72 protein-coding genes (1 of these 72 only partly in view) are annotated in these 53,553 nt (G+C 60.6%); 60 read left to right on the top strand and 12 right to left on the bottom strand.

From position 1 onward, the window contains the following. Positions 1-34 carry the end of a hypothetical protein gene (locus IPK17_RS39310; protein ID WP_343423218.1) on the top strand. The gene continues 206 nt to the left of window position 1, outside the view, so the window shows 34 of its 240 coding nt (coding positions 207-240); its start codon lies beyond the left edge, outside the window; the stop codon is at positions 32-34. 57 nt (positions 35-91) lie between these two features. On the opposite strand, the gene IPK17_RS39305 is transcribed toward IPK17_RS39310, so the two are convergent. Further along, positions 92-277 (bottom strand): hypothetical protein, encoded by a 186-nt coding sequence (locus IPK17_RS39305; RefSeq protein ID WP_343423217.1) that lies wholly within the window; start codon positions 275-277, stop codon positions 92-94. A gap of 19 nt (positions 278-296) precedes the next feature. On the opposite strand from IPK17_RS39305, the gene IPK17_RS39300 reads away from it, so the two are divergent. The 24 genes from IPK17_RS39300 (at position 297) to IPK17_RS39185 (ending at position 18,019) form a co-directional block, all read left to right on the top strand. Beyond that, positions 297-710 carry a MarR family winged helix-turn-helix transcriptional regulator gene (locus tag IPK17_RS39300; RefSeq protein ID WP_343423216.1) on the top strand — a complete coding sequence of 138 codons (414 nt, stop codon included), beginning with the start codon at positions 297-299 and terminating at the stop codon, positions 708-710. A gap of 2 nt (positions 711-712) precedes the next feature. Then, positions 713-1,579, top strand: a complete 867-nt coding sequence (locus tag IPK17_RS39295) for a DnaD domain-containing protein (RefSeq protein WP_343423215.1) — start codon at positions 713-715, stop codon at positions 1,577-1,579. Beyond that, on the top strand, positions 1,569-2,573 hold the full coding sequence (locus IPK17_RS39290) for an ATP-binding protein (protein WP_343423214.1): 1,005 nt from the start codon (positions 1,569-1,571) through the stop codon (positions 2,571-2,573). Before IPK17_RS39295 ends, IPK17_RS39290 begins: the two co-directional genes overlap by 11 nt. Further along, positions 2,570-2,863, top strand: coding sequence for a hypothetical protein (locus tag IPK17_RS39285; RefSeq protein WP_343423213.1), 294 nt, complete (start codon positions 2,570-2,572; stop codon positions 2,861-2,863). Before IPK17_RS39290 ends, IPK17_RS39285 begins: the two co-directional genes overlap by 4 nt. Positions 2,864-2,868: 5 nt before the next feature. Further along, positions 2,869-3,708 (top strand): DNA adenine methylase, encoded by an 840-nt coding sequence (locus tag IPK17_RS39280; RefSeq protein WP_343423212.1) that lies wholly within the window; start codon positions 2,869-2,871, stop codon positions 3,706-3,708. After that, complete coding sequence (locus tag IPK17_RS39275) at positions 3,705-4,190, top strand: DNA methyltransferase (protein WP_343423211.1); 486 nt, start codon at positions 3,705-3,707, stop codon at positions 4,188-4,190. The genes IPK17_RS39280 and IPK17_RS39275 overlap by 4 nt, the downstream gene beginning before the upstream one ends. A gap of 72 nt (positions 4,191-4,262) precedes the next feature. Then, entirely contained in the window at positions 4,263-4,532 is a 270-nt protein-coding gene (locus tag IPK17_RS39270) for a hypothetical protein (protein ID WP_343423210.1), read from the top strand. Continuing rightward, entirely contained in the window at positions 4,529-4,894 is a 366-nt protein-coding gene (locus tag IPK17_RS39265; protein ID WP_343423209.1) for a hypothetical protein, read from the top strand. Before IPK17_RS39270 ends, IPK17_RS39265 begins: the two co-directional genes overlap by 4 nt. A gap of 17 nt (positions 4,895-4,911) precedes the next feature. Next, entirely contained in the window at positions 4,912-5,451 is a 540-nt protein-coding gene (locus IPK17_RS39260; RefSeq protein WP_343423208.1) for a hypothetical protein, read from the top strand. 78 nt (positions 5,452-5,529) lie between these two features. Continuing rightward, positions 5,530-5,661, top strand: coding sequence for a hypothetical protein (locus tag IPK17_RS39255; protein ID WP_343423207.1), 132 nt, complete (start codon positions 5,530-5,532; stop codon positions 5,659-5,661). Continuing rightward, positions 5,661-6,500, top strand: coding sequence for a hypothetical protein (locus IPK17_RS39250; protein ID WP_343423206.1), 840 nt, complete (start codon positions 5,661-5,663; stop codon positions 6,498-6,500). Before IPK17_RS39255 ends, IPK17_RS39250 begins: the two co-directional genes overlap by 1 nt. Then, positions 6,497-7,024: a hypothetical protein gene (locus IPK17_RS39245; RefSeq protein ID WP_343423205.1), complete on the top strand. Its 528-nt coding sequence runs from the start codon at positions 6,497-6,499 to the stop codon at positions 7,022-7,024. The genes IPK17_RS39250 and IPK17_RS39245 overlap by 4 nt, the downstream gene beginning before the upstream one ends. Then, complete coding sequence (locus IPK17_RS39240) at positions 7,024-8,814, top strand: DNA cytosine methyltransferase (protein WP_343423204.1); 1,791 nt, start codon at positions 7,024-7,026, stop codon at positions 8,812-8,814. Before IPK17_RS39245 ends, IPK17_RS39240 begins: the two co-directional genes overlap by 1 nt. Before the next feature lie 243 nt (positions 8,815-9,057). Then, positions 9,058-9,327, top strand: a complete 270-nt coding sequence (locus tag IPK17_RS39235) for a hypothetical protein (protein ID WP_343423203.1) — start codon at positions 9,058-9,060, stop codon at positions 9,325-9,327. A 33-nt stretch (positions 9,328-9,360) separates the two neighbouring features. Next, entirely contained in the window at positions 9,361-10,083 is a 723-nt protein-coding gene (locus IPK17_RS39230) for a hypothetical protein (protein WP_343423202.1), read from the top strand. Between the two features lie 39 nt (positions 10,084-10,122). Then, positions 10,123-10,353, top strand: coding sequence for a hypothetical protein (locus tag IPK17_RS39225; RefSeq protein ID WP_343423201.1), 231 nt, complete (start codon positions 10,123-10,125; stop codon positions 10,351-10,353). A 6-nt stretch (positions 10,354-10,359) separates the two neighbouring features. Beyond that, positions 10,360-11,070: a DUF5131 family protein gene (locus IPK17_RS39220; protein WP_343423200.1), complete on the top strand. Its 711-nt coding sequence runs from the start codon at positions 10,360-10,362 to the stop codon at positions 11,068-11,070. A 228-nt stretch (positions 11,071-11,298) separates the two neighbouring features. Beyond that, positions 11,299-11,619, top strand: coding sequence for a hypothetical protein (locus tag IPK17_RS39215; RefSeq protein ID WP_343423199.1), 321 nt, complete (start codon positions 11,299-11,301; stop codon positions 11,617-11,619). Positions 11,620-11,622: 3 nt separating this feature from the next. Next, positions 11,623-12,000 carry a hypothetical protein gene (locus IPK17_RS39210; RefSeq protein ID WP_343423198.1) on the top strand — a complete coding sequence of 126 codons (378 nt, stop codon included), beginning with the start codon at positions 11,623-11,625 and terminating at the stop codon, positions 11,998-12,000. Positions 12,001-12,134: 134 nt separating this feature from the next. Next, on the top strand, positions 12,135-13,463 hold the full coding sequence (locus IPK17_RS39205; protein ID WP_343423197.1) for a DNA modification methylase: 1,329 nt from the start codon (positions 12,135-12,137) through the stop codon (positions 13,461-13,463). 97 nt (positions 13,464-13,560) lie between these two features. Next, complete coding sequence (locus tag IPK17_RS39200; protein ID WP_343423238.1) at positions 13,561-14,229, top strand: HGGxSTG domain-containing protein; 669 nt, start codon at positions 13,561-13,563, stop codon at positions 14,227-14,229. 117 nt (positions 14,230-14,346) lie between these two features. Beyond that, positions 14,347-15,651 (top strand): phage terminase large subunit, encoded by a 1,305-nt coding sequence (locus IPK17_RS39195; protein ID WP_343423196.1) that lies wholly within the window; start codon positions 14,347-14,349, stop codon positions 15,649-15,651. A 14-nt stretch (positions 15,652-15,665) separates the two neighbouring features. Beyond that, a complete protein-coding gene (locus IPK17_RS39190; RefSeq protein WP_343423195.1) occupies positions 15,666-17,330 on the top strand; it encodes a hypothetical protein in 1,665 nt (554 codons plus the stop codon). Beyond that, on the top strand, positions 17,330-18,019 hold the full coding sequence (locus IPK17_RS39185) for a hypothetical protein (protein WP_343423194.1): 690 nt from the start codon (positions 17,330-17,332) through the stop codon (positions 18,017-18,019). The genes IPK17_RS39190 and IPK17_RS39185 overlap by 1 nt, the downstream gene beginning before the upstream one ends. Here the strand turns inward: IPK17_RS39185 and IPK17_RS39180 are convergent, their stop codons facing one another. Then, a complete protein-coding gene (locus IPK17_RS39180; protein ID WP_343423193.1) occupies positions 18,020-18,400 on the bottom strand; it encodes a hypothetical protein in 381 nt (126 codons plus the stop codon). A 79-nt stretch (positions 18,401-18,479) separates the two neighbouring features. Between IPK17_RS39180 and IPK17_RS39175 the strand changes: the two genes are divergently transcribed. The 30 genes from IPK17_RS39175 (at position 18,480) to IPK17_RS39030 (ending at position 41,191) form a co-directional block, all read left to right on the top strand. Next, entirely contained in the window at positions 18,480-19,829 is a 1,350-nt protein-coding gene (locus tag IPK17_RS39175) for a hypothetical protein (RefSeq protein ID WP_343423192.1), read from the top strand. Between the two features lie 58 nt (positions 19,830-19,887). Further along, entirely contained in the window at positions 19,888-21,546 is a 1,659-nt protein-coding gene (locus IPK17_RS39170; RefSeq protein WP_343423191.1) for a hypothetical protein, read from the top strand. A gap of 87 nt (positions 21,547-21,633) precedes the next feature. Beyond that, on the top strand, positions 21,634-22,044 hold the full coding sequence (locus IPK17_RS39165; RefSeq protein WP_343423190.1) for a hypothetical protein: 411 nt from the start codon (positions 21,634-21,636) through the stop codon (positions 22,042-22,044). After that, positions 22,044-22,403, top strand: coding sequence for a DUF1360 domain-containing protein (locus tag IPK17_RS39160; protein ID WP_343423189.1), 360 nt, complete (start codon positions 22,044-22,046; stop codon positions 22,401-22,403). Before IPK17_RS39165 ends, IPK17_RS39160 begins: the two co-directional genes overlap by 1 nt. An 8-nt stretch (positions 22,404-22,411) precedes the next feature. Beyond that, entirely contained in the window at positions 22,412-22,906 is a 495-nt protein-coding gene (locus IPK17_RS39155) for a hypothetical protein (protein ID WP_343423188.1), read from the top strand. After that, positions 22,903-23,796, top strand: coding sequence for a hypothetical protein (locus IPK17_RS39150; protein WP_343423187.1), 894 nt, complete (start codon positions 22,903-22,905; stop codon positions 23,794-23,796). Before IPK17_RS39155 ends, IPK17_RS39150 begins: the two co-directional genes overlap by 4 nt. Continuing rightward, positions 23,777-24,022, top strand: a complete 246-nt coding sequence (locus IPK17_RS39145; RefSeq protein ID WP_343423186.1) for a hypothetical protein — start codon at positions 23,777-23,779, stop codon at positions 24,020-24,022. Before IPK17_RS39150 ends, IPK17_RS39145 begins: the two co-directional genes overlap by 20 nt. Beyond that, a complete protein-coding gene (locus IPK17_RS39140) occupies positions 24,019-24,513 on the top strand; it encodes a hypothetical protein (protein ID WP_343423185.1) in 495 nt (164 codons plus the stop codon). The genes IPK17_RS39145 and IPK17_RS39140 overlap by 4 nt, the downstream gene beginning before the upstream one ends. Continuing rightward, positions 24,513-25,373 carry a hypothetical protein gene (locus tag IPK17_RS39135; protein ID WP_343423184.1) on the top strand — a complete coding sequence of 287 codons (861 nt, stop codon included), beginning with the start codon at positions 24,513-24,515 and terminating at the stop codon, positions 25,371-25,373. Before IPK17_RS39140 ends, IPK17_RS39135 begins: the two co-directional genes overlap by 1 nt. A gap of 65 nt (positions 25,374-25,438) precedes the next feature. Then, positions 25,439-25,783 carry a hypothetical protein gene (locus IPK17_RS39130; RefSeq protein ID WP_343423183.1) on the top strand — a complete coding sequence of 115 codons (345 nt, stop codon included), beginning with the start codon at positions 25,439-25,441 and terminating at the stop codon, positions 25,781-25,783. 38 nt (positions 25,784-25,821) lie between these two features. After that, complete coding sequence (locus IPK17_RS39125) at positions 25,822-26,088, top strand: hypothetical protein (RefSeq protein WP_343423182.1); 267 nt, start codon at positions 25,822-25,824, stop codon at positions 26,086-26,088. Positions 26,089-26,091: 3 nt separating this feature from the next. Next, positions 26,092-26,844 carry a hypothetical protein gene (locus tag IPK17_RS39120; protein WP_343423181.1) on the top strand — a complete coding sequence of 251 codons (753 nt, stop codon included), beginning with the start codon at positions 26,092-26,094 and terminating at the stop codon, positions 26,842-26,844. Between the two features lie 2 nt (positions 26,845-26,846). Further along, positions 26,847-28,346, top strand: a complete 1,500-nt coding sequence (locus IPK17_RS39115) for a coiled-coil domain-containing protein (protein ID WP_343423180.1) — start codon at positions 26,847-26,849, stop codon at positions 28,344-28,346. Positions 28,347-28,348: 2 nt separating this feature from the next. Continuing rightward, positions 28,349-28,783, top strand: coding sequence for a hypothetical protein (locus IPK17_RS39110; RefSeq protein WP_343423179.1), 435 nt, complete (start codon positions 28,349-28,351; stop codon positions 28,781-28,783). Positions 28,784-28,786: 3 nt separating this feature from the next. Beyond that, the gene (locus IPK17_RS39105) at positions 28,787-30,976 is read left to right on the top strand and encodes a hypothetical protein (protein ID WP_343423178.1); all 2,190 of its coding nucleotides are present in this window, start codon (positions 28,787-28,789) and stop codon (positions 30,974-30,976) included. Then, complete coding sequence (locus IPK17_RS39100) at positions 30,939-31,586, top strand: hypothetical protein (protein WP_343423177.1); 648 nt, start codon at positions 30,939-30,941, stop codon at positions 31,584-31,586. The genes IPK17_RS39105 and IPK17_RS39100 overlap by 38 nt, the downstream gene beginning before the upstream one ends. Before the next feature lie 12 nt (positions 31,587-31,598). Then, positions 31,599-31,799 carry a hypothetical protein gene (locus IPK17_RS39095; RefSeq protein ID WP_343423176.1) on the top strand — a complete coding sequence of 67 codons (201 nt, stop codon included), beginning with the start codon at positions 31,599-31,601 and terminating at the stop codon, positions 31,797-31,799. Further along, positions 31,789-34,023: a hypothetical protein gene (locus IPK17_RS39090; RefSeq protein ID WP_343423175.1), complete on the top strand. Its 2,235-nt coding sequence runs from the start codon at positions 31,789-31,791 to the stop codon at positions 34,021-34,023. The genes IPK17_RS39095 and IPK17_RS39090 overlap by 11 nt, the downstream gene beginning before the upstream one ends. A gap of 58 nt (positions 34,024-34,081) precedes the next feature. Then, positions 34,082-34,855: a hypothetical protein gene (locus tag IPK17_RS39085; RefSeq protein ID WP_343423174.1), complete on the top strand. Its 774-nt coding sequence runs from the start codon at positions 34,082-34,084 to the stop codon at positions 34,853-34,855. A gap of 70 nt (positions 34,856-34,925) precedes the next feature. Next, entirely contained in the window at positions 34,926-35,375 is a 450-nt protein-coding gene (locus tag IPK17_RS39080) for a hypothetical protein (protein ID WP_343423173.1), read from the top strand. 1 nt (position 35,376) lies between these two features. Then, on the top strand, positions 35,377-36,579 hold the full coding sequence (locus tag IPK17_RS39075) for a hypothetical protein (protein WP_343423172.1): 1,203 nt from the start codon (positions 35,377-35,379) through the stop codon (positions 36,577-36,579). Positions 36,580-36,649: 70 nt separating this feature from the next. Then, the gene (locus IPK17_RS39070) at positions 36,650-36,871 is read left to right on the top strand and encodes a hypothetical protein (protein WP_343423171.1); all 222 of its coding nucleotides are present in this window, start codon (positions 36,650-36,652) and stop codon (positions 36,869-36,871) included. Further along, entirely contained in the window at positions 36,868-37,845 is a 978-nt protein-coding gene (locus IPK17_RS39065; protein ID WP_343423170.1) for a hypothetical protein, read from the top strand. The genes IPK17_RS39070 and IPK17_RS39065 overlap by 4 nt, the downstream gene beginning before the upstream one ends. 15 nt (positions 37,846-37,860) lie before the next feature. Continuing rightward, positions 37,861-38,292, top strand: a complete 432-nt coding sequence (locus tag IPK17_RS39060) for a hypothetical protein (RefSeq protein WP_343423169.1) — start codon at positions 37,861-37,863, stop codon at positions 38,290-38,292. After that, entirely contained in the window at positions 38,253-38,423 is a 171-nt protein-coding gene (locus tag IPK17_RS39055) for a hypothetical protein (RefSeq protein ID WP_343423168.1), read from the top strand. Before IPK17_RS39060 ends, IPK17_RS39055 begins: the two co-directional genes overlap by 40 nt. Beyond that, positions 38,420-39,130, top strand: a complete 711-nt coding sequence (locus IPK17_RS39050) for a hypothetical protein (protein ID WP_343423167.1) — start codon at positions 38,420-38,422, stop codon at positions 39,128-39,130. The genes IPK17_RS39055 and IPK17_RS39050 overlap by 4 nt, the downstream gene beginning before the upstream one ends. Positions 39,131-39,277: 147 nt before the next feature. Next, complete coding sequence (locus IPK17_RS39045) at positions 39,278-39,631, top strand: hypothetical protein (protein WP_343423166.1); 354 nt, start codon at positions 39,278-39,280, stop codon at positions 39,629-39,631. A gap of 39 nt (positions 39,632-39,670) precedes the next feature. Next, positions 39,671-40,108 carry a hypothetical protein gene (locus tag IPK17_RS39040; protein ID WP_343423165.1) on the top strand — a complete coding sequence of 146 codons (438 nt, stop codon included), beginning with the start codon at positions 39,671-39,673 and terminating at the stop codon, positions 40,106-40,108. 169 nt (positions 40,109-40,277) lie between these two features. Further along, on the top strand, positions 40,278-40,835 hold the full coding sequence (locus IPK17_RS39035) for a hypothetical protein (protein ID WP_343423164.1): 558 nt from the start codon (positions 40,278-40,280) through the stop codon (positions 40,833-40,835). Between the two features lie 164 nt (positions 40,836-40,999). After that, positions 41,000-41,191 (top strand): hypothetical protein, encoded by a 192-nt coding sequence (locus IPK17_RS39030; protein ID WP_343423163.1) that lies wholly within the window; start codon positions 41,000-41,002, stop codon positions 41,189-41,191. Positions 41,192-41,422: 231 nt separating this feature from the next. On the opposite strand, the gene IPK17_RS39025 is transcribed toward IPK17_RS39030, so the two are convergent. Continuing rightward, positions 41,423-41,986: a hypothetical protein gene (locus IPK17_RS39025; RefSeq protein WP_343423162.1), complete on the bottom strand. Its 564-nt coding sequence runs from the start codon at positions 41,984-41,986 to the stop codon at positions 41,423-41,425. Positions 41,987-42,047: 61 nt separating this feature from the next. Continuing rightward, on the bottom strand, positions 42,048-42,512 hold the full coding sequence (locus tag IPK17_RS39020; protein ID WP_343423161.1) for a LexA family protein: 465 nt from the start codon (positions 42,510-42,512) through the stop codon (positions 42,048-42,050). A 256-nt stretch (positions 42,513-42,768) separates the two neighbouring features. On the opposite strand from IPK17_RS39020, the gene IPK17_RS39015 reads away from it, so the two are divergent. Then, positions 42,769-43,164: a hypothetical protein gene (locus tag IPK17_RS39015; RefSeq protein ID WP_343423160.1), complete on the top strand. Its 396-nt coding sequence runs from the start codon at positions 42,769-42,771 to the stop codon at positions 43,162-43,164. 430 nt (positions 43,165-43,594) lie between these two features. Here IPK17_RS39015 and IPK17_RS39010 read toward each other — a convergent pair whose 3' ends face one another. The 5 genes from IPK17_RS39010 to IPK17_RS38990 all read right to left on the bottom strand — a co-directional run bounded on the left by IPK17_RS39010 (position 43,595) and on the right by IPK17_RS38990 (position 46,232). After that, complete coding sequence (locus IPK17_RS39010; protein ID WP_343423159.1) at positions 43,595-44,065, bottom strand: hypothetical protein; 471 nt, start codon at positions 44,063-44,065, stop codon at positions 43,595-43,597. A gap of 72 nt (positions 44,066-44,137) precedes the next feature. Next, entirely contained in the window at positions 44,138-44,665 is a 528-nt protein-coding gene (locus IPK17_RS39005; protein ID WP_343423158.1) for a hypothetical protein, read from the bottom strand. 195 nt (positions 44,666-44,860) lie between these two features. Next, positions 44,861-45,577: a hypothetical protein gene (locus IPK17_RS39000; RefSeq protein WP_343423157.1), complete on the bottom strand. Its 717-nt coding sequence runs from the start codon at positions 45,575-45,577 to the stop codon at positions 44,861-44,863. Further along, positions 45,574-46,011 (bottom strand): hypothetical protein, encoded by a 438-nt coding sequence (locus tag IPK17_RS38995; protein WP_343423156.1) that lies wholly within the window; start codon positions 46,009-46,011, stop codon positions 45,574-45,576. Before IPK17_RS38995 ends, IPK17_RS39000 begins: the two co-directional genes overlap by 4 nt. Positions 46,012-46,076: 65 nt before the next feature. Continuing rightward, positions 46,077-46,232, bottom strand: coding sequence for a hypothetical protein (locus tag IPK17_RS38990; RefSeq protein WP_343423155.1), 156 nt, complete (start codon positions 46,230-46,232; stop codon positions 46,077-46,079). Between the two features lie 280 nt (positions 46,233-46,512). Here IPK17_RS38990 and IPK17_RS38985 point away from each other — a divergent pair, with 280 nt between their 5' ends. Genes IPK17_RS38985 through IPK17_RS38975 form a run of 3 tightly spaced genes read left to right on the top strand, consistent with a single transcriptional unit; the run spans position 46,513 to position 48,371 of the window. Next, positions 46,513-46,716 carry a hypothetical protein gene (locus tag IPK17_RS38985; protein ID WP_343423154.1) on the top strand — a complete coding sequence of 68 codons (204 nt, stop codon included), beginning with the start codon at positions 46,513-46,515 and terminating at the stop codon, positions 46,714-46,716. A 32-nt stretch (positions 46,717-46,748) separates the two neighbouring features. Continuing rightward, on the top strand, positions 46,749-47,606 hold the full coding sequence (locus IPK17_RS38980; RefSeq protein ID WP_343423153.1) for a glycosyltransferase family 2 protein: 858 nt from the start codon (positions 46,749-46,751) through the stop codon (positions 47,604-47,606). Between the two features lie 15 nt (positions 47,607-47,621). Next, complete coding sequence (locus IPK17_RS38975; protein ID WP_343423152.1) at positions 47,622-48,371, top strand: class I SAM-dependent methyltransferase; 750 nt, start codon at positions 47,622-47,624, stop codon at positions 48,369-48,371. Between the two features lie 666 nt (positions 48,372-49,037). Here IPK17_RS38975 and IPK17_RS38970 read toward each other — a convergent pair. Beyond that, the gene (locus IPK17_RS38970; RefSeq protein WP_343423151.1) at positions 49,038-50,027 is read right to left on the bottom strand and encodes a multicopper oxidase family protein; all 990 of its coding nucleotides are present in this window, start codon (positions 50,025-50,027) and stop codon (positions 49,038-49,040) included. A 233-nt stretch (positions 50,028-50,260) separates the two neighbouring features. Here IPK17_RS38970 and IPK17_RS38965 point away from each other — a divergent pair, with 233 nt between their 5' ends. Further along, the gene (locus IPK17_RS38965) at positions 50,261-51,001 is read left to right on the top strand and encodes a c-type cytochrome (protein WP_343423150.1); all 741 of its coding nucleotides are present in this window, start codon (positions 50,261-50,263) and stop codon (positions 50,999-51,001) included. 319 nt (positions 51,002-51,320) lie between these two features. On the opposite strand, the gene IPK17_RS38960 is transcribed toward IPK17_RS38965, so the two are convergent. Further along, positions 51,321-52,385 (bottom strand): NAD(P)/FAD-dependent oxidoreductase, encoded by a 1,065-nt coding sequence (locus IPK17_RS38960; RefSeq protein WP_343423237.1) that lies wholly within the window; start codon positions 52,383-52,385, stop codon positions 51,321-51,323. Positions 52,386-52,530: 145 nt separating this feature from the next. Then, on the bottom strand, positions 52,531-53,553 hold a 1,023-nt coding region (locus IPK17_RS38955), incomplete at its 5' end, for an acyl-CoA dehydrogenase family protein (protein WP_343423149.1).

Raw genomic sequence — 53,553 nt, 5'->3', positions numbered from 1 at the left:
CTACGAAATCTACATCACGACGATCAGTTTTTAGATCGTGCCACTCCAACGTCGGCGTGTTCTGCGGCATTTGCCGCTTGTGGCTGAAGAGTTAGGCCGCGATCCGGAAGCCCGGAGAGAGGAAGAGGAACGAGAAGAAGACCGAGACAATCACGAGGCCGACGAAGCGGCGCAGCCCGTCGTAGTGTCGGATCAGCAGCAGAAATAAATCGAGCGCATTCATCATGCGCTCAGGGGGCGGATCGCCGTCGGAAGCAGCGCCCTCTGAGCCAATCATAGCACGAAAGGACTGTCCTATGAAAAGCATTTTCCTCGACGCCAGCCGGTTACAGCGGTTCGTCGAAGTCGCCTACGCCGATGCACTGGCGAAGTTCAAGCTTGCGCCGTTGGAGGCGCACGCGCTCGCCGTACTGGAGGCCGAAGGGCCAATGATGGCGTCCCAACTGGCACAGCGCGTGGGGCGCGCCGCAACGAGCTTCACGCCGCTGCTCGACCATTTGCAGGATCTCGATTACTTGGAGCGGCAGCCGCACCAGACCGACCGGCGCGCGGTGTTGATCGGCCTGACGGACGCGGGACGCGCGCTGTTCCCGGCGCTGACCGAGGCTCTCGATGGCGTCCACAACACGGTGTGCGTTGACCTCGCGGATGAACGCCACCCGGCACACCGGTTGCTTCACGACTATTCGCTTGAGGGGCAACCGTACTAATTATGGCCGCGAAGATCATCCCCAATTCCTTCCAGTCGCCCAACGATTATGTTGACGTGGCGATGGAGCTGCTCACGGGCGAAGAGTACAAGTGTCTCTCGTTCGCCGCGCGGCATATCTTGGGGTGGCAAGACAAGATCAATTCGCGCGAGGGCGTGATCAGCCTCTCGATGTTCGAACACGGCTATACAGACGGCGGAGGCGAGCACTACGGCGGCACGGGTATCACCCGCGCCGCCGTCCAGACCGCGCTCCGATCGCTGGTGACCTTCAAGCTGCTGATCGAACTCGGCGAACCGACGCCAGAAGGCCAACGGTGGCAGTTGGGCAGCGCGCCGGATTGGGATGGGCTGATGCAGCGCGACGCCGAGAAGAAAGTCGCGGCGCGCGACCGCACAGCGAAGGCGACGGCGGCGCGGTTGGCAAAACGCGAAGCTGGTACGTCGGACGTACCAGTACGTGCCACGAACCAGAGCCAGTACGTGGCACGTACCGAGGGTGGTTCGTCGGACGTACTGAATCAAAACCAATCAAATCCATTTCAAAAGCAAGAGATCGCGCGCGCGCGAATCTTTGAACTCTACGAGCAAGCCTTCGGCCTGATCACGCCGTCCGATGTGGACGACCTCAAAGATGCTCAGCAGGAATTTTCGGCGGAGTGGATTGAGGACGCCTTCAAGCTGACCAAAAACAAGGGCGGTCGCTCGTGGAAGTACACGCGCAAGATTCTCGACGGCTGGCAGAAGCAAGGGCGCGGCGCGCCGCCGAACAAACCGGCACCTGAGCCGCCGCCCCCGGTCGATACGACTTTGCACAACAAGATCGCGGCAGCATTAGCCGCGAAGAAAGGAACGACTGATGGCGCTTAATCCGAACCCGCCGCGCAGCGTTTCCCTTGCTGCACGGCAGCAGGCCGAGCGGATCGGCGCAACATGGAGTCCGGTCGTCGGGCGCTACATCACGGAGGCCGAGCGCGAATACTGGCGCGGAATCCGTGAAGGCCGCGCCGCCGTGACGGCGATCAGCGATGAACCGGAGACCTGCCCGGTCTGCGGCGGTCTAGGTATGGTGCGCAGCGACTTGCCGCGCGAGCATGCGGATTACGGTCGGCTGTTTCCATGCTTTGACCCAAACTGCAGCGCGCGCCAGTCGCAGGAACGTGACCGCTACGCCCGACTCAACAAAGCGGCGGCGATCCCCGAGGAATACGCAGACCTGACCTTTTCGAAGTGGCAGGCACTGATCGCCACCGACGTGGAAGCGATGGCGGGTAAGTGGGATGGCTACATGGCGGCGCGCGCGTTCGCGGCGGCTGCCGGGCGGCGGCATATGTTCACAATGGGCGCTGCTGCCGCTGCGCTGAGCACTGAACTCAACATCGACATTGAGCCCGCGGGTGATCCGGCCTTTGCCGCGAACGGGTTGGTGTTGACCGGCGCGAATGGAGTCGGCAAAACGTCGCTGGCCGTGAGCATCGTGCAGCAGCTCGTCGGCGAGGGGCGCGCGGTCGTGTATGTGCGGATGAACGACCTGTTCCGCGATCTGAAGAAGACCTTCCGGAGCAACGCCGACGAGCAAGAAGAAGACGTGATGGAGCGCTACCAGCGTGCGCCGGTGCTGATCATCGACGAGTTGACGCCCGATCGGGCGCAGCCGACCGAATGGCAACTGGAAACAGTGCATCAACTGATCAATGGGCGGCACGTCGCCAAGCTGCCGACGGTCATCACGACGAATACACCCTACGCCACTTTTAAGGATTTGTGGGGGCCGACCGTTGAAAGCCGCGTGAAAACCTATCACTGGGTGACGATGGCCGGGAAAGTGCTGCGCGCCCGCGCCAAAGAGGTGGTGAGTCGATGAGCAGCCATATCGCAACTTCCACGCGGTCGAACCAAGATGCTGCCGACAAAGCCGCCATTGCCAACTACGAAAAGGTATGCGCGGTGCTGCGCGCCGATATTGAAGCGGCACAAGCCGCGCTCGACCAAACCGAAGACGACGAATCCGAAGTGACGGCAGCCTACAAGCTGGACGAGGCGATGGTGGCACTGGCAAAGCACGTCGCGCGCTACAAGCGAGCGGTGCATCGGCAGGCGATGCGCCAGCAGCAAGCCCAGAAGGCGAAGCGGTGGGTGGGGAGCAGACGATGAATCCTATGCGCGCACCCATCAAATACTTCGGCGGCAAGGGCAACATGCTCCATAAGCTACTCGCTTTCTTCCCCGACCCGTCGTCGTATGACCTGTTCATCGACGCCTATGGGGGCAGCGGTGTGGTGCTGCTCAACAAGCCGCGGACGCAGGTTGAAATCTACAACGATCTCGACCTGAATGTTTACAGCCTGATGGCGACGCTCGCCGACCCGGTGCTGTTTGCGGCTTTCCGGCAGCGCGCAGAACTGGCACTGTACGACGAGGCGACGAGCAATGTCTATCGGGGAGCAATCCGCAATCCGGGGCAGCCGATCCACGAACGTGCCTTCATGTTCTGGTACCTGACGCGGACACGCCAAGGAATGGGCAGTGGGGGCTTCAGCATCAATACGGTCGTTCGACGACGGATGTCCAAGAGCACGAGCGATTTTCTGAGCAGTGTGGAAGGGCTGCCGGAACTGCACGCCCGGCTGAGCAGTGTGCTCGTCACGCAGCGCGACGCGCTGGAGCTGATCGCCGCCTACGACATGCCACGTACGCTCGTCTATGCTGATCCGCCGTATGTCCAGAGCACGCGGGGGAAAACACGCTACGCGGTGGATGCCGACGACGCGCATCATCGCCAGTTGGTCGAGGTGCTGAACGGTCTTCAGCATGCGCGCGTCGTACTCTCCGGCTACGACAACCCGATTTACGCCGCCCTGCGCGGGTTTGCCCAGCAGGCATTCCAAGTCAAGACGGTGACGCCGACCGGCGCGCCAAAATCGAAGACGGAATGTGTATGGGTGAACTTTGCAGCCGGGACCCAGCCGATGTTCGCGGAAGCTGAGGTGCGGGCATGAACAATATCACCGCACCGGAGGTTTGGAAATTTCGAACCGATGTGGCACTGCGCAAGCGGTACTTCACACCAGAAGCCTTCCGTCACCCGGCCAAAGCGCATCTCTTGCTCGTCCAGAAACTGGTGCAGCGGTATACGCTGCCCGGCGAGACCATTCTCGATCCGATGGCGGGAACGGGAACGCTCCTGCTCGCCGCGACGCTCCAGCGCAATGTGATCCTGCGCGACCTCGAACCGGCCTATGTGGCGCTGATCGAGGCCAGTGTGCCGATCATCCGGGGCGCCGGAGGGCTGCTGTGTGGCGCAATCGACGTGGGAGTCGCCGATGCGCGCACGATCACCTGCCCAACGTTCGACCACATCATCTTCCTCGCCGCCTTACGGATTCGAGACGGGCAAAGGTATCACCCCGGAGCGACCTCGCAGAATTTCAGACGCGCGGCTGGTCAAACAAGCTGGGCGGCTACACCGCTAAGACGATGACGGGCGGCTTCCCAGTATGAAGGCGGCAGCGGCAACATCGGGAATAAAACCGGGCGCAGCTACTGGAAGGACATGCGCCATGTCTACGCGCGTCTCGCCGAGCTGCTGACAGGGTCCGGCCTGATGATCCTCATTCTCAAAAACCACTATCGACGAGGGAAGCTGATCGACGTCGTGGCGCAAACCGTCGTCGAGTGCGAGGCGCTCGGCTTGACGCTCGCCGAGCGGCATCTGCGGCATGTTGGCAACCCGTCGCACTGGCAGCGGCGGCGGCTTGAACAAGGTCTGCCGATTGTGGGGCACGAGGACATCCTCATCTTCCGGAAGGCGGGTGCAGCATGACCGACCGACTGATCTGCGCATGGCTGTCGCGGCACGCGGCCACCATCCATCAACGGCACAGCTTGTGGCAGTACGACATCGTGCAAATCAACCCGCCGAACCGGTTTCGCAGCGCCGATCACGCTTGGTCACGGGCGTGCCGGGACTGCCACCGCAAGCCGGATCTCTTCGTGGTCGTGTTGCCCGATCAATTCTTGCTGCATTTCCTGGAGTTGGTCGCCGTGTTCGCGCCTCACGTGCCCGTGCTGCAGGCGCGGATGCTGCCGCCCGCCTATCAACACTGGTCAGGAGAATGGCGCGCGTTCCAGATGGTGAACGGCAACCTGACCTGGTACTCGTGGAAGCCAGAACCGCTCAGTTGACCAGAGAGGAAAAGCAAGTGAGCATTCAAAACAAAATCAGCAAACACCCGCACTACGACGATCCGACGGCGTTTGGCAAGCATTTTCCACGCATCGAAAAGACGGAAGGCGGGACGGCGGCCAGCGTGCTGCTCGGCGCGCCGGAACAGCGCTACAAGATGGGCGCGATCCGGGCCGTCGTCGCGCCGCCGACGCCGGAACGACCTTTCTACTTTATGTCCATCCACGGACGGGATCGCTACCCCACGTGGGATGAGGTGGTGTGGCTCCGCTACAACCTGATCCCCGATGCGGCGGTCATGGCGCTGCTTTTGCCGAACCTCAATGGCTACATCAACAAAGAGGACGACGACCGCAAATACGTGTTCACGATGGAACAAGTCCGCTGGTCGATTGACCCGCCTGTGCTGTGCGAGCGGTGCGGCGACATGATGATGAGCGACGGGATCGCGCTCACGACCGCTGTGTTTCGGTGCGAAGCCTGCGCCGAAAAGCGCACGATTGACGTGGCGAATTGGAATGAGGAACACGGCAACGGCTTCTTAGCGCGACGGTAATCAAGAACCTCCCGGTCGGCTGCCCCACAGCCGACCGGGAGGCGGGTACACCACTAGTCTAGCACAAAGGGTACATCGATGAGCGATTTGCAAATCTACAATCAGCACGCTGAACGCCACGAGCGGGCGTGGGCGGCCTTCACCAAGATTTACATCCTGAACATCCAAAACCGACTGCGCCGAAATGGTATCAAGGGCTGCCGTATTTGATGCTGCCGTTCAGCTTGGTTGTGCTGGCCGGGATCGCGCTGTCAGCACTGCGCACCGCGCCGGTGTTCCAACAGGTCGCGCTGTCGACGGTGGGCATCGAGCTGGCGACTGCCGAGGCGCTGCTCGCGGTCGTCGTGATTGAAGTGTTCCTGGTACTGGGGCGCTACGCCTTCATCCTGCTCAGTGCGCAGGATGGCGAGAGCAACATCGGCGAAGTGAAACAGTGGATGCGCGCGGGCTTCTGGATTGCGTTTGGCATCGCGGTCGGCGCGAATCTGTACGCGAGCATCGCGCACCTGCCCATTGTCGCGCCGATCAAGCCAATCATCGACCTGATCGCCGCGCTGGCGGTCGGCATCAGCGCGCCGCTGTTGGCGTTTATCAGCGCCGATATCCTCGGCATTCTGTGGGCCCGGTCAGAGCGTCGGCGCGCCGACCTGTGGACAGCCTACAAGGCCGCCCAAGAAGACTGGTTCGAGGCGCGCGAGCGGTCCTGGACGACGCGCAAAAAAGATTACGGGCTGCGCATTTCGGTGGAAGCGCCGCCTTCCAGTTCGGTTCCGGCGCTTTCCAATGGAAATTCCATCGGAATTCCAGCGGAAAACCGCAGCCTTGAACCGTCCAGCAGCCTTCCAGCGGAATCCACGCTTGGACACCGCAAGAACCGCAACGCCCGGTCGCTGGCCGAAGAATGGTTTGATGCCTACACCGGGGATGTGAACGCCATTGATGCCGAGGCGATTTACAAGGGCTTGGGTATCGGAAAGTCGACGTTTTACGATGTGTGGAAGATTCGGAAAGCGCAGGCTGCGCAGAGCAATGGGATAGGTGAAGCATGAGCAGTGCATTTGATTTCACGCCGGATGCCGTACCGCAGATGAATGCGGACGAAGTACCGTACATCGAGGATGTGCGCACGGACAAAGCGTCAGGTTATCGAACTGATAAATCGCCCGAACAACTACAGCGCGAAGTGACTGCGCTGATCGCGCAGCTCGGCGGCGCAGCCGTCCGGTTCGTGCCGGGCGCGTTTGGCATCAAGCCGAAGCGGTACGGCTACATCGTCGAGTTCGTCATTATCAACGCCAACCGGTCGGCGATCCCCTGCCGCATTCCGATTGCCGGTCTGCCAATGCGCGCCGAGACGCCCGCGCGTAAGCAGCAGGTGCTCGCGCAGGTGTTGTATGTGTTCCGCGAGAATCTGCAAGGCGAGCTCAATGCGTTGCGCTACCGCCCCGGCTATGCGCCGTTTGCCGCGCACATGGTGCTGCCGGAAACCAATCTGACCATGATGGAAACGCTGGCCGAGCGCGCCGGGCTGCTCAGCGGCGCGCCGCTCTTGCCGACGGGAGGCGACCGATAGTGAGTAGCGATATCACTCTTTCAGATTTTTTCTGTGGTGCGGGCGGATCATCGACAGGCGCGAAAAAGGCACTCAGCGGACGCGGGCGCGTCCAACTCGCTGCTAACCACTGGCAACGTGCCATTGATACTCACCAATTGAATCACCCGGATGTCGACCATGATATTGCCGATCTACAGGTGACTCATCCGTCACGCTACCCGAAGACGACGATCTGTTGGATGTCGCCCGAATGTACCAATCACTCCATTGCCAAAGGCCGCCAGCGGAAGAACATCACGCAGCTTGACCTGTGGGGTGAGCACAAGGTCGATCCGGAGGAAGAACGCAGCCGCGCGACCATGCGGGAAGTGGTCGAGTTCGCCGAGTACCACCGCTACGAGATCGTGATCGTGGAGAACGTAGTGGATATCCGCTACTGGGCACACTACGACACATGGCTGACCGCCATGCACAACCTCGGCTACGAGCATAAGGCGCTCTACCTCAACGCGCAGTTCTTTGATGTGCCCCAGTCGCGGGATCGCATCTACATCGTCTTCTGGAAGAAGGGGAACCGCGCGCCGGATCTCGACTTCCGTCCGCCTGCGCTTTGTCCCGAACACGGGCAGATCAACGCCGTGCAGGTGTGGAAGAAGCCGGACTCAGTTTGGGGCCGCTATGGCAAAACGCGTCAGTATATCTACCGTTGCCCTAAGTGCGGCGCGGACGTCAAGCCGTTCTATCGGCCTGCGGCCAGTGTGATCGATTGGTCTATCCCAAGCCAACGCATCGGGGACCGTGACAAACCGCTGAAGCCGAAGACGATGGAGCGTATCAAGGCAGGGCTGCGGAAATTTGCGCGCCCCGTCCTAATCGACGTGGCCTATGGCGGTCAGCCTGGTTACGTGTATCCGGTCGACGACACGCTGCCGACGCAGACCGCGCGGCAGACATTAGGTTTATCAACTCCGCCCTTCATGCTGAACTACGTGAACAATGACGCGCCGCCCCGTGCCGTGGGTGAGCCACTGCAAACAATCGGCACGCGGAATATACCGCCGCTCGTGCTGCCGCCGTTCCTCGTAAATTACTACACCCGGGAGGATGCGCAGACGCCCATCGATCAGCCGATGGGTACTCTCACAACCGAGAAGCGGCACGCGCTTGTTATCCCGCCCTTCATCACCAGTTTGAACCATAGCGATCAGCGAAACACATCGACAGAAAATCCGATGCCTACGGTCATGACACAAGCCTATCCTGCGATAGTGCTGCCGCCATTCATCGCTGTGATGAAAAACTCGTGGTCGCCGGACGGCAGTTACATCATCCCATCGCGGTCGATGGACGACCCACTGACCACGCTCGTCGCGTCGGCAAGTCAACATGCACTGATCACGCCGTTCATCGCTGAGATGCACGGGACATCGACTGCGCGGAGCGTGAACGAACCAATGATGGGCATTATGAGCGGAGGAATGCATCATGCCTTGATCCAACCGTTCATCACCACCTACAACAATTATTCCGTCTATGCGGATGTGAACAGCGTCATGCCGACGATCCCAACGCTGGATCGTCACGCGCTCGTGGAATGCGACGCGACAGCGTTCGACCCTGACGAGATGATTGACGCCTGCGGTTTCCGCATGTTGAGCCCCGAAGAGCTCAAGCTCGGCATGTCCTTTCCAGCGGAATACGTGATCACTGGGAACAAACGCGAGCAGGTACGGCAGGTCGGCAACGCGGTCGCGTGCAATGTTGCTGAGTGGATTATCAAGCGGTGTGCTGAGAGTTTAGGAGCTTAGTATGTCGAAGACGATCTGTGTGTACCCCGGTTGCGATCAGCTGCGCAAGGTGAACCGGAACGGCAAGCCGCTGACGATGTGCGAAGCACATTTCCGCGAGTATGGTCGTCGCAAGTATTCGGGCAACTGGGAGGGGTGGCTCGGTAAACGGGTCGGCAAGCGCAAAGCGAATGCGACGCGCACGCCGAAACGCACGAAGCGCGCACCGGCTGCGCCTGCGCCGAGCGCTGCGTCAACCCCCCCATGCGCATCATCGCACTGCGCTGCGCGACGTGCGGCATCAAGTATCCGTACACCGACGAACACTTCGACGTCGCCGCGCAGACGCAGACCTGTCGGCACTGCGCGGCTGCGCCCATCGTTACCATTGTCGATCCGGTCAACAGCACGGCCCGGCGCGCCCGGTTGCTCGTTTCCGATGAACCGGTATCGTGCGGCGATGGTGCAGAAGCCTATGCCGCGTTCGCCCGCGCCGAAAAAGCCGCTGGGCATCACGTCGTCATTGAATGGTGAGATTCCGCAATTTGCGGAATTTGGGAGCGGATCATGCACGAAGCGATTGAAGCGATTGCCAAGCTGCTGGAGAAGACACCCCAGCAGCTTGGGGAGGACATCTGGAACCTCGCCAGTGTCATCGAGGCGCAGGGCAACAAAGGCTACAGCCTCTTCGAGCTGGAGAAGTTCGCCGAGCGGGAAGACCTGAAGGTCGAGACGTACATGCTGCGCGACGCGCTGCACCAGGACGGCTACGCGGGCATTCTCTTCGAAGCGCGGGGCGGCGGATCGCGCGGTCGCCGGCGGAAGTGGGAGGCCGAGGGCTGGATGGTGCGGAAGAACCCGCACTGGATTACGGCGTGGTTAGGACTGTATGGCGAAACCAATCCGGAACGCCGCGCTTTTTATGAGCAGGCCGAAGCGGCGCGGCGCGCCGCCGAAGAAGCCGAACGCCAGCGCAAGCTGCTCCGCCCGGTCGAGCAGTCGCCGGGCGCACCGTTCGCCGAGCTCTCGACGGTGCAGGTGGGGCATCGCTACGCGGTCGCGTGCGTGCTGTATGCACAGTCGAAACGCCGATGGCATGACAGGCGCTGGCAGGTGCCGGAACCTCCGGAGGACGAGCCGGCGAAACGACAGAGTCACGAGGTCGACCGGCTCGATTCGATGGATGCGTATATGGCAAATGTCTGGGGTGACCAGCAGACGCTGATGAGAGCCGAACTGGCGTATCGGGCGAACGTGCTCGACGACGAGCAAGCGCGGGAGATTCTGTGAAGGGCGTCAACTATTTCTATGCGCCTCGGTTTCTTCCAGATGTCAGATAGCGATCTGGTGCCTGAATTCACCAATGATTATCTCGGTCGGCCATTTGATGCGGTGCAGCCGCCGATCAGCCGTCTGCGCGACGCGGAGATTATGCGGCACTTCCTCGCACTGCTCGACCCGGACAGCGCGATCAGCGACAAGTTCGAAACCGACGACGTGCAGGCCATTCTCGGCATTCTGCGCGCCCAGCTCAAGCGGCTGAAGACGAAACAGGAGTAAGCGAACATGGGCAAGACGACGATTGCTTGGTGCACGCACTCGCTCAACTTTATCAAATGGTTCTGTACTCGGATTAGTCCCGGCTGCAAGAACTGCTACATGCTGGCACTCGCCGAGCGCTATCCGCAGAACGCCGCCGATCACCCGGTGTGGCGGCCAAATGCGCTCAAAGAGCTGAAGAAGCTGCCGAGCGGCGCGGAAGTGTTTGTCGGTGACATGTACGACACGTTTCACGAGCGGATGCCGCTGCGCTTCATTCACTGGCATTTCAACCTCGTGGCGCAGCGTCCGGACGTAACCTTCCTCTTCCTGACGAAGCGGATCGAACGGGCGCTCGCGCTTGCGCCTTATCTCCAGTTCGCGCCGAATGTGTGGCTCGGCACGTCGGTCGAGAATGACGACTTCGCGTGGCGCATCGACTACCTGCGGCGTATGCCAGTCGCCGGGCGCTTCATTTCGTTCGAGCCGCTGCTCGGCTATGTCGGCGACATCGACCTGCGCGGCATCCAGCAGGCGATCACGGGCGGTGAGAGCGGGCCGAAGCGTCGTCCGTTCTATCCGTCATTTGCGACTCAGGTGCGCGACCTGTGCACGCGGGATGGGGTGGCGTTCTTCCACAAACAAGGCAGTTCACAGTATCCGGGGCAGGATCGACTGCTCGACGGGCAGATTCACGATGCGCTGGCATGGCGCACGGCGCAACATGTTTCGCGGTGATTACGTGTATGTTGGGGATCGGTTAACCGATCCCCAACTGATCGGCTTGCCCGTGGATGCGGTGCGCCGCGTAGACGATAGATGCACGCGCGAAAGCAACGGCTCCATGCTCGTTGAAGATACGCGTGGATGTCGATATGTCGTATCGGGGCGTTTGCTGAGGAAACGGCAGCGGTAGGACGAACAAGACTCCAACAATTGTTGGAGTCTTAGAGAGGAAGTGAGGCGATGAACAACCTGACCGGGGGAAATCTTCGTGTGGTACTGCCGACGCTGGCGCTGCTGGCGCGAACGCTCGCCCGGCAACATCTGAATCACGAGCGGCGGCGCGAACGGATGGAGACGCTTAACCGCATAATCGAGACGCAGACACGACATGCTGCTGATCCAGACTATCTCCAGTGGCTGTACGCGCTGCACCTGATTCTATGGTCGAGTGTATATGAAGAAGACTTGACCCACACGGCAGTGAAAAGCGTGCTGCGCCACTTCGCCGAAGTCTGCGACGCTGCGTATGCGGATCTGACCAAACCGAAGGAAGGAGTCTAGGACGTGGTTGGGGTAGTCGCCGGACGGATAGAGCGGCTGTACTGGCTGATCCGACAGCTATGCTACGACGACATGCTGATTTTCCAAAACGAGCACAGCATGGAGTATCTGTATCTGGAGCGCGGGCTGCCGCAGTATCGCATCTTCCACGCCGACACGCTGATCGACGTGGTACATATTCGTCACCCGTCGCGCCTGCGCATCATCCAGCCCGAACTGGCGCGGTATATCGCCCGGTTGGGGTGTGATCCGCAGTTCGGTGTTGTCCTCGAAGGTGGCGCGCTCACGCCGCTGGACGCGAAGGTTCGGGATTTGCCCGTGCTGAAATTCAGCGACGAGCAAATGCCCAAACGGAAGCGTGCTAGGATGCGATTGGGTTAGTCCCCCGCCTTGGGAGTGCCGAGTTGGCGCTCGACACCCCCGTGCAGCACGAAACGTCACCGCGTTCCGCGCCGCAGTAGTGACTCTACTGCATTCCTGTACGTTTGGAAAACGCGAAGCGAGGTGACGTTTCCATGTCTACTATCGATTTTACCAAGTATCGCCCCCTATCCTCCCTGCAAGAATGGCGTGACAACTACAACTCCAACGATGTTGCCCGGATCGCGCGCAGCATACGGCGCTTTGGGTTCAACAATGCCTTGCGCGTCTGGCGTGACGATATCGTCATGGCGGGCAACCACACGTTGAAAGCGCTGCGCCTCATCCGTTCGGAGGGACCCAAAGAAGAGCTCGACCACCAGTTCCCACCGCATAACATCCTCATTGAGGGTGAGGAATGGTACGTGCTAATCGTCGATGTTGCGCATCTGGACGAGGTTGAAGCCCGCGCGTTTGCCATTGCCGATAATCAACTGGCTCGAATGTCCGTCGTCGATGAGCGCTTGCTCACTCTGTACCTCAAGGAAATCAACGAACGCGATGCGGGGATGTTCGGCGCGACCGGATTTGAGAAGCGGGCGCTCAACCGGATGGTTGCGCAGTTTCTGGAAGCCGCGCAAGCGAATGATCCCGGGGCGCAGGTTGATCGCGGCGAGGAGCTGCGCCAGCAGTGGGGCGTCGAGCCGGGACAGCTCTGGGCGATTGAGAGCAAATCGGCGCAAGGTGAGCATCGTCTGCTGTGCGGCGACAGCACCAGTATCGACGCAGTGCAGCGCCTGATGGATGGGAAGCGAGCCAGCCTCTTTGCGACCGATCCACCGTATCTCGTCGACTATGACGGCACGAACCACCCGCACAAGTGGAATGAGCCGGACAAGAACAAGGATTGGAGCGAGACGTATCATGATTGGGATGCGCCAGAGGGCGGCGAAGTTCTGTATGACGGCTTCGTGCGCGCAGCGAAGGCCGCCGCCATCACCGAAGACGCCGCATGGTACTGCTGGCACGCCAGCCGGAATCAGGCGATGTTGGAGGAAATCTGGAAGAAGCATGGCGCGTTCGTTCATCAGCAGATCGTCTGGGTGAAAGATCGCCCGGTGCTGACACGGAGTTGGTACATGTGGCAGCATGAGCCGTGCTTCTTCGGCTGGGTGCAAGGCAAGAAGCCGAAGCGGGCAATGGACAATCACCCGACGAACGTGTGGAACGTGCCGACCATCGCGCCCGGCACGGCGACCGATCATCCGACCTCGAAGCCCGTCGAATTGTTCAAGATTCCGATGGAGCAACACACCGAGCAGGGAGACATCTGCTACGAGCCATTCAGCGGATCCGGCAGCCAGCACGTCGCCGGTGAGCAAACGGGACGACTGGTGTACGGGATGGAACTGCAACCCGTGTACGTAGCGGTCATCCTTGAGCGCCTGAAAGGTCTCGGTTTAGCCCCAGTGCTGCGCGGCTAGGCGGGGGTGTAGTTGACAGTGTAGGGATCGGCCTTACGATCCGCACAGATGAACGCATTTTGAGGCGGCGTTGACCTCATGGACGCCGCTGAACCTTATGGAGAACGGCGTGCGCTGCACAGCGAAATCCAAACAGTCGGGTGAACAGTGCAAGCGCCACGCCGTTCCAGGCATGACGAAATGCGCGATGCATGGCGGAAAAACGCCGACCGGCATCGCCAGTCCACACTTCAAGACCGGGCGGCACAGCAAACATCTTCCGGCGCGGATGCTTGAACGGTACGAAGAAGCACTCAGCGATGGCGAGCTGCTCGCGCTCAACGCCGAGATTGCGCTGCTGGATGCACGCATCGCCGACTTGCTTGCTAGAGTGGATACCGGTGAGAGCGGCGCAGCGTGGACAGCCGCCGGCAAAGCGTATCACGACCTCAAGAATGCCATGGGCAAAATCGACATTCCCGCCGCGCAGGACGCGATGCAGCAGTTAGAAACGGCACTCGGCGACGGCAGCACCGATTACACCGCGTGGAATGAGATTCAGATGCTGGTGCAGCAGCGCCGGACGCTGGTGGAGACCGAGCGCAAGCGCGTCCTCGAGATGGAGCAAATGATCACGGTTGAGCAAGGCATGATCCTGATCGGTACGTTGTTAGGGATTATCAAGGCGAGAGTACGTGATCCAGCAGTTTTGGCAGCCATCCAGACGGACGTTAATGGAGTCCTTGCTCAGCGAGCTGGCCATCGGCTTGAATCCGCCAACGGTTGAGAACGTCGAGTTTGATGCCAAAGTCCACAAGGTATATGGCAGCCGCGAGGCCTATGAGCAGGCGAAGCGGCGCGTGGGGATGCCCCCGATCAGGCGCTCAACTTTGAACGCTACGGCGTGCTGCTGCAACCCAAGCAGCTTGAGTTCGCGGCCTGGGCGCGCCGGTGCGACGCGCCGAGCGGCCCCAGAGAGATCGGCTTTGGGGGGGCACGCGGGCCCGGTAAGAGTTACGCGCTCCTGGCGCAGGCCGGGCTGGACGACTGCCAGCGCTTCCCCGGCCTCAAGGGGTTATACCTGCGCAAGATCGGCAAGTCGGCCAAAGAGCAGCTCCTCGACCTGACATTGGCGCTGTTCGGGCAGTTCCCCGACAAGGAAGTCCAGAACGAACGCATCCTGTTCCGGAACGGCAGCCGCATCCTGATCGGCGGGTTCAAGGACGACGCCGAGGCGCTCAAGTATCAGGGTGTGGAGTACGACTTCCTCATTATTGAAGAAGCGACGCAGCTTTCCGAGAAGACGTACAAGATCCTGCGCCTGTCGGAACGCTCCAGTAAGACTTTCAACGGCGTCGGGTGGCGACCGCGCACGTATGCGAGCTTCAACCCGCTCGGCATCGGCCACCAATTCATCAAGCGGCGCTTTGTTGACCCGGAGCGGCAGGGCGGACAAGCCGAGCGCAAGTTCATCTTCTCGAAGGTGGACGACAACGCCTTCGTCAACCCGGAATACATCGAGAATCTCGACGATTTGACCGGGGTCGAGAAGCGCGCCTACCGCGACGGCGAGTGGGACATCAGCGCCGGGGCGTACTTCGAAGAGTGGAGCTACGAACGCCACGTCATCAACCCCATTGACGATCTCTCGTGGATGCGGGAGGTGTGGTGCAGCATGGACTATGGTTTCCAGCACTGGAACATCATTCTGCTGCACGGCCGGGATGGGGATGGGAACATCTACACGCTCGACGAACTGGCGCATCGGCGGCACTACCCGGCGGAGATCGCGCCGGACAGCCACGCGTGGCTGGCGCGCTACGGGCTGAAGCGCGACGACCTCCAGTCATTTGTGGCCGGGACCGATGTATTCGCGGTGACGGGAACGGCGCAGCTCACCATCGCGCAGCAGTACACGGCGCTCGGCGTTCCGATCAGCGCCGCCGAGACCGCGCCGGGCAGCCGCATCGCCGGGGCGCATGACCTCGCCCGGCAACTGGGCAATGCCGAACGGCGCAGGCCGCCGACATGGTTTGTGACGCGGCGCTGCCCGCGCTTGATTGAGTGCCTGCCGTATCTGGAACGCAACCCGAACAATGCCGAGGATGTGCTGAAAGTCGATGCCGACGATCAGGGCAAAGGCGGCGATGACCCGTATGATGCGCTGCGCTATGGGCTGTACCGCCCACATACCAGTTCTATTTCCTGAGAGAGAAAAGCCGCATGCCAGCAAATCCACCAGCGCCGACCGCGGATCGCTACGGGCGCTTTGTCGATTCCGCGAGTGGACTCGTGGTGCCGGAAACGTACCAGCGCCGCGCCGCGCAGTTGTTCATGACGCAGATGGACAGCGCCATCACCGCAACGGGCTTCAACACGGGGTTTGCCATCGACCGCGACCGGCATACGCTCGCGGCGCGCTTCCCAGCGAAGGGCAGCGGCCTCGACGATCTGGTGACGCAGGCATTGGTTGACGGAGAAATCGCCAATGTGGGCGTCTCACCCGTCGTCGCGCCGCAGATCAGCGCGATGGTGCGGCGGCAGCAGAATCAAGCCGACAGCGCCTCCATCGAATTGACGGGGCGGAAAACGCCGACGGGACGGGCGCGCGAGGCGATCAGCCGCTTCAACGACAGCCCGCTCGGCGCGACGGACGCGCTGGAGCACTTGGTGTACGGCCTGTGTACGTATAACCGCGGCGCACCGATTGCGACCGTGCCGATCACGTATGACATGGCGGAGTGGGAACGCTACGGCCTGAATGCGGTGCCGCTGGTGGGCGAAGGCGAGAGCGAAGCGGACGCGACCAAGTTCTACCTCGAGGTGGATTGGTCGAGGTTTGGAACGCCGACGCCGTACCTGCCGAGCGTCTTCGACCTTGAGCCGACCGGGGTGCAGGAGTTCCCGTACTGGTATCACGTCAAGCGCGGGGATCGGTGGGTCTGGGTGCTGCTTCACCACTCACAGATTATCCCAATCACGCCGGGGAAGAGCGCGAAGCCGGGGATCGGGACGAGCCCTGTGTGGATGTGCCTCGGTTATCTGGCCGAGGAAATTCTCATCAAGGATGAGCGCATCGAGAAGATGCTCTACGCGCTGACCGACGGCATCATCCTGCTCGGCGGGGTGCATGAACTGTCAGGCGACAAGATCAAGGCGCAGGTCGAGAAAGGGCGCGAGGAAGCCATCGAGCGCGGCTATGCCGTCGCCAAGGGCAGCACGATCATCACATCGCCGCTCGACAAGGTGAGCTACGTCCAGATTAATTTTCGCCAGCCGTCGGGCATCGACTTCAAGGAATGGCGCGAATACACCGAAGACATCACCGCGTTTTGCTTTGGCGAGCCGCTCTCGACGATGGTGGTGCGCGGCGGCGTGGGCTACGGCGCGCAGGCCGAAGAAGCGGGCGACAACGCTGCCGACAGCGGGATCGGCGCGATGCTGCACAAGATCGCAACGGCGCTGGGCGCGATTTATCCACGGGTGCAGGTCACGATCACGCGCCCGAACGATCGGGCGCAGCGGTTGAACATCGGCACGCTGGCAACTTTCGCCAGTGCGATGAGTCAGCTTCCGGAAGGCACACTGAGTCAAGCCGAAATCCGCGCAATCATCGACCGCGACATCCTGACGATCCCGCAGGCCGACGTGGGCACGGTGAGCACGAGCGCGAACGCCGACGACGACAGCAGCGACGAAGGGGTGAACGCGGGCGCAAACGGCGCAACGCTGGAAGCTGCCGCGCTGATCGCCGAACTAGGGTTCGCCACGCTGTACACGAGCGACGGGGTCGAGATCACCGACGATGACGTTGATCAGGCCATTGAGGAAGAAGTCGATGACGTTCAGGACTTCCTCAACGCGGCGCTGGAAGAGGATGGAGCCTGATGCCCTACGTCTACAACGCACAGGAACGGCGCTACCGCGACACACAAACGGGGCGCTATGTGTCAGCGGCGCGGGTCCGCGAAGCCGCGCGACAAATTGTCGAGACCGGGAACAGCCAAGCCGACGCGCTAACCGATTTGCTGGTGAGCGGGCAGCTCAGCCCGGAGGATTGGTCAGTCGAGTTTCGGGAGACGCTCAAGCGACGCGCGGTGAGCAACTATATGCTCGGTCGCGGCGGCAGAAACGCGATGCAGGCCAGCGATTATGGCCGTGTCGGCGCGTACCTACGTCAGCAGTACAAGCTGGTCGATGGATTTCTGGCGGACATCCGCGCGGGCGGGTTGAGCGAGGCGCAGATCCGGGCCCGGTCGCGGCAGTATTTCAATGCGACGCGGACGTTGTACGAGCGTGGGAATGCGGCAGCTTACGGGTTGGCGAACGTACTGCCCGCCTACCCCGGTCAGCAGCCGTGCACTACGGACTGCTGCGCTGGATGTCAGTGCTATTGGGACATTCAGCCCGCGAATCTCGGCAATCCTGATGAAGAAGATTGGGACTGCTACTGGCGGCTCGGATTGGCGGAACACTGCCCGCAGTGCGAACGGCGCAGCGTGGCGTGGTCGCCGCTGAAGGTACGCGGCGGCAAGGTGCAGCCGTACCGCCGCGCCGGACTGTTTAGGGAAGACTAGTTACTTCTTCCCTTTGGCGTTCTCCTGCTCTCGCTTCAGTGCTTCATCGTCATCATAACGGAGTTTTCTCAAAGTGGCGTCAGTTATCGGGACGAGCTTTTCCAGAAGCTCCAGTAAGCTCGGAAAGGCCTCGACGAGGATGTACTCTGCGTGCTCGACCATTGTGAATTCGACAAAGTAGGCGGTGATGTCTGCGATTGTGGCGCTGCTGGACTTGTAGACCTTTACGCCGCAGTAGTATTCGTTGCCGAACTCAAGAGTGGGATATTTGTTATAGCCCCAGCGCTCCAGCTCTTCATCGAAACTCAGTTTGTCCTCGGACTCAAGGTCAATGTCTTGGTATCTGCCCATTCTGTAGAGGTAGGCTTTTACGGTAGTCATACAACTCCTGAATTTAGCGTTATCAAGCTTTATTCAATATAGCTCCAGCGGAATTTTCGCGCAATTGAACGGGGGAACTGTGAGCGGTAAGACTCTCAAACTGCGCAGCGCGCCGACGCTGTATATCAACCAAGACCTGCGGGTGGATCGGGAAAATCTTGTCATCCGCGATGTGATCGCCATGCAAGCGGGCGTTGAGGCGATTGGGCATGAGTGCCAAGCCGACCTCAAAACGCTGGAAGCAATGGCGGCACTGGGAAACGCGCAGACGCGCGGTCTGCGGATGCGCTTTGGGCATCCCGGCGCGAGCGAGAATGCGGCGGGCAAGAAGATCGCGCTCGCCAAAAACTTCTATGTCAGCGGCGGCGGTCTGCGCCATGACATGCACCTCTTAGAGTCAGCGCGGATTAGCCCGGTCTTCAGCCGCGATCCGCTGGAATACATCCTCGACGTGGCGGAGAAGCACCCCGCCGAACTGGCGGAGTCGGCGGTCATTAATGCCGAGCTGGTGTGGACGATGCCGAACGGACGCGAGGTCACGTATCACAACCCACGGCACTACACCGATCACAAAGATGATGAGCCGGAAGTGGAGATTGATCCCGTCACTGGGCGGCCGTTCGAGGCGCTCACGCCGCTCCCGGTGATTCGTCCGCTCGCCTTCTACTATGTTGACGTGGTGAACGAGGGCGCGCTGACGCATGACGGCCTGTTCGAGTCGCGGGTGTTCGCGGCGATGTTTGCGGGGACGGCGAATGCCTACGCTGACGAGGTATTCGATTTGCTCGACCGATGGCGGGAGGAGTTCGATATCCCGGTCGACCGTGTGCCGGACAAGGTGCACCAAGTGATGGAACGGTATTTGCATGCGAGGGGATACAACAGCATGGCGAGGGGAATCGGCGCACGGACGCGCCAGTTTGACAGCAAGCCGATCGCGGAAGAAGACGGCGCGGTGGTGACCACGCCGGATCCGGTCGAAGATGCTGAGAAGGACGAACTCGACGAAGCGGTCGCGGCGGCGGAAGCGACGAGCGAGCACATCGACGAGCAGACCGCTGCGCCGGAGCAGGCAGAAGCGACGGACGAAACCGTCCCGGCGGAAGAATTCCGCGCGCTGCAGCAGCAGTACGACGAACTGGCAGCGAAATTCGACAAGCTGACTAAGCTGACGGTGCTCAACACGCGCAACATCGAGCGACTGCTCGGCGCTGTGCGGCGCATCGACGGCGAACCGGTCGTCGGGTTGAGCGTGCCGCGCACGAATGGCAGCCGCGTGTTTGGTGCGGGGCTGCCGCCGCAGGCGCTGGTCAATCAGACGCCCGGGGCGATCAGCGGGCGCAGCGGCGCGCAGGCACTGGATTTCGATGCCGATCCGGAAGGGGCGACGCTGGCCGCAATTCTGGAACGGCAGCAGACGCTGCGCTGAGAGCGGGACCCGGCCACTTTAGTAAGACGACACGATCAGCAACTGAGGAGAAGACACAATGCCGATCACGCTCGATGGCGTGGCACTGGCGAATGCCAGCGCGCCGATTCTGTTTCAGACCTGCCGCTTTCCGATCATGGATTTGCGGCGCTATCGCCAGCCGGACGAAGTCGTGCAGAACATGCCGACGTTCGTTGGCAACTGGGCGGACGGGACGATTGCCCCGGCGATTGACTCGCAGGTCATCAACGTGGACACGACCACGAACGCGGCGGATGCCTGCCGGTTCCCGATTGTGTCCGTCGCGCTGGGCGGCTGCAACTGGATTGCGCCGTACATGAAGGTGATCGGGCTGGAGAGCGAGCAAATCAACTGGGCCCAGCTCGTGACCGCCTACTGCACGGTCGCCAATCTGCAGCTCGATCGGCTCGGCCAGATTTTCAACGCGGATGGGACGCTGGTGGCGGGTAATCCGTACACGCTGAACATCGTACGGTTTGCGACCGCGCTGCTGCGCGAGACGCTCGGCCTGACTTTCACGCACAGCGCGCTGCTCGGCGACTACAGCAACGTCAACCAGTTCGACGGGCTGTACAACCAGATTGACAACGGGTGGGTCAACGGCAGCGATGCCTGCGACTCGACGCTGAACGCGGGCAACGCGGTCAACTGGGATACGCTGACGGGTGGTGACGGCAGCGGGACGGCCAGCCCGGATGATGTGACGGTCGCGACAACTGTCACGCTGTGGGGGCAGTCGTTCGATGTGCCCGCCGGATGGACGCTCGCCGATTTCCTCGCCATGTACGCGGAAGCGGCGCAGGCGAACTACGGACGCGGTCAGCAGGTGGCGTGGGAAATGCACGCGCCGAGCGGCTGGCGTATGGCCGTGTTGAAGGCACTCTCGTGCATTCAACTGTGCAACGCCAGCACGTTCATGAGCGACGATCTGATCGCGCGGTATGAGCGCCTGGTATCGGGGAAGATCGCGGAACTGTTTGGCTACGGCCTGACATTCCCGGTGCTGGAGACGGCCTACACCGGCGCGAACACGCTGCGCTTTGGGCCGCGCGAACTGGGCGGCGTGCCGACCTACGGGTTGGTGCTGGACAACATCGTCAATGTGCTGCGCGCGCTGAACCCGCTGGGTCAGGCGCTGTATGGCAGCGGGCAAGGGCGGATGCCCGGCGACACTGAGCCGCTTCTCGGCATGACGCGCGAGAAGATCGTGAACCGCTTCGAAGCCTCGACCATTCACTGGGACTTCTCGAAGGTCAGCCCGATCTGCGTGCGCGCGTCGATCATGCTGAAGGCGGGGATGCTGGCGACCGACCGGCACCTGTGGCTGAAGATCACCAACGTCGGCGTGAACAACCTCCGTCTGACCTCGCCGTCGGATTGGACGGTGAACAGCGTCGCCGTGAATGATACGGCGCTGGGCGCGCCGACGCAGTCTTCGCCGGCGAACAACGCTTCGACGACGGATACCACGCCGGATCTGGTGTGGGGCGCGGTGACGGGCGCGATCAGCTATGACGTGCAGGTGAGCACGAACGTCGGCATGACCGAAGTGGTGCGCGAGGCGAACCAGACCGGGACGACCTACACGCCCGCGGCGTTGGCGCTCGACGACTACTGGTGGCGCGTGCGCGCGGTGGACATCGACGGGCCGGGTGCGTGGAGCACGGTGCGCAAGTTCACGGTCGCCGCGCCGTAACCCGCCATGTGTAAGTGTGAGGAAACTAACCGAGCGGCGGTACGCACCGCCGCTCGGCAGGTCGTTACCTACAGCGAGGACGAGAGCATGAGCGAAAGCACGAGTTTGAACGTCAAAGCGATGATCGCGCTGCCGCAGACGGTGATCCTGCCGATGGCGCTGGTAAGCCGCTACGGCGTGGAACGGCGGCTGGTGATCGCCAAGCGCGAGGTGGAAGTTCCGGGCGGCGTGGCGCAGTGGCTGAAAAGCGATGTGCGCTACGCCGACTGGTTTGATGCGCCGAGCGAAGCCCAGACCGAAGACGAAGTGCCACCTCCCAAGCTGCCGACGGAGGGGGGCGAGGCTTCGACGGTTGAAGCGTGGAGTGCCGGATGGACAGTCCCCGCGCTGCGCGAGTACGCCGCCGCGCATGAGGTCGAACTCACATCCGATGACCGCAAGGACGATGTGATCCGCAAGCTGCGCGAGGCGGGGCTGCCGGAAACCGAGGCGGAATAATGCTCGCCTTGCTCGTCGGCGTGCTGGCAACGTGGCGACTCGCGCTGTTGGCTGGACAGGAGCGCGGGCCGTTCGCCATCGGCGTGCGGCTGCGACAGCTCGTCGGCGTCCATCATCATCCAGACGGATCGGTAGCGTGGGAAGGCGGCGAAGTGCTGCTCAACCCGGTCACCCGATCGGCGCGGGTAGATGCAGTACTGCACGAGATCGCGCAGGGGCTGACGTGCCTGTGGTGCTGTTCCATTTGGGTGGGGCTGGCGGTCGCAGCGGCGCTCACGCCGCTGATCGGGCTGCCGTACCTGCTCGTTGCGTTGGCCTTGAGCGGCGGCGCGATTTTCCTTGAGCGCGTATGTAAGTGAGGGATGCGATGTTCGGCGGAATTGAAATTGCGCCGCCGACCGATGTGCTCAAGGCCTACAAGGACGCGGCACAGCAGCGCCCGAAGTTGGCGCGCACGGCGTTCCAGCGGTTGGCGCGGCAGTCACGGCGGCGCGTGTTGGATAAGGTGACGGAAGAGCCGGGCGAGCCGGGCTACCCGCTGCGCTGGAAGAGCGCGAAGCAGCGGCGTTTCGTGATGCGCAAGCTGCGGCTGGAAAATAACCTGCCGTACACACGCACCCACCTGTATGTGAAATCCTTCAAGGTCGAGTATCGGACAACCGATTTTGACGGGTTTTTGGAGCTGACGAACAGTGACCCGGCGTCGATTTTCATTGGCGGCGACGAGCAGCAGCCGTTCCACATCGACACGGGGTGGGTCTATGTTCCGGGCGTAGTCTCAGACGAGCGCGTTGTGGTCGAGGATGCCGCCATTGAAACGTGGTTTACCGTTGATGATGCGTTTGCGGGGGTCATGCGATGAGCGGTTTTCTCAGCTTCTACTGCACGCTGGACGAGGCCATGCGCGAAATCCGCGCCAAAGACACACGCGACCCGAAGTATATGCTCGGCTTGCTGCCTGCGATCAGCCAGCGGCTCATGAAGTACGCCCGCCGTGACTTCGAGCCGGTGTACGAAACGCGGACGTTCGTCGCCGGGCGCATGAATGTCGTGCCGTCGCAGAACGCGCTGAAGCTGAACGATTATCTGCTGGAGCTGGAAGCGGTGAGCATCGGCGGGTCAGGTCTCACAGTCGGCACGGATGTTGACCTGTATCCCACGAATGGGGTGAAGCCCGCGACCAAGCTCTATCTGCTTTCCACCTGCCGCAGTTCGGTGACGTGGTACGGCACCGGCTGTTTGCCGGGGACGTACAGCAGCCCGCTCGTGCAGATTCAGGTCGCGGGCTGGTGGGGCTACAAGGAACGGTACGCGGCGGAAGGCTGGCTGACGGCAGACGCCATTCAGGCGGCAGCACTGGCGACTAACGCAACGACGTTCGCCGTCGCCGAGGTAGAGGGCAGTGACCCGCGCGGCTTTGAACCGCGCCTCTCGACCGGACAACTCATCCGCGTGGATGATGAGTTGATGCGGGTCGTCGAGACAACCACTTCGAACACGCTAGAAGTACTACGCGCGCAGCGCGGAACAGAAGCAGCAGCCCACGCGCAGGGTGCGGCAGTGAAACTGTGGAATGTCGAAGAGGATGTCCGCCGAGCGGCGCAGCGGTGGGCGTCCCTTCAATATCAGCGCAAGGGCGTGTTCGAAACGGCACGCATCGAAGAGGCGGTGATCACGCTGCCCGCCGATATGCCCGTAGAAGTTGAACAGATCATGGGGAGCTATTTCGACGATGGCGCAGGAAACTTTTGAACGCATTGAACACGAGGGCGGGGTCACGCTGCGGGCGCGGAGCGGAGCCGGAACGATTGACGTGACGCGCAACGGCATCGGGTTCAATCTGCGGAACCTCGATGGCAGTGAGTATGTCGCCATGCCGGAAGTGCTGAAAGAGGCGCTCGAGGCACACGCGGCGTTGAAAAATCCGCCGGAAGCGAAGGTGGGTCGCCCACCGAAAGAGCCGAAGGCCGAGGCATGACACTGCCTTTAGAGCCCAGCTACCTGCGGCGGCTAAAGACGCACCTGTGCGAGATACAAAAGCAGGCACTCGCCCCCTTCGGCGCGGTCGACGCCGTGCCGTACAGCCTCTACTTTCAAGAGAACTTCCCCTACTTCACCAACCGCACAGGCGACGATGAGTTGGAAGATGTGAGCAGCGACGCGCAGATGCGCCGCTACACGATCACGATGCGGCTGGTCGCCGGGCATGTGGGCGGCGGGGATGAAGGCGAAGCGGAGCAGAAGCTCGACGATTACATTCCGGCAGTCGAGGATACCTTCAGCCGGAATCACTGGTTGGAAACCGCTGACGCCGAACTACTGGAGCTCAGCCCGCAGCCGGTGGAGTTCCGCCTGTCGCGCGGGCTGCGCGTGTTCGACAACCGCGGGATCGCCGATATGCCACAGCAGATCGGGACGGAATTCGTCCTGGTTGTGGAATTCTACATCGACAATGAGAGGGACTACTGATGAGCGCATTCGATTCATTCATCGCCGCCGGGGTGGACTTAGCGTTCTACGGCGTCAACGACGAAGATGGCTACCTCAAAGGCGGCACGCTGACCGCGCCCGCGAACGGCTCGACGGCGGGCAGTCCGATGCTGCGCATGAAAGGCATGGTCAATGCGGATGTGGCCATTGCCGAACCGGCGACGGTCAATGTGCCGGGTGACAATGGGACGCAGGGTCAGTTCATCTTTCCGCCGGATACGACGCCCGCGTTCACGCTCGAAGCATCGGTCTTCAAGCTGGCGACGCAGGCACTGGCGCAGGGGACGCTGACCTACGCCGACGGGGATACGACGCTCGGCGTGCTCCAGCCGAACGAATACGATCCGCCGGATATGTGCTGGATTTTGCAGTCGCCGAGCAAGAAGAAAGATGTGGGCGTGAACGGCGTGAAGGCGTGGTCAGGCTACATCATCCCGACGACGCAGGCGTACCCGATCGGGCGCGCGGCCATGCGCACGCGCGAAGCGGCGACGGATCGCATGCGCGTGACCGCTAACCCCGCGTCGATGCTGCCGGATGGGTTGGCAATCGACGAGACGAACTTCGGGGCGACAGGCGGTGTGATCGTCCCGTTCACGAACGATTACCCGATCTTCATGCAGCGCTTCACCGGCGACGGCACCGAGACGGACTTCACGCTGACCTATGCGCCCGCTGTGAACGCCGCGAGCCAGATCCGCGTGCGCGTGAATGGGGTGCTGGCCGTCTTCGGGACGGACTACACGGTGAACCTGAGCACGAAGACGATCACTTTCCAAGCCGGACATATCCCGACCGCGGGGCAGAAGATCATCGCCCGCATCGGCTTCAACCCGTAAGTAACCCCGGGGACGGCGCAGGCTGTCCCCTTGTCTTATATGCGCACAGAGATAAAGGTGAAGCGATGGAATTCAAATACGGGGACACGATCATCACGCTGCACGAGCCGACGAACCGGCGGCGCGAACTCTCGCGGCAGGTGTCGCAAAAGTTGGCCGACCAAAATCTGAGTCCGTCCGGGCGCAGCGAGTTCAGCGCGCTGGTCGCCTACACAAAAAGCGTGAGCAACGGTTGGCAACCGCCAACGCCGGATGCGCCGAAAGAGGAACTGATCGCCGGGCTAGAATACTGGCTCGACCACATCCAGGTTGACCTGACCGATCAGTGGATGGACGCAATTTTCGCGCGCAATCCGGACCCGGTCACGCGGCCCCAACCGCTCGGAGACGCTGCCGACCCAAACTCGTAGCGCGGCGGCAGGACTGGCAACAGTCATTGCTGCTGCGCATGGAACTCCTGATTTCTGAGGATGACGCGCCGCCGCCGATCCCCGCCGATTTCGGCTTTCACCATGATGAGGACTACGTGTTCGACCGGGGCAACCTGTTCGTTCACTATCGTATCCTCCCAAAAGCCGGTGGATGGGATGATCAGGATTCTGCTTGGACGGACGATCTGAAGCTGTGGCTGACGCTGCGCGCGCGGCTGTTGTGGGAACGCCGCCGCCAATCGGGCGACGTGCCGCCGACGTATACCTCAATTATGGACATGTGACCTATGCCCCCGACCGAACGTGAAGCCCGCATTATCTTTGGGTGGACCTATGACGACGCCTCCCAGAAGCGCGTTGAGCAAGGACTGGCGCGCGTCGACAAAGTTGTCACCGACGGCGCAAAGTCGCTCGGCGAGTATTCGGCGCGCACCCAAACCGGGCTCGATAACATCGACAAGGCCATGCGGCGCGGCATCCAGACCTCGATGCAGTCGCGCGAGGCGATGGCGGGGTGGGAGAAGGCACAAAACGGCGTCGAAGGCGTGGCGCTGCGCATCAATACGCAGTTGGAACGGATGGCGCGCGCGGCAGCAGTCGACGCGATTGCCAACGACGCGGTCGCGGCGGCGCGGGCGTCCGGCCAGTGGGCGGACGCGCTCGAACGCGCAGCGACACAGCTCTCCGCGATAAAAGGCAGCGACAGTGAGATCCGGCGCGTGGCGGAGACCATCGGCGAAGCGGCACAAACGGGCGATGGCGGTGGCGGAGGAAGTGGACGCACCGTCGGGCGGTTGGGGCGCATCGGACGGGAAGTGCGCGCGCTGCCTGCGATTCAACTATCCGGGTCCTTGTCGACGGATGCCATCGGCAAGATTCTGTATACGGTGGACAGCGGCTTAAGCGCGTTGGGCGCTTCGGCGGTGCAGATCGGCGCGGCCAGCGTGGTGGCTGCACCGGCAGTGATCGCACTGGCCATCGCCGTTGGGCGGTTCCAAGAGGGCTGGAAGACAGCAAGCAGGCGCTGGGAACCGCGCTGACCGTGCAGGAACGGTATTACAGTGCTCTGGAGCAGATGACGGCGGAGCAGGCGCGCGAGGAAATGGCGGCGCAGCGACGGCGACTGATCGCGCTGCGCGATCAGCAAACAGAGCTGACCGGCGCACTAGATGCCGCCAATGCCAATGTGCAAGCCGGTCTGGGTGTCTTTGGCGGCATTTTCAACGCACTCGGTATGACGCCCGTCAACCAGCTCCAAGAGCAGCTTGACAGCGTGAATCAGCAGTTGGACGAATCGTCCGGCTTGTACTTCCGTCTGCGGCAGGGGCTAGAAGAAGGGGCGTTCGCCGCGAACGATGCGCGCGAAGCTGAACGGTTGTTAGCTGAAGAACGCACTCGACTGGGAAACATTACGACGAGCGCGGTCATCAGCGCCGACCGCATGACAGCAGAGGAGCGGACGAGTCGGCTGACGCAGATTGAACGCGAAATCGAGCTGCTGGGGGTGTTTGGCGGCACGAGCGAGGAAACACAGACCCAGATTGCCGACTTGAATGCTGAGGCGGACGGCCTACGCATGGTGTTCAATTCGCTCGCCGACACCACGGCGGAAGCGGCGGCAAGAACCGAGGCACTCGCCGGGCAGACGGATGCCCATTTCGACGCGCTGACGCGGGAAGTGGAAGCGCGGGAAGCGGTCACGAAGGCGACGAACGAGTACAACGAGTCGGTGGCGGAAGCGCAAGCCAAGCGACAGGAGCTGGAAGATAAGACCGAAGACCGCCGCACGGAGATCGTCGATGCCGCCGCCGAGAAACGCACGGACATCGAGGAGAGGGGCACACGTGACCGGGAGAAGCTGCTGCGCGACTTCACGCGCACGTACACCACCTCGGTCGGCGAACGCGACGCGCTGGCGGCGCGCCGGGCGCAGGAAAGCGCGGCTGACCGCTTGCAAGATCAGCGCGAAAACGAAGACGAGGCGCTGCGGTCGAGCCGAGAGGCGCGGGATAAGCAGATCCGCAGTCTCGATAAAGCGTATGCCGAGCAGCAGGCGCGGCTGGAACAGGGCTTGCAGCGCGAAGCGGGCACGCGCGTCGCCGCGATCAACCGGGCGCAGGTGGACGCGGTCAACGCGGCGAATGCGCAGGCCAATATCGCAGCCTATGGCGCGAACGGCCTGCGCACCATCCAGAATAACTATTGGCGCGACGTGAACAGCATCGCCGTGCAGTGGGCGAACAATACCGTGAACAGCCTGCGCGGAATTATGGGCAGCGTGGCCGCACAGCAGGCGAATAAAGGCTTGATGGCGAATTCGCCCGCGGCGTATGACTTCTACGGGATGAGCAGTTTTAGTTCGCCGACGCCGCTGCCCGCGCCGATCACGGGGTACGGGACGCAGGGCGCAACGGGTGGCATGGTGTACGCCCCGACGATCAACGCCAATGGGCTAAACGCAGCGCAGGCGGAAGCGGTGGCCTACGGCGCGTTCCGGTCGGCGCTGCATGATGCGGGCTACGGGCAAATGGGAGGCCGGTGACAATGGCGTATCTCTATGCGTGGGCTTCCGATTGGGACGTCCCTCTGATTGACCTCGACAATGTCGCGGTTGACCTCAAGCCGCATACCTTGGGGCGACTGATCGCGCCGATCTCCGAGCCCGTAGACACATTTCCGGTGCGGGGTCGTCTGGGCAGCGGGCGGGTGCGCGGTGACGGCCAGATTGACCATCAGTGGGTGTTTCCGGTGCTGCCGCTGGCGGCGCTGCACCACATCATCGACAGCAAGCTGACGACGAGCAGCGTGATCGTCACCAGCAAGCAAGTCACGATCTACACCCCACAGCACGAGCTCGAGCAGTATGCGCGCTTCAATACCTGGCTAACGCTGCCAAAGCCGGGAACCGATTACCGGATCCGGCGCGGCTTCGCAATGGATCTCGTGCTGCGCTTCACCAACCTGAGACTGCTGGTCTAACCGATGCCAAACCAAACGAGTAATCAAAGCGACATGCGGGCCGACGGTCACTGGATGCGGGTGTATTTGAGCCCGCTGATCGGGACCTTGGTGTGGAGCGGGACGATCAGCAGCACGCCCGCCGCCGCGAACGCACTGAACCTCGCCGTGACCGGGACGAGCGGCGCGCACACGGCGGTGAAGCGCGGGATGCGCGTGGTCATCAAGACGCCAAGCGGTGGGACGAAGGGCACGCTGACCGTGCGCCATGCCGGAACCTTGAGCAGCGGCAACCTGCCCGCCCGCGAATTCAGCCGGGGGCATATCGAGGTTGAAGCGGGCGACACGTTTGAAGTGTGGAACGACTTCCAACTGGTGGACCGGCTGGTCGCGGCGAACGAAGCATTCGACCCGGACGGCGAAGTCTACACGGATCAGAACAGTCTGCTTGCGCCGGTGGGGACGAGCGGCGGTCCGTGGGCAGGGTGGGTGGATGAAGGCGAGACGTTTGCCACTGTCCCGCTGACCGGGGCAGCGTATATCGTTGATGAAGACTCAGCGGACACGGTGACGTATGTGACGACGCTGCCGAGCGGGTGCAGCTTCGCCGCCGGATCGACCAACACGGACGCCAGCCCAACGATTGAAGCCGACGTGGGCTATCACGTGATCGAGCGGACATTCACGGATGCGTCGAACAGCAAAAGCGAGACGCAGTATGTATTGATCATCGTGCATGACGCGGACAACCCGCCGTATGACCTCCCCGATGAACTGACGGTGGCCGGCGAACGTGGGCGCGGCTTCGGCCTGAATGGGGTGCGGTTGTTCGAGAACGCGGCGCTGGCCGATCTGCCGGATCGCGCGCCGGTGATCGTGTGGTGCGACGAACGGATCGGCGGAGCCGCGCAGAGCATTGGCATGAAAGCAGCGGGACGGTCGCATATTCTGTGCGTCGGCTATCTACGCCGGGATACGGGCAAGATTGATGGCAAGGGAAACGAGCTGCGCTTTGACATCATTGCGCCGCTGCAGCGCCTGAGCGAACTGCCCGGCTTTAGCAAGGTGATGATGCGCGAAGCGTCGCCAGATACATGGAGCGAAGTCGAAGGTCTATCCGTTAAGCGGGCGATCATCCAGCTCCTGCGCCACTATACCAACGCGCTCCAACTCTGGGATGTGACGTTCGACGGCTTCAGCGACACGGCGTATTCGACCTTCTTCCTTCAGAAACAGGTGCCCTTCGAACAGGTGCGCGAACTGGCCGATGCCCGCGATGGCAGCCTGAGCGCTGACGCCAGCGGGCGCTTAGAACTCCAACAATTGTTGGAGTTTACGCCGCTGGGCGACCGCGCGGGCGTGACCGAGACGATCACGCTGGGGCTAGACGACATCCTGATCGACCCGGCGGAAGGCCTCCATGTGGAGATCGTGCGCGATCATGAGCGTCCGGTCGAAATATTCCGGACGCGGGGTTTCACGGCGGGCACTGATATCACGCAGAACACGCCACTCTTCGGCAAGTGGGCGGCGTCGCCCGGGACGGGTACGAGCTCCAGCACGGTCGAGCGAATGATCGCCGACGATGCGACCAGCTTTCTGGCGCGCACGGCGCTGCGCGGCGCATGGGAAGACCGAATTTACACGAATGCGGACGGCGAGCAGTTCCACGCGCCGGAAGTGAAAGTGACGCTGCCGGGCAGCTATCGCGGGATCTTCCAGTTCTACCGGGAGTATGTGCGGCTTGATCTCGACGAAACGACCAATCCGCGTGGGATTGATCTGCGTGAATTCTTGTTCATCGTGACGACGGTCGAGGTGCAGGTGCGGCAGGGTACAGCGCGAGTAGTGCTGACACTGCGCGCGGCGACGTATGCCGAAGGCGGCGTCGAAGACCCGGCGGAGGCGCTCGTGTCGTCGCTGCCGGATTTGCCCTATATCGATGTGCCGTCCGTGCAACTACCGGGCGATGACTTCATCCTCGGTTCGGGGACGCATAACCTCGGTTTCATCGACAGCAACGGCTACTTGTATCTCGCGGACACGCGCCCGACGCTGCCCGTCTGGTCACGCGTATCGCTTGCCGGGTTGGGCATGGCGGGTACGGCGGTCATGTACATTGTCGATGCGTTCGACTTCGCGAATGGTGCTCATCACGTCAACGAAAGCATACAAGGTGACGAGCATCGGATCAGGCAGCCGCGCGCTCAATAATGAATATTCATTCCGCTACGCATCAACGCTGCGCTCCCTACAATCAGAGCGGGGTGTCAATGGATTCTTCGGCTGCGCGTCGCATCAGGATGATGGGCGGGTGGATTGGGACTGGACGATGAACGGCGGTACGATCTGGAGTCGGACGCAGGACATCGGCGGCGCGTGGGTCGGTGGAAGCGGTGACGGAACGCGACCGGGTGTGTATGTGTTCGCTGGGACGCCGGGAAAGGTGCTGATTTCCGCCTTCACCGGATCGGGCAGCACGACCAATGGACGCCTAAAGGTTAGTAACGACTACGGCGCGACATGGGGAGACTTTGACGGCAACACGCACCTGATTCTCGCGGAAGATATTCACTGTCCGTTTCAGGATGAGAGTTTGACGTATCACGGTGGGCCAGTAAGCGGTGGTAGCTATACTGCGTACCGCCTGCATCGCACAGTGGGCGGCGTGCGCACGAATATCTCTCCGAGCGATGGTTCGGAAGGCTACGGTCCGATCAGCCAGTTCGGCGTGAAGTCGTGCGATCTCGACAAAAACAGCGTGCTTGTGGCGGGATCGAACCGGGATACCGGGACGGTTAAATACGGCGTGTGGCTCGCGTAACGCGGGGTTAAGTTGGACGGCACTTGTGAGCGCGGCAACGGTGTTCCCTATCAGCGCTGCGCGTTTGCCGGAGACGATCCGAACACAGCGTGGCTGTGGGGCAATAACGGCGCGCTGGCTGCACGCAACCTAAACTCGGCCACGCCGACGCTTAAAGACCTAAGTGGCAACCTGTCTGACTTCAGCAGCCCAGCGGTCGGCAATGATCCTTAACATCTTCCGGGTGTGCATGTTCGACCTCCTGTACATCAAAGAAGTGTTCGCCACCATCTTTTCCAGTATCCGCTACACGAACTGGCGCACGAATGCCGTCACTGGCAAACTGGATGACAACGGCGATCTGATCCCCGATGCGGCGCAGGGATTAGCGAATAATTACATCTGGGTGCGCCTGGGTGATGACCGGACGGCTGTACCGATGCTCAGCAAAATTCGCAGCGAGCCGGGTATTGACGTGATCGTCGCCTTCGACCGGCTGTACGGCAAGGATGTGGTCGTCGAGGTTGACCTCGAGCGCAGCCCCATCCAGAATGCGGCGGCGTACAATGTGCCACGACTCCCTGCCGCGATGTCGACGCCGATTTCAGCGCGCGATCTGGTGCCGGGCGGCGTGTTCGCCGACGCGAGCGGCGGCCTGCGCGTGCGAATTGGCTCGTACTGGCATGAAGGCGGGTACTACGCGGACACGGCCGCGTCTCTGCTTGTCCCCACCGCCACGAGCGGCATGAAGTCACTGGCGGTCGTCGGCGTGAACCGGGTGACCAATGCGGTGACCTACGCGCTCACCGCTGATCACGCGACAGCCTATACACTCATAGCAAACGGCGCGCCGACCGCGCAGGCGGTTAGCGATATTCTGGTGGTGGTGACTGCCAACCCACACATCGACTGGCGCGGCGCGGTCGAACTCAAAAATGGGGACGCGGAAGTGAACCCGGCGAAGATCGTCCCGCTCAACTGGTTGAAGTCCGCGATGGTTGGTGCGGATGGGGTCGATGCAGGCGTGGCGGGACTTGTACCTGCGCCTGCCGCGACGGACAACGACCGTGTCCTGCTCGGTGACGGGAGCTGGGCCTTCCGGCATTTGACGAGCACGACAGCGACGCTGCTGACCATTGCCAGTGGCGTGGTCACCGCCCCGGCGACGACGTGTTTCATCACGATCGCCGCGCAGACCGGCACCGCAGACGATCTCGATACGGCGACGGTGATAGGCGCGCCGCGCATCATTCTGCTGCAAGCGGATACAGGCGACACCATCGCCGTCAAGCACAACACAGGAAACATCAAGCTGAATGGCGGCGCGGACTTCTCACTTTCTGGTGATAAGACACTAGCGCTGTTCTGGGATGGCACGAATCTCGCGGACGTGGGTGCTGGCGGCAGTGCTTCTTCCAGCACACTACCGGCATTTGGCGCCGGGATTGTCAAGACACTGGCGTCAGGGGTCGCTACTGCTGGCAGCGACCGACACCTGATTATCGCCGCCGAAAGTGGAACGGCGGACGACCTGATCGAAGTGTCGGGATTGAGTGCCGGGGATGAGGTCATTCTGCGCGCGGACGCGGGCGACACGATCACCGTGAAGCACAATGACGCGGGTGCGACCGACAAAATCATCCTATACGGCGCAGCAGACATGATCCTAAGCGGCGACAAGACGGTCAAACTCTTCAAGTCAGCCAGTGGGAAGGTCGTGCAGTACGTTGACGACTCGACTACAGGATCGGCACCGTCAACAGGCAAGTACATTACCTATGGGTATGACAGCACCAACACGGCAGAGAAAGCGATCCCGGCGTGGGAATTCCACTCCGACATGGAACCCGCATCGCCAAACGCAGCAGACGATGAATTTGCCGGTTCGTCGCTTGGCGGATCATGGTCATGGGTGAATCAGGGCAGCGCGTCCGCGGCGGTAGCAAAGTCACGACTGTTGCTTACTGTTCCAAGTACATCGACGGGGAACATTCGTGGGATATTCCGTACCTATCCCGGTCAGTCGACTTGGGAAGCGCAGATCACTGGGTGGTCGAGCACACCCGCGTGGAGTGGGGCGAATAACTACAACATCGGAATTGCCCGTCGCGACAGCACAACCGGGCGCATTGAGATGTTTAGTTTTGCATGGAATGCGGGAAGTAACGTTCTACTGATGCTTTGTGACCGCTGGACGAGCCCAACGGTGTTCAGTGCGACGGTTGCAAGTTTCCAACTGGCGCGTCAAACCTTCGGCTCATTCTATTTACAACTGGTCGATGACAACACGAACGTCGCCTTAAAGTGGTCAATTGATGGTGTGAATTGGACACAGCTTACCAGCTTCACTCGCGCAGCATTTTTAGCCAGTGCCGATCAGATCGGGCTAACGGTTTTTACTCAGCAGAACGGCGGAAATATCTATCTGCAAAGCGATTGGATGCGCCGAACCGCCTAATTTGCAGTATTAATAGACTGTGCTATTATGCAGTGTAATAGCAGACAGAGGATAGAACGTGACACGGAAAGTGCGCCGCTTCATCTTTCAGTTGATGCCGATCACGCTCCTGTGCGGATTCGCGCTTGGTCTGCTCACGATGAAAGCTGTTCAGCCAGGTGCAGCTAAGACGTGGGCTAACGTGGTCTTCGACGGGCAGCTGATGAGCGGTGAGCCACCGCTACCCGTTGCCAGCCTGCGCGACATTGTCGGCGCCGCCGCTACTCACGACCAAGCTACTGCCGCAGTCGCTGACTACTACAAGGCTTATGCCGATCAGCTGGCGACGGCCTTCAACGAGACCAACGATGCACGTCTGCGCGGCCTGTTTGGGATGTACATCGTTCACCAGGCACAGCCGTACAATGTCGCGCCGCCGGATTGGGAACCGTACACGCTGCTCGACTTTCTGAATGCTAAAGCGGCGCACTGCGGACTGTATGCATTGGCACAGAGCTACATCTACACGGCTTTAGGACTTCGCTGGCAAAACATCATTGTCGATGGTGGCTGGCATGGGCTGCTGCAAGCAGACATCGATGGGCAGTGGGAAACTTTTGACTCGACCAGCAATGTTTGGCTGAGCGTGGGGGTCCCCGAGCTGATCAACGGGGACACTCGACGTTATCGGGAGTTCTACACACCCGTGTGGGATGCCAGCGCAGATGAAGTGTACCGCCAGCACTACACCGAAAGCGACGGCTATTACAGCGTGCCCGATGTACGCGCCGGGCTGCCAGTGTGGGGTCTGCGCGTGTTTCCCGGTCGTTGGGAGATCAGCGCCGAAAGCTAGGCAAGTAACACCCCGATTTACGACAAACTGAAGCCGCCGAAAGCGCGGCTTTTGATTCCGAGAGTAGGCAATGAAACTGATCGCGTTGTTCGCGCTGCTGGGGCAGCTCTCTGCGCCGTTGGCTGTCGTCTGTCCGGCTTTCGGCGTGCCGATCTCCGGGATGGGGTATGACACGGAGACGTGGACGGACTATCGGCTCGACGAGCAAGCGATTCAAGCGGTACTCAACATCAATACGGAACGCTCGTTTTGGGTTGGCTACGAGAATGGCGGGTTCGCGTGGACGAATGACGTCATGCCGCTGCTCACGCTGACCTTTACGATGGCGGACGGCAGCGAGCGCTGGTTCGATGTGTTCTGGTCAGAGCAGACACCGAATGTGTACTACGCGCTACCCTTCACTAATCCGACGCCCTCCGCCGATGCGAATGGCCAGCACTACGGCACACACCCCTGTGCAGCGATTTTGATGACGGCGACGGAATATGAAGCACTACTTGAGGTATTGAGAGGAAACTAGCATGGGCGTTCCACTGTATCCTATCAGTCAAACAGCGGGGGCGTACAAGATCCCGAAGGCGGACGGCACGGGCAAGATCGCGGCTGGGTTTATCCCCGACTTGTCTGCGGCAATAATCGCCGCTGGGCAGCTCGCACTGGCGCGCGGCGGAACGAACGCCGATCTCAGCGCGACGGGTGGTTCGAACCAATTTGTCAAGCAATCGAGCGCGGGTGCAGCTCTCACCGTTGGCGCGATCCTGTCGGCGGATTTGACCTCAGCACTCACTACCCCTCCGCCGATTGGCGGGGGCACACCGTCCACCGGAGCGTTTACGGCGATTGTTGGCAATGCATTGACTCTAAACGGTGCGAGTGGCGCTGGATATGCCGAAATCCCGAATCAGGCGAGCGCACCCAGTACACCGACCAGCGCCCTGCGCCTGTATGCCGATGTGAGCAACCGTCTTGCATGGCGGCATGCGACGGGCTTTGCTGCAATCATCGATACATCAGGGTTCACAGCAGATCGTGTTATCACGTTTCCGAACGCAACAGGGACTCTCGTCACGCAAGCGGCCACTCAGACCCTAACCAATAAGACACTGACAAGCCCAACGCTGAATACACCTGTCGTCAGTGGCGGTACGATTGACGGGACTGTCATTGGCGCCACAACGAGGGCCGCTGGCTCGTTTACGACATTGACGGCTTGGCATCCCGCGCCAACAGGCACGGCTGGGGGTATCACCCTCAAACGATACAACCCGAACGAGGGCGGTTACGCCTCGATGGAACTAGCTGGTACCGGGCCGGGGTGGACACTTGGCAAAGGCATTATCTTCGACAACTACGCCGCAAACATTAAAGCGGGGTCTACATTTACTGCCCCTGCCATTGCGGCGAATATTGCTTGGCTAGGGTCGTCGTCCTACGGAGCGGCTGATCCCGCCCTGACCGTCGTCGCCAATTCTGGCCGTGTTGATATTCAAGCTCTACTCTATGCCTCCGGTCCGTATCCGGCGCTGGCTATTTCAGCGCCAGAATTGCGGATAAATACGAAGGCCGCTGCTGCGTGGTCGGATGGCGGCAGCGGGTTTACTGGCTATGGTACAGAACGACTTCGAGTAAATGATGCGGGCTTGCGTGTAGAAGCGGCATCGGCGCTAAATTTCGGTGATGAGACTGCTGATAACGCATGGCGAGATCGTGCGCAGCGGCAATGATTTGGTAATTCAGAGACGTGTAGTTGGTTCGTGGGTCACAAAGCAAACAGTGGCGGCGTAAGGAGAAATAATGTCTATTCCAACCATTGAACAACTTGAACAGCAGAAACAGTCAGCACATTATCGCACAAGTAAACGCCTCGGCGAATTGAATGATGAGGCGGCACGTCTTCAGACCCGTTTGCAACAGATTCAGACCGAAGGGCAGCAGGTGCAAGACGCTTATCGCATTGAGGATGCGCGTTACGACGCGCAGATCGAACTGCTCAAGGAGCTGGAGGCGAAACCGTGACGACTGAAGCGCTCGGCGTTGACCTGTATATCCCGGTCACGTTTGCGACCGGAGGTTCGCCCGTCAACAATTTCGGGACCCCGCCTACCCTGCTGAGTGCAGCCCGGAACGGTGCAGCCTTTACGCCGTCGAGTACAGCCGTGAGCGCAAATGGCACATCGGCGCAGAGCTACGGGTACACCCTGCAAGGAGCAGAAACGACACTGCAAGGAGCGGGAAAGTATACGCTCGTGTTTCAGTGTCTTGATGCGAGCGTCGATTACCCGATCTGGCTGGTGGAAGTGGACATCGGGCAGGCGTGGGTGACGAGCATCACAACGCTCATGAACCGGATCGGCGCGTTCACCGGAACGGGCGTGAACACGGTGCTCGGCTTCTTCAAGGCACTGCTCTCGAAAGCGGCGAGCACACCTTCCGACGTGGGTGGCACGTTTGACCCGGCGACCGACAGTACCGAGGCGATCCGTGACCGGGGCGATGCGGCGTGGACGGGCGGCGGCGCGACGGCGGAAGAAATCCGCGAAGAGATGGATGCGCACAGCGAACGACTGGACGCGATTCAGGATAAGACTGACCTGATCGGAAGCGGATGGGTACGGCGGATGGTCGGCGTGAGCGACGACGGGCGCGAGATCATGGTGACGCGTGGCGGGGATCACAAGGCCGACGACGGCCTGTCGCTCGACTTCGCGTTCGACGACAGCGCCTACGATTTCACGAGTGCGAGCGTGATCCAGATGACCTTCGTCGAGCCGAGCGGCGCGCCGATCAACGGGCTGACGGTCACGGGCAGTGTGCTCAGCACGAAGCGGCTGCGCTTTGAGCCGACGAAGGCGCAAACGCTGCTGCTGCCAGAACCGCGCGGCAGCACGCCGTACCGTGAACTGCGCTTTGAATTGAAGGTTGTACTCGCCAGTGGTAACACGATCTTCCCGGTGCCGGAACGCTTTGGCCGGTGCATCGTTCTGCGATAGGAAAGGACAAAAGCGATGGAAGTCCTCGCGCAAACAGACATCACCGACACCATCGAGACAATTCTAAGCAAGCCGACTGATGTGCTGCTGGCCGGGGTGTTAGTCGGCTTTGTCGTTATTGGGATCATCGTTGCGCGGGCGTTCGCACGGTGGGTGACGAATGTCGACAAGATGTTCGCGCGGCGCGATGAGATTGATGCCGGGCTGATGACGGTTATCCAGGACACGGGCAAGGCGATCAACGCCTCGGTCGCGGCGTCCAAGCAGTCAGCGAGCAGCGCCGAGCGCACCGAGCAGGCGGTAGAAGGACTGGCAAGCGGCATCAAACAGGGAACGAAACGCAGCGTTTCAAGATCATGCCCGCGCTGGGCAGCATCTACAAGCACATGCTCCGGATCGAGGACAAGTTGGATAAGTGCGACAGCGCGGAAATTCATCGGGAGCTGAAGGAGCTGCGCGCCGATTTGCGCGCGGCCATGCTCGCCGCCCAGAAGCCGCCGACCGTCGTCGTTGGCGATACCAGCAAGCTTAATCCGGGTGTGCTGGAGAACAACCATCACGAAGGAACAACACCATGAATCGTGGCACGCTTGGCCTGAACATCCGGCAGGGGGTGAACAACGACAACGTCGCGGCCTATCACCGCGATTTGAAGCCCCACACGTCGCTGGTGCACGACGAGGCGAAACTTGTGACGATGCTGCAAGCGGCGAGCACGCGGGTGATCTGGCGGGCGACAGGTGACGATCCGCTGCACAGCCCGCTCACGCAATCCCCCACGAAGTTTGTGCGGCGGCGCTTCGAAGCGGTCGGCGGAAACGGACAAGCCATTATCCATCTGACCAACGAGATCGGCCAATCACAGGCGCACGATACATGGACGCTCGCGGCGTTGGCGGAGTGTGAGCGGCTCGGTATCAAAGCCTGCATCTTCAACCATTACACTCATACGCCTTATGCAGTCTGGATGCGCTCAGCGTTTGTGCTGCGCGCCGCCGCCGACAACCTGATCGGCGCGCATGTGTACTGGAATGGCGCGTTCCCAGCGCACGCCGATGACGATACGCACGCCTGGTTACAGGCCCGCGATCAGGTCGGCGGGGAATGGGTGGTGACCGAACTCGGCTATGCCGGTCGGCGAGCGGATGGATCGCTCGACCCGAATCAGGGATGGCAGGGACAGATCAGCGAAGCGGCGTACATTGAGCAGCTTGGACGTGCAGCGGGGTGGTACGCGCAGCAAGGCGTACCGGTGTGCTTATTTAGCTGGGGGAAGTGGCCGTGAGTTTTGATATTGCCCAGTCCACACCGATCCACGAAGCGCTCATTCGGTTCAACATTGCGTATCGCATACGAGAAAGGCCTAACGTGATTCCACGTCCAGCGAAACGCGGTCAATCCGCGCAAGGCGAAGGCGCTCGCCGCGCGCAATATGCGGGCGGCCGCCAATACAGCGGCGGACGTTATCGTCGTCATTCAGCCCGGCACTGAAGGCATCATCTACGACATGAACCCACCCCAACTGGCGAACGGCTACACATGGCTGTTTGTCGAGGTTGGGAGTCCCGTGCAGTATGCCGGGTATGTCGTCGAGATATTGGGCGATAAACGATCGTTTGAAGCGCTGCCTATTGTCGTCGAGCCGCCATCAGACGCGCTGTACAGCGTGTTTCTGACAGCGGATGAACTCCAACAGTCGGTCAGTCTGCATACGCAGATTAGCCAAGCGCACCAGCAGCTCGCGCAGATTTTCAGCGCGGCGCTGCAGCGGACGCAAAAGAAGTAAGCCCCCTAGCGTTTCGACAATCGAATGAAAGGAAACAAGATGAAGCGGTTTCTGTTGACCCTGATCATGCTGTTCGTGTTGGTGCTGCTGATCGGCGTGCCGGTGAGTGCGCAGGAAGTCGGCGCGACGGAGGAAGCGCCTTCCGGTGAGGTCGAGACGCCTCCGGAGGTGGTGACCGTGCCGGTCGACGTGGTGACGAACGCGCAAACGGCGAACACACTGATCGTGATCTCGGCGGGTGTGGTGCTGGCGATTGTCGGCGGTGGCAGCTTCGCCGTGGTGTTGAGTCGCATCGACAAGCGGACTAAGGATGAGACGGAGCGACTGTATCTCGCGCTGCCTCCGCAATGGCAGGAGACGGTGGTGCGCGTGCTGGATGCGGCTGAAGCCACGCTGAAGCTGGCACGGGAAGTGACGGACGGGAAGCCGAACCAGACGCCACCCGCAGCGAACAGCGCCTACAGGGATCAGCCGTAGCAGCGGCATCAAGACAACGCATAAACGAGGAGCGCCCGGTCAGTTGACCGGGCGCTTTTTGATTCGGCAACGGACGGATGTCAGTCTAAAACACGAAAAATCAACTTGTGCTATATTAGCCTTCCGTTTGAGCTGAAACTGCAAGAATCAGTAGAGGAGGTGCTTTACGATGGAAATTCCCACCTGCTATCGCTGCCACAAAGAACTCCCTGATTTTGATGCTAAGGTAATGACTGATCTGCCCAACTGGCTAAACCGCCCCGGGGTTGTAATGTGGGTAAGACCCTATTGCCACGAGTGTGTTAGTTATCTCGACCAGAATGAAGATGGTCGCAATAAGTATCATCAACTCTGGAATCTCAAAGATATTGCCCGAAGCCCGATGATTTACTTCGGTCAAGTTATCCTGAAAGCAACCGAAGAGGACAGCGAAGGCCCTCCGAGCAAACGATGGACGGCACAGGCCGTTCGGGACATGGTCGATATTGTGGTCATGTGCCTCCCGGACTATTTTGCACTGGACCTGATGAAAGGCTTCTTCGATTGGAATTTGGAGAGTGAGCGAGCTGATGCACTCGGCGAACGGATACAGGAACAGGCGACTGCCGATAATCTCGTCGCGAAAACCGAACCCGGTGCCTATCTCCATGCATTGACTGAAGACGAAATACGCTTGCTGTTGGTCAAAATGCTCGACCTGTACTACTTCACCCGGGGCTGCTGGTAAACACTGATTTCAGCGATCCGCAGCGCAGCTCACTATTCCCCGATTGGCTTCGCACGCTGGACAAAGCGTTGGGCGAAGCTACGCAGTATCGGCGGGAGAAGTATCCTATGCAGAGCGATCCCAAGGTCATTCACAGTCGTTAGCTTTTGTGGAAAGGAGTACGCATGTCGCAGAAATACAATAAGCAGAAGCAAGCGCAAGCACTGTATAGCGAGCTTCAACTCATTGAAGAGAAGACTCGGTTTGAAACCAGAAGCGCATATGCTCATCCCGACGATGAAGATTTCCAAGAACAGCTTGATGCCGGACGGGAGGAATTCCCAAGATCATCACGCAGTTTGGTCGATGGGCAGTGACGGCCTATGGTATCGAATGTTTAAGCGCGGACCCTGCGCACTACTATCCGATTGAAGCGCAGGCGCTGCTAGGTGATCACTGGATCGCCCAATTGTCCGAAAAGACTTGGATGGATGACTTGGATGATTTTGCACGTGCTCTGTATCACGGCAGGGCCATCCATCGGTATTTAGGAAACATCAAGTAGAAATGGAAGCGCCTCGAGGAAACCCGGGGCGCTTTTGATTCCGCTAGGCAGTGGCGGCTTTCGCCTGCCGATCCCAACGGCTGACGATGCCGGGGCTGATTTCGAGGACGGCGGAAATTTTCACTAAGCTGAAGCCTTTGGCGCGGAGGCGCAGGGCGGCCGCGCGAACGTCCGCGCCATAACGCCCGCGGCGCGCCGGACGGATGATGCTCACGACTTCGCCGTCCCCGAGGTCAATCCACTGAAGGCGCTCGCCACGTTGGGCAAGAGCCTCACGCAGCGGAATCAGATCGCCGCTGTCTGCTTCCGGCTGCTGGGCGGCATTCCCGGCTGCGACCGCGGCGTCCATATAAGTATGGAAGGCGAGTGAGGCGTGCACGTATTCTTCTGTCGCGCTGCGCGTGATATCGTCGTCTTCAGCGTACCAGAGCGTGTAATCGCTCCACCAGTCGCTGCACGTGCGCGCCTGCTCGGCGAGGCGCTGAGCGGCGACCACGTGCACCACCTGATAGCTCGTCGCGCCCTCGACCGGGTCGATACCCCATGGGGCGCAGGCGGCGCGAAAGTTAGCTTTGAGCGCGGCGATATCGATTTGGCGGACGGACATGCGGTGCACCTCAGAGAAAAGTGTTTTCTTTGAGGGTAGTAGAAAACGAGCGGGGCATTTGCTACTGGGGCGGGACCCACGCACCGCGATGGCTGCGCGATTCCCGCCGCAACTTGCCCGCAGCGACGAGTTGATCGATGTGCCGTTTGACGGTCGAATTCGACCGGAGACCCACAGCCTCCCGAATCTCATTGAGCGTTGGCGGTCGCTCATTGGCGGCGATGTATGTGCTGATGAAATCGACAATCACTTGATCGCGCTGGATGGTGTGTTCCCGCTTGCCACAACGCTTGTGTTTGCGCGGAAGTCCCTGCGGTGGACGGACTTTAGGCCGCGCGGAAGCGACCACGCAATCCGAAGGGATCAGCGACTTGCCATACAGCTTGCCACATTTTTGCAGGGCGCTTACGGCCCGGCGCACGTCGCCCTCGACCAGACCGCAGGCGTCCGCGACTTGGCGCAGCCTTGGATCACGGCCAGCATCAAAAGCAGCGCAGAGATAGGTGTAGACGGTTTCAGCGGACATTCTCGCTCCAAAGTAGTACATTTGTGCGAAAATAAGTGTACGCCGGATGCGCAACCACGCTATCGAACAAACGGTTAGAGTCCTCCTACCTTTGAAAAATTAGTGAAGATAATCGAAGCGATGATTAGCCCGCTGCAGGGATCTGGATCAGCGGCACGATTGCGAACACGCCCGAATATCGCGATGCTTGTCCGCAGTGGAGCTAGCAGTTGACGGGTGGCATAGTTATACTGTGCCGTCAAAATTGGAGTGCGTTATGAAACCCCGTAGGGTCATTACGATCGGTCTCTTGCTATTTTTCGTCGGACTGGCCGCGCTGCCCATGCTGAGCGAATTGTTGACCACGCGTCAGCAGTACGAAGACCGTGTGCGCGTGGCAACCACGGCGGACGAGGTTGCGTACACCGTTGACGCAAAACTGCTCACATTGACTGTTACAAGCCTTGCAGCCAATGATGATGCGCGTCGTCAAGAGGCGCTCCCGGTGCTGCGTCGAATTCCGAACTCGAACGCTTTTCCCATTGAGACGGTTGCCGTCATTTTTATGCGTAATGGCTCAGTCGCGAAACGTATGAGTGTGGCGTACAGCGACCTCCAAGCGTTTCGTTCCGGGCGCATCTCAGAAGCCGATTTCCTGACTCGCTTAGAGTAATGTCTTCCTACTTTGGAGAATCAAAAAGCGGCAGGTTCCCCCGCCGCTTGAGCTGATCCACCTTCTATGACCCTGAGAGAAAATGAGTGTCAAGCCACGCTATTGCCTGAGCGTTATCCTTAAGATCATCTGAGCACCGCTTACAGATTGAACAGTCCTCAGCGTTTGGATGATCAACGCCAAAGAGCGTATATAGAGCGGCTTTTCCGATTGTGACGAACTTTCCGCAGCGGTCGCATCGACCTCTGATCATTCTTCCGTTGCGCACCAAAACATCCATAAATGCCTCACTTGAGATCATGCACTTTCGACGACCCGCCGATCACCTGATCGGCGGGTTCGGATTAACTTTAGGCCATCCAAAGACGGCGACGCTCATAGGGTAAGCGCCAGTACCACGGGTTCATGGCGTAGAGCCACTTGCGCCGGATCATGATGCCTGCGGACGCTCGATGGGGGCGACGTAGTGCTGCGTGGCCGGGAAGTGGCGGCTGAACACCTGATACACATCCGGCTCGTCTGGCAATAATGCTTCGACGCGGCGACCATTCGCAATGTATGCTCCCACCGAATTGCGCAGGTCACCCAGCGCCTCCGCCTCTGTGTCCCACTCACTCAGAAGCACGGGTGTTTGGTCAGTGCCGATCCCCCAGTTGCGCATGAAGTAGCCCCACTTCGTCGGCACTGCCGCTTTAGGCTGAGGCTCGACGCTGTCCATCCACGAGCGCAGATCGGCAGCGAGCGCGGGGTTGTCCGCCTCGACCGCGTCGGCGTAGGCGCGCAGGGCAGCGCGGGCGTGCGGATCTCTGTCTGGTAGGAGCACGAAGGCGGGGCGCTTCACTTCTTCGCCCGTTTCGCGCTTCGTGATGATGTATTTTTGGTAAAGCCCACGGTCATTCATGATGTCCCTCGTTAGATATTCAAGGAGTGCCCGCCGATCCGAAGATCGGCGGGCAGACGGAGTGGTGCCGGTTTAGTTGTTGCCGAATTGGCGGCGCAAATATGCCTCAGTCCGCGCATCGTCGGCCCGTTCGATGGGGAACTCTTCAAAGATGCCGTCGTCCCAGTCATCGCTATCACTGATCTGATCCCAGTTGAACAGCACCGCCACCGCCGAAACACCGCTCGCGTTTCGGGCGACGTACAGAGGATACTGCCCGTCGCCGTAGCGGGTGCGGCTGGCGACCGCCGTGCCGATCTGTGTGGCTGGATACGGATCGCCGGTGACCATCAGGCGGTTGCCGAGAAAGTCAGCGCCGAGCTGCGACCGCAGGGTGGCGACCGCCGCCCAATCGTAGTCACTGGCCGGGGAGTGGAAATCGACAGGGTCGATGTGCGACCAACCGGGCAAGACATGCCCGGCGATCAGCGCCATCTGCCCACTGTCGACGCCCAAGAATGCCAATGGCGCAGCGTCACCGAGCTGCCACGCGGCGTCGGTGGGGGCATAGTCGTGACGCGAGAGGATGAGAGCGACCGGGAGACCCTCCTCGGTCGACAAAAAGACAGGGTAGTTACCACCTTCCCAGCCGAGGTCAATGCGTTGACAGCCATCGCCAGTTTTGAAGTAGCAAGGATCACCCCACGATCAAGGCTTCGCGGTTGGTAAGCTGTAGGTAGCCGAGCTTGAATGTGTCCATTTGATTCCCTGCGCGTGTACGATGCGCGCCCCCGCTATGAATTTGAGTGTAGTGGTTTAGGAAGCGGGCATTTGCGTCGGCGCTGGCACCTGGTCGAGACGGCGCTCGATCACATAGGGCGTCTGCGCCGCGAGCGTAAACGACGTAGTTGACTCGTCCGGACGCGGGCGTCCCCATGCGCCCGTGAATCGGGTGACGATCACTTCATCCGGCACCAGAGCACGGATGAGCCAGTGCTGGCCGTCGAGCACAAGCACATCGCCTTGCCGGATTTGATTCATGGGCAGGCAGAGCGCTTGGCGTACACCAATCACACTCCAACGGGCAACCGGCATATCACACCGGACGGCTTCATCGACGAGGCGAAGTGTTACGGGCAACGGGGTGGCAAGGACGGTCGAACCCGGAACGCTCAGATTCATCTGCTCCTGGAGCATGGGCTTGAGCACGCGTGTTTCGTTCAGCGGGAAGTTCTGCAGCAGCAGACCGCCGCTCGGGGTGCGCAGATGAAATTGATAGTGTCGCTCGTCCTCGTCGCGCGTAATCGTCACGGCGACGATGCTGGCGAGCAGGTGCTTGCCGCCGAGTGCAGCGGCATCCTCGCGCACGCGCTGGCTCTGTTCAAGCTGCAAGCGGAGGGAGGCGGCACCCGCTTCAGCAAGGGTGGCGTGGCGACTGATCAATGCTGCGTCGCCAGCTTCGTGGGCTTCGAGAAACCGAGCATCAATGGTATAGAGCGCGCCGAGCGGGGCGCGCATCAAGCAGCAGCTCATTCGCTCACCGCCTCGGCAATCGCGTGCAGCAGTCGGTTGCGGCGCATGGTGCGCCAGACGCGGTCGGCGGGGTGCGTGCCCAAGCGGCGATGCATATCTTCGCGGGCGCGGACGGTTTCGATGCCGATCCGGGCTTCAACCATGCGGATCTGCGGCTCGAGACGCCGCTCGACTTCGGCCCGGCGCTGCAGCATTAAATCGTTGCGGCGATAGACCTTCCACAAGCCTGCGTCCATACCCGACGCGTCGTATTCAACCATGCTAACGCCATCCGACATGCGTGTGATGCGCCACGAGTCCGCCGGGCTGAGGACCTGTGCCTTCGTGTATGCGGTGACGAAGTCGAAATCGACCTGATCGCCGTCGTTCATCAGATACGAGAAGACCGGGCTGTCATCCGGGTGAACACGCAAACGATAGAGTGTTTCGTTCATTGGTGGTATCCTCTCTGTGGGGCGACGTCTCTTGGCGGAGGCTCCGCCGCCCCTGCGAAATGGGACTAGGCGAGTGCTGCAATCGCGGCGCTCGCCGCCGCTTCATTGACATAAACCACTTCGAGGACATCGCTGTCCAAGAACCGCTTTGGCAGGTTGATGCCGTCGATATGGACAATCAGCTCCAGTTCACCTCCTTTCGTTTTGGAAAGATCCGTCACCAGAGCGGTGCGGATGCTGGCGGCGCGCGTTGTGGGGGTATGCGCCCGCGTATTTGACGGTCACCACAGCGAGCACATTCGCCGCGAACTGCTGCGCGAGCGACGGCCTCTCCGTGGGAGGGGTGGTTTTGCTTCCTCTGCCGAACATAGAAATCCTCCTCTGATCTGCGCCACCCTTGTATTCAAAGGGTGTTTCGTGTTACGCTTGTCAGTATGCACCTAGTGTATATCAGTATGCACCTAGTGTCAATAGGTGTATACTGAAAATGAAAGGGGACTTATGCCTGAGGAACGGGAACGTATCCCATTCAACGTTTATTCCGATGAGCTGGAGAAGATTGACGAGCTGCGGAAGGATCGCGGTGAGAAATACATCACCGATTATTTGCGGCGGCTCATTGAGGAAGACGCGGAGCGGCAGGGGAAGCCCTTTAAGTTTCGGGTTGATCGGGGTGGTTATCGTCGTGCCAAATCTTCGGACTAAATTTGGTTGGCTGCTGAAGGTAGTGTTCTAGCGTGCTGTCAATCGTCATCGTCAACTACAACACCCGCGAGCCGCTGCGCCGCTGTCTGGAGTCGATTCGGCAGCAGCGCGGCGAGCTCGCGCTGGAAGTAATCGTGGTTGACAATGCCTCTAAAGATGGCAGCGCCGCGATGGTGCGCGCTGAATTCCCCGAATTTACGCTGATCGCTCCGCCCGAAAATACGTGGTTCACTGGTGGGAATAACCTGGGCGCGACACAAGCGACAGGCGAGTTCGTCTTCATACTCAATCCCGATACGGTGATCACGCCGGGGGCGCTGCCGACGCTGCTCGCGTATCTGGACGCGCATCCACAGGTCAGCGCGGTCACCTGCCGCATGGAATATCCCGAAGGCGGCGTGCAGAATACCTGTTCCCGCGTGCCCAGCTACCTCGATCTGCTGCTGGGCTATACGTTCGTCGGCGTGGTGCTGGCGCCGCTGCGCGACCGCCTGCGTCGGGCGATGTGGTATGACGATTGGGCGCGCGATACGACTCGTCCGGTCGCAGTGATTCCCGGCTCGTGTATGCTCATCCGGCGCGAGTGGCTGTTCGGCCTGTTTGATCCCGCGCTCAAACTCTACTTTCCGGAAGATGATCTGTGCCGCCGTATCTTGCAGGCGGGCGGGGCGATCCACTTTGTCGCGGAGGCGCTCATCCTGCATGAGGAGCACGCCAGCGTCAAACAGGCGCAGCGGCTGGCCTCGCGCATCTACTTTGACGATTTGATCACGTTTACGCGCAAGCATTACGGCAGCCTGGCCGCAGCCGTGCTCCGCGCGCTCATTGTGCCGACGCGCGCCGCTATGGATTGGGTGCAGCGGCGGCGGGGCGAGAAAGACCGTTTCTAGAAGGGATAACACTGCATGAGCCGCTACGATTCCACGCGCCGCGCGTGGGAAGATATCTGGGACAGCGCCTCCGTCGAACAAGAGTTGGAGACGATGTCGTATCCGCGCGCCGTCGAAACGCTCAACGCCTATTTGCCCTACCTGTCGAAAGCGGACATTGTCTTGGAGGCGGGCAGCGGCTTAAGCGCGGTGATCCTCACGCTCAAACGGATGGGTTATCGCGTCATGGGCTTGGATTATGCCGTCAACGCGCTGGAAACCTCACAACGCTATGATCCTGAGCTGGCGCTGGTGGCGGGCGATGTGCATCACCTGCCGTACGCGGAGAACACCTTCGGCGCGTATCTATCGTTTGGCGTGTTCGAGCATTTCGAAACGGGGATGCGCGTGCCGCTGGCGGAAGCCTACCGCGTGCTCAAGCCGGGCGGCGTGCTCGTATTGACCATTCCGTACCCGAATATCGTCAATCAACTGCTGGCGTGGCGGCGCAAGCGCGCCGGGATGAGCGTGCTCAACGACGATGAATTCTATGAGAGCACCTACACCCGTGCCGCGCTGACGAACGAAGTCCAAGCCGTGGGTTTCAAGCTGGAGCAGGTGGTGCCGACGAGCCATGCCTATACCCTGTGGGGGATCGGGGCACCGTTCCGCGCGCCCGGTTACTACCGCACCAATGCGCTCGCCGAGGGGCTCGGGCGCGTGCTCAAGACGGTGCTGCCGTGGCCGTTCAACTTCAGCACGCTGGTGATCGCGCGTAAGCCGTAGGAAGACGTCAGTTAGAGATAAGCTGCTTGTCGATCCATCCGCACCTGCGCCCACATTGTGATACACCCGCCAAACCGCTCAGGACGAGGCATGAAGTCATTTCAGGATCGGCACTTTGTCTAACGTCACCCTGTTTCGCTGCGCTCAACCGCCCCTCTCCAAAGGGCGAGGGGCAAGGGCAAGGCGGGTGGGTCCCTCTCCCCACGGAGAGGGACGGCTGTGGAGCAAGCAGGGTGAGGTGACATTTCACCAATTGTGAAATAGCCTCATGCCTCGTCCCTACACAGACGCACTTATCTGTCTCCCCTCCCCGAATTCGGTTGACGGAGGGACAGTTTTAACATTGGGAACCATCAAGGTGCCGATTTGAGGAAACAGATTTCGTAGGGACGCGCAACGGCGCGTCCGTGTTGACCACAATCCGGCGGACGCCCCGTTGGGCGTCCCTACAATCCCTCATTTGTTAAAAGTGCCCTGTCCTCAACCGAATTCGGGGAGGGGCAGCGGTGGGGTCGGATACACAGGGCAGTCACGCAAAATCATCGCCACTCGGCTGTTTTATCCCTAACTGACGTTAGGAAGACGAACTTCAGGCCGCGTCCGATGGTAAATAAAACAGGGCGATCCAATCGGATCGCCCTGCTGTTTGCTGCTGGGTAGTGCGAACTATTCCTGAACGACCAGCACGGTCACCATGCCGAACATGCCGTCGCGCGATTCCGCGTGCGTCAGAACGTGGCAGTGGTACGCCCAGAAACCGAGTTCGGTGCAGTCGATGATGACATCGTAGCGTTCGCCGGGGGCGACGTTGAGGGTATCGCACTTATACGGCATCGGCAGCGGCCAGCCATCCTTGGCGATAACCTGCTGCGGGATGCCGTGCAGGTGCATCGGGTGGATCATCAGACCTTCGTTCATGTAGCGGACGCGGATCTTATCGCCGAGCTTGGCGACGATCGGCTGCGTGTACGGGAACGCCTTGCCATTGATGGTGAAGCCCATCGCGCTGTCGTTCAACACCCAGATATATTCCGCGGTCACTTCCGGTTCCGTGCTGGGATCAGCCGGGTCGATGATGAAGGCGGCCATCAAGCCCTTGGTCACCTGTTCCGCCGCATTGTGGTGCGAGTGGTACATGTGCGTGCCGGGGTTGCGGAGCGTGAATTCGTAGGTGCGGGTCGCGCCGGAAACAATCGGTTCTTCGGTCACGTACGGGACGCCGTCCTGATTGTTCGGGACGTACACGCCGTGGAAGTGGATGGCAGTGCTTTCAACCATTTCATTGGTGACGTTCAGGCGGATGGTTTCGCCTTCGGTGGCGCGGATGTACGGGCCGGGGACGATGCCATTGTAGGTCATCGCGGGGAAGCTCATGGTCGGGGTGGTGAACCATTCGACGTCCTGACAGGTGATGTTGAAGACCTTAACGTCGCCGTCCATTTCGTATTCCAGCGGCAGGCCCCAGAAGTTCGGGTCGGCGCCGATGTTGGCGAGGAAAACTTCCACCGCTTCGCGGTGGTGTTGATCCATGGCGGCGGCATCTTCCGGCGTCACCTGGCGAGCGGGCTGCTTCGGAGTCGTCTTGATGCCCAGAGCGCCTGCGCCCACCGCACCAGCACCCACGCCCATCATCTTCAGAAAGTCTCTGCGCTGCATGAAAGTTATCCTTCTATAGAGATGCGTCAGAACGGCGCACCATATACGCTATGTAGCCTAAGCTATTTGGCTTACTGGATAGTTTACATGCTAAACGAGGATCTGTAATCTAAGAAGGCGAGAACGGCACGTTTTATATGTGACAAAAATCACTTGCGCGCTTGGGCTCGCGTGTGCATAATAGGGTGCTTCCAAATTCCAGTTTTTGCGATTGAAATTCCGAGGAATTCTCAATGGGTAACAACACCCCTAATCGTTCGGCGGAACAGTTTCCGTTCGTTCCGGCTTTGATTTTGCTCGTCGTGTTTGGGTTTGCCTTGGCGCTGTTTTTGGCGGGGCAGCCGCGGATCGCGCCGCAAGTGCGCCCGACCGTGACCATTCGCCCGAGTGCAACGCCGATTACCCCGACCGCAGTGGCCGCTGTGCCCAGTGAAGTCCCCGCTCAAAATGTTTCGGCTGGTACCTACGCCCGCGAGAATGTGCGCGCCGGTGAAAATGTCATTCTAGCGACCTGCTCGGCCTGCCACGGTATGAATGCGCGTGGTATTCAAGGGCTGGGGAAGAGCCTGCTCGACAGCGAATTCGTCGACAGCTTGACCGATGACGAACTGGTTGCTTTCATCCGCGTTGGTCGTGAGGCGAGCGATCCGCTCAACACGACGGGGGTGCCCATGCCTGCGTCGGGCGGCAACCCCGGCCTGACCGACCAGAACCTGTATGATGTTGTCGCGTATCTCCGTGTGAACGCGGATCACCCGGAACGCATCGGCTCCGGTGGTGGCGCGGTTGGTGGCAGTGATGCCCCGGCAGCCACGCCCACGTTGGCGGGTACGCCCACGCCGACCACACCGTTCGTCCTGCCGATCAATCGCATTGGTGGCGCGACGGCGACGCCGACCGAAGCCTTCGTCCTGCCGATCAACCGCATCGGCGGTGGCAGCGAAGCGACGCCGGAAGTCACCCCCGGCCAGTAAGCCGACCTACAAGTCTTCAGTAGACAGTTTACAGTTCACAGTTTGGCTGTGGAAGGTAAACTGTCTTTTTTTGCCTGAACGTCGAAGTGGCTAGCACTTGCTTGGAGTGGTAGGGACGCGCAGCGGCGTGTCTGCCCATAAAAGCAGCGGACGCCAAAAATGGCGTCCCTACACTGCTTGTATCCGTCGCCTGTAACCGTAAGCCATGTGCTCCTGCGGCAAGTATTCGCAGATAAGCAAGGCTAATTTGTAGGGGCGCACCTGTGTGTGCGCCCTCAGTCGGGCAGACACATAGGTCTGCCCCTACAACTTGCATCATCTACCGGAGGTGGCATGTAGAGGTTAGTGCAGCCGGACATCCGAGTTTGACTGTGAACGGTGAACTGACGACTGCTTGGCTACACCAAATCCTTGAGCTTTCGCCCGCGGCCAAACCGCTGAGAATCGCGCCTTCGACGCGCGGCCCGGCGAAGGCATCGCCCGCGAACATCAGCGGAGCCGGCTGCCCTTCGGCCAGCAGAAAGCGTTCCGGGTAGGTGATGTTCGGCTGCGAATAGCGCCAGCGCTTAATCTCCCATTCAACGATCTGCGATTTTTCGTCGAGAAACGGCATCAGATCCACGCGCAGCGAGCGCATAATTTCTTCGTCGGAACGACCCCAGAGTTGGTGACTGTAACCCGCGTTCGCCTGAATGGTCAGGATCGTCGTCTGGCTGATGCCCTTTTGCCGGTTGTCGGCAATCCACTGGATCGGCGCGTGTAGGCGTTGAATCGCGCCCGGAGCGGGCAGGTTGACGCGCCCTTCGACGCGCGCCATCGCCGTGATGCACGGTAAATAGTCGATCTGATCGAGCGCTTCCCGGTCTTTGGGGGCAAGCGCCACCGGGCCGCCGTCGAGAATTGCGAGGGACTGCGGGACGGGTGCCGTGAGCAGCACGGCTTTCGCGCTGACCTTCACGCCCGCTTCGTCGCGAATTTCCCAACCGCCCTCGACCGCGTGCATACTGGTAGCGCGCACGTTCACGCGCACATCAAGGCCGACGGCCAGATGCTTCATCAGCGCGTTCATGCCGCCGTTGATGGCATAGCGCGGGTTGCCGTCGCGGGTCGAGACCAGACTGCCATCGCTCCAACCGCGCGACCATTCGAAGGCGATGCCTGCCTTCAGCCATTCATCGAGCAGGGTGCGGAACTGGGGCGAACGCACGGTGAAGAACTGCGCGCCGTGGTCGGCGGTTCCGCTGCCAATGCGTCGGGTCGCCATACGACCGCCCACGCTTTTCCCCTTATCCAAGATGAGCACCCGCTTGCCCGCCTTGCTCACTTCCCGTGCAGCCAGTAGTCCGGACAAGCCTGCGCCAACTATGAGTACATCCGTATTCATCATCAACCTTTGTTTGTCTGCAACAGAATAGGGCTATTATAACGAAAACGGAGGAATCTCTCGATTTCTCCGTTTTTATTGTGATGAATTTCACGAATTCTGAGAACGATGGGCACGTTTGCCGCCGGACACAGCGGGCGACTCGTTACCGGAAGAGTTCGCGCACGATGACGTTGCGCTGAATTTCGCTCGTGCCTTCGTAAATCTGGAAGACCTTCACGTCGCGCATCAACTTTTCGACCGGGTATTCGCGCATGTAGCCGTAGCCGCCGAAGACCTGCACCGCATCCACGGTGATCTTCATCGCGGCATCGGCGGCGAACGCCTTGGCGAACGCGACCGCTTTCGGGTTGCTGATGTTGTTATCGACCAGCCACGCCGCCTGATAGGTGAGCAACCGTGCCGCTTCCACATTGATCGCCATGTCCGCGATTTTGTGGCCGATGGCCTGATGCTGCCAGATCGGCTGGCCGAACGTCTCGCGTTCCTTGGCGTACTTGACGCATTCTTCCAACGCGCGCCGACCCACACCGACCGCGCCCGCCGCGACGCCGGGGCGGCTGTGATCGAACACGGTCATTGCCAGCAGGAAGCCCATGCCTTCTTCGCCGATGCGGTTTTCGGCAGGCACTTCTACATTCTCAAACGTGATTTCGGCGGTATCGGCGGCGCGCTGACCGAGTTTGTCAAAGTGGCGGCTCACGCTGATGCCGGGGGTATCGCGTTCGATCACGAAGCAGGAGATGCCTTTGTGCTTCTTGCTCGGATCGGTCACGGCGAACACCGTGTAGAAGCTGGAATAGTTCACGTTGCTGATGAAAATCTTCGAGCCATTGATGATGTACTTGCCGTTGACGCGTTCGGCGCGCGTCTGCATGCCGACGACATTCGAGCCCGCCCCGGGTTCGGTCACGCAGTAGGCGGCGAGATCGCCTTTGCCGACCATGCGTTCGCCGAGCCAGTATTCTTTTTGCTGTTCCGTGCCGCCGAGCATGATCGGCAGCGACGACAGGTTGTTGACGCTCATCGCTGTGCTGATGCCGGAGCAGCCGTAGCCGAGTTCTTCCTGTACGATGACTTCGTCGAAGACTTTGGCGCCGGGGCCGCCGTATTCTTCGGGGATGTTCAGGTTGACGAGGCCGAGATTGCGCCCCTTGTTGATGATATC

Source organism: Candidatus Flexifilum breve (assembly GCF_016713355.1).
Note: the sequence above shows the minus strand (reverse complement) of the source record. Positions and strands in the feature narration are given on the sequence as shown.

Bases quoted from the DNA above. Each gene is read 5' to 3' on its own strand.
- IPK17_RS38970 (WP_343423151.1), bottom strand. From the start codon at position 50,027: ATGCAGCGCAGAGACTTTCTGAAGATGATGGGCGTGGGTGCTGGTGCG.
- IPK17_RS38965 (WP_343423150.1), top strand. From the start codon at position 50,261: ATGGGTAACAACACCCCTAATCGTTCGGCGGAACAGTTTCCGTTCGTT.
- IPK17_RS39050 (WP_343423167.1), top strand. From the start codon at position 38,420: ATGAATCGTGGCACGCTTGGCCTGAACATCCGGCAGGGGGTGAACAAC.
- IPK17_RS39165 (WP_343423190.1), top strand. From the start codon at position 21,634: ATGAGCGAAAGCACGAGTTTGAACGTCAAAGCGATGATCGCGCTGCCG.
- IPK17_RS39080 (WP_343423173.1), top strand. From the start codon at position 34,926: ATGAAACTGATCGCGTTGTTCGCGCTGCTGGGGCAGCTCTCTGCGCCG.
- IPK17_RS39245 (WP_343423205.1), top strand. From the start codon at position 6,497: ATGAGCAGTGCATTTGATTTCACGCCGGATGCCGTACCGCAGATGAAT.
- IPK17_RS39025 (WP_343423162.1), bottom strand. From the start codon at position 41,986: ATGTCCGTCCGCCAAATCGATATCGCCGCGCTCAAAGCTAACTTTCGC.
- IPK17_RS39220 (WP_343423200.1), top strand. From the start codon at position 10,360: ATGGGCAAGACGACGATTGCTTGGTGCACGCACTCGCTCAACTTTATC.
- IPK17_RS39235 (WP_343423203.1), top strand. From the start codon at position 9,058: ATGCGCATCATCGCACTGCGCTGCGCGACGTGCGGCATCAAGTATCCG.
- IPK17_RS39150 (WP_343423187.1), top strand. From the start codon at position 22,903: ATGAGCGGTTTTCTCAGCTTCTACTGCACGCTGGACGAGGCCATGCGC.
- IPK17_RS39090 (WP_343423175.1), top strand. From the start codon at position 31,789: ATGATCCTTAACATCTTCCGGGTGTGCATGTTCGACCTCCTGTACATC.
- IPK17_RS39040 (WP_343423165.1), top strand. From the start codon at position 39,671: ATGAAGCGGTTTCTGTTGACCCTGATCATGCTGTTCGTGTTGGTGCTG.
- IPK17_RS39290 (WP_343423214.1), top strand. From the start codon at position 1,569: ATGGCGCTTAATCCGAACCCGCCGCGCAGCGTTTCCCTTGCTGCACGG.
- IPK17_RS39155 (WP_343423188.1), top strand. From the start codon at position 22,412: ATGTTCGGCGGAATTGAAATTGCGCCGCCGACCGATGTGCTCAAGGCC.
- IPK17_RS39140 (WP_343423185.1), top strand. From the start codon at position 24,019: ATGACACTGCCTTTAGAGCCCAGCTACCTGCGGCGGCTAAAGACGCAC.
- IPK17_RS39125 (WP_343423182.1), top strand. From the start codon at position 25,822: ATGGAACTCCTGATTTCTGAGGATGACGCGCCGCCGCCGATCCCCGCC.
- IPK17_RS39250 (WP_343423206.1), top strand. From the start codon at position 5,661: ATGCTGCCGTTCAGCTTGGTTGTGCTGGCCGGGATCGCGCTGTCAGCA.
- IPK17_RS39190 (WP_343423195.1), top strand. From the start codon at position 15,666: ATGCCAGCAAATCCACCAGCGCCGACCGCGGATCGCTACGGGCGCTTT.
- IPK17_RS38995 (WP_343423156.1), bottom strand. From the start codon at position 46,011: ATGAACGAAACACTCTATCGTTTGCGTGTTCACCCGGATGACAGCCCG.
- IPK17_RS38985 (WP_343423154.1), top strand. From the start codon at position 46,513: ATGCCTGAGGAACGGGAACGTATCCCATTCAACGTTTATTCCGATGAG.
- IPK17_RS39060 (WP_343423169.1), top strand. From the start codon at position 37,861: ATGGAAGTCCTCGCGCAAACAGACATCACCGACACCATCGAGACAATT.
- IPK17_RS39020 (WP_343423161.1), bottom strand. From the start codon at position 42,512: ATGTCCGCTGAAACCGTCTACACCTATCTCTGCGCTGCTTTTGATGCT.
- IPK17_RS39110 (WP_343423179.1), top strand. From the start codon at position 28,349: ATGGCGTATCTCTATGCGTGGGCTTCCGATTGGGACGTCCCTCTGATT.
- IPK17_RS39070 (WP_343423171.1), top strand. From the start codon at position 36,650: ATGTCTATTCCAACCATTGAACAACTTGAACAGCAGAAACAGTCAGCA.
- IPK17_RS39120 (WP_343423181.1), top strand. From the start codon at position 26,092: ATGCCCCCGACCGAACGTGAAGCCCGCATTATCTTTGGGTGGACCTAT.
- IPK17_RS39305 (WP_343423217.1), bottom strand. From the start codon at position 277: ATGATTGGCTCAGAGGGCGCTGCTTCCGACGGCGATCCGCCCCCTGAG.
- IPK17_RS39230 (WP_343423202.1), top strand. From the start codon at position 9,361: ATGCACGAAGCGATTGAAGCGATTGCCAAGCTGCTGGAGAAGACACCC.
- IPK17_RS39255 (WP_343423207.1), top strand. From the start codon at position 5,530: ATGAGCGATTTGCAAATCTACAATCAGCACGCTGAACGCCACGAGCGG.
- IPK17_RS39285 (WP_343423213.1), top strand. From the start codon at position 2,570: ATGAGCAGCCATATCGCAACTTCCACGCGGTCGAACCAAGATGCTGCC.
- IPK17_RS38960 (WP_343423237.1), bottom strand. From the start codon at position 52,385: ATGAATACGGATGTACTCATAGTTGGCGCAGGCTTGTCCGGACTACTG.
- IPK17_RS39105 (WP_343423178.1), top strand. From the start codon at position 28,787: ATGCCAAACCAAACGAGTAATCAAAGCGACATGCGGGCCGACGGTCAC.
- IPK17_RS39030 (WP_343423163.1), top strand. From the start codon at position 41,000: ATGTCGCAGAAATACAATAAGCAGAAGCAAGCGCAAGCACTGTATAGC.
- IPK17_RS39170 (WP_343423191.1), top strand. From the start codon at position 19,888: ATGCCGATCACGCTCGATGGCGTGGCACTGGCGAATGCCAGCGCGCCG.
- IPK17_RS39075 (WP_343423172.1), top strand. From the start codon at position 35,377: ATGGGCGTTCCACTGTATCCTATCAGTCAAACAGCGGGGGCGTACAAG.
- IPK17_RS39015 (WP_343423160.1), top strand. From the start codon at position 42,769: ATGAAACCCCGTAGGGTCATTACGATCGGTCTCTTGCTATTTTTCGTC.
- IPK17_RS38975 (WP_343423152.1), top strand. From the start codon at position 47,622: ATGAGCCGCTACGATTCCACGCGCCGCGCGTGGGAAGATATCTGGGAC.
- IPK17_RS39180 (WP_343423193.1), bottom strand. From the start codon at position 18,400: ATGACTACCGTAAAAGCCTACCTCTACAGAATGGGCAGATACCAAGAC.
- IPK17_RS39205 (WP_343423197.1), top strand. From the start codon at position 12,135: ATGTCTACTATCGATTTTACCAAGTATCGCCCCCTATCCTCCCTGCAA.
- IPK17_RS39000 (WP_343423157.1), bottom strand. From the start codon at position 45,577: ATGAGCTGCTGCTTGATGCGCGCCCCGCTCGGCGCGCTCTATACCATT.
- IPK17_RS39010 (WP_343423159.1), bottom strand. From the start codon at position 44,065: ATGAATGACCGTGGGCTTTACCAAAAATACATCATCACGAAGCGCGAA.
- IPK17_RS39215 (WP_343423199.1), top strand. From the start codon at position 11,299: ATGAACAACCTGACCGGGGGAAATCTTCGTGTGGTACTGCCGACGCTG.
- IPK17_RS39200 (WP_343423238.1), top strand. From the start codon at position 13,561: ATGGAGAACGGCGTGCGCTGCACAGCGAAATCCAAACAGTCGGGTGAA.
- IPK17_RS39300 (WP_343423216.1), top strand. From the start codon at position 297: ATGAAAAGCATTTTCCTCGACGCCAGCCGGTTACAGCGGTTCGTCGAA.
- IPK17_RS39130 (WP_343423183.1), top strand. From the start codon at position 25,439: ATGGAATTCAAATACGGGGACACGATCATCACGCTGCACGAGCCGACG.
- IPK17_RS39225 (WP_343423201.1), top strand. From the start codon at position 10,123: ATGTCAGATAGCGATCTGGTGCCTGAATTCACCAATGATTATCTCGGT.
- IPK17_RS39045 (WP_343423166.1), top strand. From the start codon at position 39,278: ATGCGGGCGGCCGCCAATACAGCGGCGGACGTTATCGTCGTCATTCAG.
- IPK17_RS39270 (WP_343423210.1), top strand. From the start codon at position 4,263: ATGCGCCATGTCTACGCGCGTCTCGCCGAGCTGCTGACAGGGTCCGGC.
- IPK17_RS39280 (WP_343423212.1), top strand. From the start codon at position 2,869: ATGCGCGCACCCATCAAATACTTCGGCGGCAAGGGCAACATGCTCCAT.
- IPK17_RS39295 (WP_343423215.1), top strand. From the start codon at position 713: ATGGCCGCGAAGATCATCCCCAATTCCTTCCAGTCGCCCAACGATTAT.
- IPK17_RS39185 (WP_343423194.1), top strand. From the start codon at position 17,330: ATGCCCTACGTCTACAACGCACAGGAACGGCGCTACCGCGACACACAA.
- IPK17_RS39265 (WP_343423209.1), top strand. From the start codon at position 4,529: ATGACCGACCGACTGATCTGCGCATGGCTGTCGCGGCACGCGGCCACC.
- IPK17_RS39035 (WP_343423164.1), top strand. From the start codon at position 40,278: ATGGAAATTCCCACCTGCTATCGCTGCCACAAAGAACTCCCTGATTTT.
- IPK17_RS39275 (WP_343423211.1), top strand. From the start codon at position 3,705: ATGAACAATATCACCGCACCGGAGGTTTGGAAATTTCGAACCGATGTG.
- IPK17_RS39135 (WP_343423184.1), top strand. From the start codon at position 24,513: ATGAGCGCATTCGATTCATTCATCGCCGCCGGGGTGGACTTAGCGTTC.
- IPK17_RS39160 (WP_343423189.1), top strand. From the start codon at position 22,044: ATGCTCGCCTTGCTCGTCGGCGTGCTGGCAACGTGGCGACTCGCGCTG.
- IPK17_RS39145 (WP_343423186.1), top strand. From the start codon at position 23,777: ATGGCGCAGGAAACTTTTGAACGCATTGAACACGAGGGCGGGGTCACG.